The organism is Methylophaga sp. UBA2513 (assembly GCF_002341285.1).
Classification (GTDB): Bacteria; Pseudomonadota; Gammaproteobacteria; order Nitrosococcales; family Methylophagaceae; genus Methylophaga; species Methylophaga marina.
Genome location: NZ_DDNT01000019.1, coordinates 1 through 43,338, shown reverse-complemented (window position 1 = coordinate 43,338; position 43,338 = coordinate 1). Strand labels below are relative to the sequence as shown.

The following is a 43,338-nucleotide window of genomic DNA, read 5'->3' as shown; positions in this document are numbered from 1 at the left end:
ATCTTTTAATTCACGGAAACCTTCAGCGTCATCGCCTGATTCATTTGGGAGGAGGGGATCGGCAAATTCAATACCAGCCGCGTTACGGGTTTCCGTATCTGTAAAACGACTGAATAAAGTACGCAGGTAGTAACTGGTATTGACGTCGGCTTTGTAATCAAAATTGACACCTAAACCCAGACGCTCACGTGAAATCTCGTAATCACGTTGTTCCAGTTCCTCGAGACGCGGTTGACTACCATCAAAATCCCAGGCGCCACCGGTTTCAACATTATCTGAACCAAAGTCCCGTTTTTGCCAACTCAAGGCCGCGGCCACACCAAAGTTATCGACCCCATCACCAATACTAAAAATATTACTGACTGCACCTGAGCCTTTAGGGCTGATTTGGTCAGTATTATCATCAAAACTACCTTCTGTTGAGAGCGTATAGAACAGGCCATCATGATCAAAGGCTGACAGACTTCTGACATTGATGGTGCCGCCCAGCGAGTTCGCATCCATATCAGGGGTTAATGTTTTTACAACTGAAAGAGATTGCACCAACTCACTCGGCAAAACATCCAGTGCTACAGCCCGGGTATCACTCTCAGGTGAGGGCACATTAGTACCATTGATAGTAACGGCATTCAGTTCAGGAGCCAGTCCACGAACAGTAACAAAACGTCCTTCACCCTGATCGTTTGCCACAGACACACCCGGTAAACGCTGTAACGCTTCAGCAGCATTATCATCGGGTAACTGGCCAATGCCATCCGCATGCACCACACTCTCAATACTATTTGAGTTGCGTTGTTCAGTGAGTGCTTTGTCAATCTGTACTGCCTGTCCAATCACACGAACAGTTTCCAGATTGAGGTCATCCTCAGCGTGGACGCCATTACTGATAAAACTACTTATGCCAAGAGCAATCAGACTTAACTTAAAACTGGGTCGCTCTAACATCAGGTTTGTCTTTTTCATAAATATCCTTGTCGTCATAGTGGTTCGATGGCGGCAAGTGTAGGTAGGCTAAATGACAGTTAGATGACAGAAAAATTTAAAAGCATTTAAAAACAATAAGATAGCTCAGTGGTGACCGTATATTTGAGCTGAAATGACCATGACGAAGTTAAAAATGTTGAGTTGGAAATAAGCCTATCCCACCTAGCTTAATTCTTTAAAAACAACGTCATATGAATATTTGGTGCACGGTTTAAACATTAAAAAAATGAAGAAATGGTCATTTTTTTGTGAGCTAAATTGACTGCATGTGATGTCACAACACTGTCATTTTTTTAGCGTAGTGTCGCCAATATTCAATGTTTATAGCTGATATTTAGTGCACTTAAATCAATGAAAAAACGACCGTTTTTACAGACTTCTTATTTTTATGGCTTGGCGACAGCTATTGTTTCCGGGACCCTCATTTTACGAGCATGGGGTGACGTAAAGCCGATAAGCGAGGTGAACTGGTTGGATGTTATGTCAGAAGGCGGCATGGTGATCCTAGCCTTTTTCTGGTTGGCCTTATTACTTCGGAGTCGACCTGCAGGCCGAGTAACGCGGTTGTTGGCATTTGGTTTATGCGCCATTGTTTTTTCCTGGTCGATGGATTTTATGGATGAGTTCATTCGTATGCCATCAACCTTAATCTGGCACAACTGGCTTGAAAGTATGCCGATACCGATTGCCTTAATATTATTAAGTATTGGTATCTATCATTGGCATCAGGAAGAAATTGCTATCAGTGCTCAAATGGTAAAACGTGAACGGTATTTTCGCGAGCACCGTTTGTTTGACAAGCTTATGCCTGTTGGCGGCGGCGCTTATTTAAAAAAACAGCTCAAGCTATCCTTGGCAGAGAGTAAAAAGCATCAGCAACCATTGGCGCTCATCGCCATTGATCTTGATGATTTCAATGTGATTAATCGTTTGTATGGCATAAAAGAGGGCGATCACATCCTCCAGCTGGTCTGTCAGCTATTATTGTTAAACCTGCGTGATAAGGATTTGATCTGTCGCTTGGCTGGCGACCGTTTCGTTATCCTCTTACACGACACCGATGAGGCTGAAGCAAAACAGCTGAGTCAGGATCTGCAACATGCGGTAGCCAGTTTTGCTTACCGTACACAGGAATCACAGCAGCGTGTCTATTTAACAGCGACGACCGCCATTACCATGGCAAAAAGGGATGATTCTGATTCGTTAATTAAACGATTAAATCAACTTCTTAGCCAGCGTAAACAAACAGCTGCACCTGTCATCTGAACCATGGCAAAGCTGGTAAAAACGCTGGGATATGAGCTAGATACACCCTGTATCACACCTCATTATCAGCCCGCTGTATTAGTCGAATTGGCACTGTCACGTGATGTGTCTGAGTATCATCTACTGAAAGGAACGCGTTTACAGCTTGGTGATTTTGAGCAGGCTGAAGAGCGCATTAGTCCTGACCAATATCTGACGTTAATCAAAAACTCTCAGAAACTAACGGATGCTGATGATATAAGCTTTTTATATGGTCAGCGTTTATTTCCTGGATTTTATGGTTCTGTGAGTCAAGCTTTACAGCAAGCGAATAACTTACGTCAGGCAATAACGATCCTTTGTGAATATCATGCCATTTTGTCGCCACTATTCACGCCTCGATATTATGAAAATGACGATGAGCTATTTTTGTATTGGGTTGACAGTACAGGAAGCATAGAACAACACAGATTTATTATTGAGTCTTACATGTCCGCTTTTGTGTCGATGGTGGCGTGGTTAGCTGGTGAAAAAATGCCTTGGCAGTTTGAATTTAGCTACGATGAACCTGAATACGTTGAACAATATTGGGTCAACTTTGGACAAGATATTCGCTTTAATCAACAGATGAACCGAATACGGCTACCCAGATACTGTTTGGATACACCTTGGCCGAATGCATCTAAGTTTGGCATGCAGGGCGCCTTAAAAGAGAGTGACAAGCAACTTTCTGAAGAATACAGCCCGTATAGTTTTCTTGATCAAATATACAGCTACCTTCAGTCACATATAGACGAACCACTTAATTTGGATAAAGTGTCATTTTCATTTGGCCTCAGCCCGGCCTCCATGAAACGAAAGCTCAAAAAGCATCAAACCAGCTTTCAACAACAATTAGACTTGGTCAGAAAACATACCGCTATTTATTTGTATGAGGTTAAACAGATGAATAGCCAGGAAATAGCCGAGTACCTCTGTTTTAATGACATGAATAATTTTCGACGAGCCTTTAAGCGTTGGACTGGAAGCTCGCCTTATCATTTATTTGCACAATAATTTGAAGTAGCTAAATCATTTTGTTTTATTACTTAAGCCTTCCTTAATCTCGTTCAGCAAAAATTCAGTATCCAGGGTCTATAACTGAACTGTAGCTAAACATTAGCTCAGTCAATTTAAGGAGTCATCCTATGAACAGATTAAATACCTTTCTCTCTATCAGTGCGTTGAGTATTGCCAGCTCTGCTTCTGTCGCCGTTGCCGATAGCAAAAACGTTGATCCCAAAAATATCAATAAAATTGAAACCAGTCTGGTTGAGAGTCACACACCCTCTTCGAATGAAGCAAGCAACAAAGCGCACCAGGAAATAATAAAAAAATAAAATGCTAATGATCCTTCAATCTGTTACCGATTTTACTCCTCCTCGGTAACAGCTTTTTTTTGCCCGTTATCTGAGCGTCATGTTGATTTTATCAATGCAATAAATACGTTTATGCGTAGCCAATAGCTGGTGTTTCTCGCTATCCTATGACGTCAATCTTTATATCACCCTCTGATTATCTGATATTAAAAAGTGGAGCAGTCAATGCAAACCGGTAGTTCAATTTACCTAGACTATCAGGCAACAACGCCGATAGAGCCTCGCGTTGTTAGCGCAATGGCACCCTATAACCATGAGATTTTTGCTAATCCACATTCGACAGCCCATGTGTTAGGTCAGCAGTCAGCGGCAGCGGTTGAGGCCGCACGCAGTACGATTGAAAAATGTATTAATGCCTCTTCTGAAGAAGTGATTTTTACCTCTGGTGCGACAGAGTCAAATAATCAGGCGATTGCCAGTGTGATATTTGGTAATACCACAGATCGCCGTGACATTCTTATCAGTGCAATCGAACATAAATGCATTAAAAATGCTGCCCATTTTTACGCGGCTAAATTAGGTTACAAAGTTAAAGAAATCCCAGTGCATAGCTCGGGGCTGATTGATGTTGATGCTTATCAATCTTTATTGTCTGACCAAACTTTGCTGGTTTGCATAATGGCTGTGAATAATGAAATCGGCACTATTCAGGATGTCAAAACCTTTGCTGAAATGGCTCATCAATCAGGCGCTTTATTTCATTGTGATGCCGCACAAGCCCCTGAAGCGATAGATATTGATGTGAAAGACTGGAATGTCGATATGCTGAGTTTGTCTGCCCATAAAGTTTATGGTCCCAAAGGCATCGGTGCGATTTATATTAAAAACGATCTTCAAGCCGAGTTACCGCCTTTCATTCAGGGAGGAGGGCAGCAGTTTGGTATGCGTTCTGGCACTTTGGCCACGCCACTCTGTGTTGGTTTTGCTGAAGCGATGCGTATCACCAAACAAGAAGCAAAAACTCACCGTGAACAATTAACGCATTTGAAACGTTTGTTTCTACAACAACTGGAAGCGACACATATTCCATTTAAATTGAATGGCACACAAACTCAGTGTCACCCTGGCAATATTAATGTGCAATTCATTGGTTGCGATGCGAATAAGCTATTAGAAAAACTCCAACCCAATGTCTGTGCCTCTACTGGATCAGCATGTAATAGTGAAATGGTCTTGCTTTCGCATGTATTAAAAGCGATTGGGCTGACAGATGAAGAAGCAGGATCATCTTTACGCATCAGTTTGGGACGCTTCTCAGATGAAGCACAAATTAAACACGCTGTAGCTGAGATAAAACTAGCGATAGAAAAATAATATTGATTTGTTTGGATGTAATAACCATTTCTTAACTTGGGTGGGCGTAGTCTAAAAATCCCAACAAACAAAAGAGGGATTTATGATGAAAACATTATCAACAACACTTTTCACAGCCTTAGCTGCGATGGCCATTAGCTCAGCTACATTTGCTGAACCAGTATCAACTGACGATATGGCTAAACACACCAAGAAAGGTTACTTCGCTCATATCGATACTAACGGTGATGGTGTCATCACAAAAGATGAAGCGACAGCAGCAGCATTAAAACGCTTCGAAAAAATGGATGCCAATGGCGATGGCAAGGTGACGAAGGAAGAAGCGAGAGCCGCCCATAAAAAACATAAAGGCGACAAACGCGCCTCATGCACGGATAAAAAAGATAAATAATCACTTAATACAAATAAGGGAGCTAATGGCTCCCTTATTTTTGTAAAATATATGCAGGCCTAAAGCCATTTCTGCAATATATCCAATAAGGTATTCGGCATTATCGGTTTGGTTAAATAGTCTGACATACCTGCTGAGAGACATTTTTCTTTCACGCCTTCCATCACATCTGCTGTGAGGGCGATAACCGGGGTCGACAGATTGAACTCTCCGGCCTGACCTGAGCGAAGATGTTGTGTGGCGGTAAAGCCATCCATGACCGGCATCATACAATCCATAAAGACAATATCGTATTGCTTCTCACGCAGTTTATCTAAAGCGACTTCACCATTTTCTGCAATATCAGCCGTCATTCCATATTTCGCGAGGATACCGCTGGCCACCATCTGGTTGATTTCATCGTCTTCAACCAGAAGGACCTTACTTGATGAAAAGGTGGGTAACGAAGCAGTGTCTGCAGTAGGTTGTTCATGTTGCTCAATAAGCTGTTCTGATAATGAGCGGCTCGCATTAAATAACTCTGACGCACTGATAGGTTTGATCACCGTGACATCTGATAAATCACTTATCAGTGAACGGCTCAAATCATCTGCCAATGATGACAGTAAAATAATCTTAATATTTTTGGATTTGAGTTGTTTGAGTTTATTTTCATTGATGTGATTCAGCATGGCGCTATCAACCATCAGCACCACATCGGTATCTTCCTCTCGAACCGTTGTCTCAATCAGCAATAATGATGAGGTGATATGTAGATGATTCCCCCATTTAGAAAATAAGCTTTCTAAATAGGTACTTAATTTTTCATTGCTGGTGTAGGCAAAAAACTGCGTGAATTTTGTGGTCAGTACTCGAGGAGGTAAAACCTTATCTTTTTTCACCGTAATGGTGAAATAAAAATGACTGCCAGCCCCAACAGTTGAGTCAACTTCCAGTTTCCCCCCCAGCATGCTCACTAACTCAGCACTGATAGCTAACCCAAGACCGGTGCCGCCGGCTTTTCTGGTTGAAGCTGAATCAAGTTGGCTAAACCGCTCAAATAAATTGGTCAGCTCTTCTTCTGATATGCCGATGCCAGTATCAGTAACAGAAAAATCAAGGTTAAGGCTGTTGTCATCGACTGACTTGATATCAATCTTGAGTTCGACTGAACCGCTTTCGGTAAACTTAACGGCATTAGAAAGCAGGTTAAGAAGGATTTGTCTGAGACGAATCGGATCAGAAATAATTTGTACATTCTCAATTGCATTGGCAGGGCAGAGGACTTGAAGGCCTTTATTATGTGCATTGGGTTCAACCACTCTGCCAATATCAGAAATCAGTTTTTCTAAATTAAATGCCGTCTCTTCAATAGAGAGCTTGCCAGACTCAATTTTTGAATAATCCAGAATATCATTAATAATTCGCATCAATGATTCGGCACTGATTTTAATATTGTGGGCAAACTGATGTTGTTTTTCCGTAAGTTGGGTATCGCTTAGCAGATTAATCATGCCTAGGATGCCATTCATCGGTGTTCTTATTTCATGACTCATATTCGCCAGAAACGCACTTTTTGCATCGGCGGCTGAATTCGCTTTTTTAGCCGCTAGCTCTAGTTCAACCTCCCTTAAACTTAACTCTTCGGCCAGCTCTTCTGTTTCTTTTAAGAGGCGTTTTGTTTCATCCGCACTTTGTTTAAAGAGAGTAGCCGATCGGGCTAGCTTGCCTATTTCATCATGCCGATCGATACCAGGAATAGATAAGGTTTCTCGACCAGCACTGATATCTTCAAATGTCTTACTGATATCAGAAATGGGGACCGTGATAGCGCGACTGACCCTGCCAGAAATCATGAGGGCGATGGCCATCAGAAAAAAGGAACCGATAAACGCAATAAACTTATACAGTTCCAGATTATTATTGGTGCTACTAAAAAGTGCTGTTTGTCTCTCAATGGAATAATCTTTTAATTGCACAGACAGGCTTTTTAATTCAGAGGCTTCCCCTGCAATCACCACATTAACCAGAAAAATAAAATTGCGATCTGCTTGAATCGTACGAAAGAAGGTATTTTTGATGGTATCAAGTTGATTGTTGAGATTAATGATTAATTGTCTTTCTTTTTCAGAGGTGGAAGCGAGCTCTGAATAGACAGCAATATCCGTTTTTGCTTGATTAAATGTGTCAACGAAATTTAAACGCGTTTTGTTGGTACGGCTTTGAAAGTATTGAATAATTTGATTCTGAGCAAAAGCGATTGAAGAACGAATTTCATACAATAAAATCACTTCTTCAGACTTCTTATGTTGCTTTGTCATGGTGTCGAGCATGTTATAAACAGAACTAAACTGTTGCTCCAGTTGTGTATGTAACTGCTTTAACACCATACGCTCATCATTCAATTTTGCCGTTTTCTCGTAGAGGTTCTCAAGTGAGTCGGTAAATTTGGGATAAATGGCGGCTGATTCCTCACTGGACTCCGATGAAACAGAAAGACTATGGATAGTGGTTTTCAGGCTTTTTAATAATCGTTGAATGTCTGTAATGGACGACTGACTATCCGTGATGCGAAACACTAATATTTTTCGATTAAGTTCAATAATATCTGCTTCGACTTCAGACATCAGCCGTGTATAAGAAATCGATTTTGTATAGTCGTTGAATAGTTTTTCAACATTTGTCAGAGAAAATAAATTCACAATGACAATAAACAAAGAAATCAACGCAAGGCTGGCGAAACCAATAAAGACACGCTTGCGTATCCCAAGCTGACTCATCAGTGTAGATTGATGCCATTTACTCATGCTAATAAAAACTCATACCATTTTTGTAGCGAATAATCATAATTTGGCATAACCGTATTCCAGATAGCGATATTGCTTAATCGTGTGGTGTACGCTCCCCCGGTACGAATATCACCAGCCCTGACTGAAATTTTGCCATCCGTGCCTTTTAGATCCGCAGTGGCCTCTTTTCCTTCATACCAGTAATCCCATTCATTTTTGTCTAATAAAGGTTTTGATCGTTCCGGATTTGAAATGTAATAACCTTGACGGGCAACATAAGCACCAGCCCAACCACTTAGCCACCAGTTCATATAATCGTAAGCGGCATCTTTGACATGCCCCTGACATTCACTGGATAAACACATCACACCATGCCAGGCACGGTAACCTTCTCTGGGGGCGGCATACGTGACGGGGATACCGTCGCCATTGAGTGCAGAAACTGCTGGTGAAAACATGCTTTCCAGGTGTACCCGTCCTTGACGCATATAATCAATTGATTGAGGTACCGAATTCCAGAAACCTGCAAAGTGATGTTGTTTTTTGAAATCCAGCAAAATAGAAAAGAGGCCATCAATTTCAGTTTGCGTCATATCGCTCATATCATTGAAATTAATCAGGCCTTTACTCTCTGCAGCGAGAGCCAAATCAAAGATACCGATGGTCGGAGAATTAACAATGCCCACTTTTCCGCGATATTGCTCATCTAATAACCAGGACCAACTTTCCGTTTCATACGGAATGCCTTTTTTTATGGCATTCGTGTTATAGCCAAATGAATCCACATTGTGAACATAGGGTAAAAAACTAATCTTGCCGGTGAATTGAGTTCCCAAACTGCCATCTGCTTGAATATTTAAAATTTTATGTGGTGCATCACCTAAGCCAATATTAGCTTCAGGTGCAATTTTCCCTGTTTTTGATAGGGCATTGATTTCATCCCAGTAGCTTAAGCGCTCCGTATCAATGGGCTGAATCACAGAGGCCTGCCAGAGCTGTCGAATACTATCGGTCCATTGCTCATAGATATCAAAAGAGCCTGGTTGGGTTGTGGCTTTTTGAATAAGTTCAGCCTCGCCACCTGGTTCAAAAACGATATTAATACCAAGATCAGCCATGGCTTGTTGTCTTATCTCTTCTTGTAGCGTCACGTGTGTGCCCATCACGCGTAAAGTTGGTGTTGTTCTGGCGAACACAAAAGGCGCTTTGCTTGATAAAACGGATAGGCCAGCTAATACACCAGATTTTTTTATAAAATCGCGTCTATCCCCCGAGATATTTTCTTGTGTTCGTTGGGTAGAGGCTTCTGGATTATTCATTACACTTACCTAAAGACTAAGATGTTTATTTTTACTGTATCGACACAACAGACATTGTATTGAGTAATTGATTGTCATCAGGACTTATCGTAAACGATTTACCAATAAAATGAACATCAAGGCTTGATAGTTAAGCTATAGAAGTAGAAACTTGATATCAAATCAAACTGCCATGTAAACAAGGGTACATGCACGTATTAATTGTGGACGATAATGATATTGACTGCTTCACTATGAGTAGCTTTGTACAAAAGACTGGAATGAATGCCCTCAAGTCGAATAATGCAACACAAGCGCTTGAAATAATCTCAAACAGAGATACCACCCCGGAAATCATTGTTGTTGACTGGATGATGCCAGAAGTCAATGGCCTGGAACTATGTCAGAACATCAGAGCGCTGAACTTAAGTCTCACGCCATATATCATTATGGTTACCTCCAATTCACTTGGCCAAATTGAACAAACAGCACTAGACGTGGGGGCTGATGATTTTATTGAAAAGCCTATTCATGGTGCCGTATTTATCGCTCGGTTACGAGTAGGTGAGCGTATTGTTAAGATGCAACAAAAGCTTTTATCACTGGCCGATACCGATGAGCTGACCGGCTTATTAAATAGACGCGCTGCCATTAAGGCCTGCGAAACACATCTTGCCAGACTAGCCCGTTCTGATAAATCGATCAGTCATTGTCTTATCATCGCTGATATTGATTTTTTTAAACACATTAACGATACCTACGGTCATCAAATTGGTGATCGCGTATTAATCGATGTATCCAATCGGATGCGAAATAGCATTCGGCCTTTCGAAACCGCTGCCCGGTTCGGCGGTGAAGAATTTTTAATTTATTGTGAAGCGACGGAGGCAGAAGCCGATATTATTTTGAGAAGACTTCGTCAAGCGATTGCTTCATCTGAATATTGTTACAACAATATATCCATCAACGTGACGATGAGTTTTGGCTGTGTCGTCATTAACAAACACGATACCAAGCACACCATCAATGAATTTATAAAAAAAGCCGATGATTTATTGTATGAAGTGAAAAATGACGGGAGAAATGACTATAAACTGGCGTCTTACTCTTCTATAGAAGGTAGTGAATAATCAGATTGTGAATTTACTAATGAGTGAATGACATGAGTTCGGAACGAAAAATTTTAATCGTTGATGATGACCCGGTCATTATTCTGGAGTTATCTACTGTTTTAAAAAGTTTAGGGGATATCTATGTGGCTAACTCAGGCGCAAGTGCCATAGCTACGGCTCGGGATATCGTTCCTGACATCATCTTATTAGATATCGGACTCCCAGATATCGATGGCTTCGATGTTTTAACTGAACTCAGCAACAATGCACAGCTGAAACATATCAACGTCATTATCGTCACCGCACATGGCGAATTTGATAACCACTTTAAATCCTTATCGAACGGTGCAGTAGATTTCATCAGCAAACCAGTCAACAAACATCTACTGGAAAAAAAGATTGGCTCAATACTCAATAATCGCAGCAATATTACCTGCAGCGTTGAATCAAAAGCACAATCGCAACTCGAGCAACTCAAAAACCAATTTGTGCATCTGTTAAGCATGCTCACTGAAGCAGTCATCATCACGGATGTCGAAGGCAATATTGAGCTCGCAAATGACTACAGCCAGTCTTTGTTTGCATACAAAGAGCTTACCAATAAAAACATACGAGATTTTATACCCGCCGAACAACTTGCTCATCATGAAGAGTCATCAATTGTTAAGGAGCAAAGCGACTTCACCCCCATATTCAAACAGATGGATTTGAGAAAACAAAATGGTCAAATTATCGAAGTCGAAGTAGGCGTGTCCTTACATAAAAGCGAACAGGGTTATCACTTCCTATACGTCATCCGTGATCAGGTTGAGAAACGATTAACCCAAGCCCGTTTACTCAAAGCGGCACTGTATGATTCATTAACGGGGCTTTATTCCAGAGAAGCGCTGGAACTTGATTTAGAAAAAACCTATGGCAAGAAAAGCAACAAAGCGCGATATCTTGGCTGTCTGCTGAATATTGATAGGTTTAACGAATTAAATGCTGTTTATGGTCATACCCACTGCAATCAGTTACTCATCGATGTCGCCAGCGAGCTCAAGCAATTGATGCTACATCTGCCCGTTAGAATCTATCGTGTCGGTGGTGATGTATTTATCATCAAATCAATCCAACCTATTGAAAAGGTTCACTACGCTAAGATAACAGATGCCATTCAAGATGCCTTTTCTGTTTTATTAGACTCAGTCAGTCAGCAAGTTAAGCATAAGTTATCGATCAGCGCCGTCATGTCTTTATTTGAAAGTGACATTGTCAAAAATGGCGCCATGTTACCTATGCTGGAAGATGCACTGAAAAACTATAAACAAACCGGGAAATCTGGTGAGCTCATATTTGTAGAAAACACCAACTATGGCAGAACTGTGAAAGTCGCAGCGCTGGCTCAGTCCATGTTAAGTGGCCTGGATTACTCAACGCTGAGTGTCGTCTATCAACCGAAAATCAATGCCTCCAATCAGGTGGATTCTGCTGAAGCACTATTACGTTGGGATAACATACATTCAGAACCACTCAATCTATTAGATTTTATCGGTGTGGCAGAAAGTACAGGTGTGATAATAGACGTTGGCTATTTTGTGCTTGAGCAAGTGTGTGAAATGCTCAAATTGATTCGACAGCGCGTTCCAGACTTTCACAAAAAAATATCAGTTAATCTCAGTATTCGACAACTCGCTGATACCAAGTTAGTTGACACCTTCGAAGCCATTTGTAAAAAGCATAATGTGCCCACTCACCAGATTATTTTCGAGGTGACAGAATCAGTCATGGCAGAGAATATCAATCTGTTGACGTCAGTTATTCATGCTCTCAAAACAGCCGGATTTGGGGTTGCGATTGATGACTTTGGTACAGGACAATCCAACCTGAGTTATATAAGCCAATTGCCAATTGATGAATTAAAAATCGATAAATCGTTTATTGACAAAATTAATACTGAGAAAGGGGAATACCCGATCGTTGATACGGTGATATCAATGGCCAAAGCCTTAAAGTTAAAAGTGGTTGCAGAAGGGGTCGAAACAGAAATTCAAACACAGTATCTCCGCTCGAAGTCTTGTGACTTGATTCAGGGCTTTTATTTTTACAAACCGCTGACACTGACAGACTGGCTTGAACTTATATCACCAGCGGATTATTAGGGCTGGAGACAATGTGAGTCGACTGGATAAAATTCATCACATATGACTGAGAGTCAAAGCGTCTGCACTGACAGATGTCCCATATGTGGTGGTCCAAACGCTTGTGGCAATTTATCAGTCGATAGTAACCCGGCTGATTGTTGGTGTCATAAAGCGGATATGATAATTAGCCAGACCCTTTTAGAGCAGGTACCTTCAACTCAGAGAGGCAAAGCCTGTATTTGTCAGCAATGCGTTATCAGACAAGCAGCAGATATGCCTAGCAAGTAAATATTTTACTTATTAAGACAGATAAATATAAAAGCTTGGGAGGCAATCATTTTTTACCTCAAGATTAAATAACTAAAAACGGTCGGGATTTGTTTTGTTATATACGACTTCGTTTCTCTCTAAGCTAGTTTGAAAAAAAATAATAAATCATTTATCGGAACTGGTTTCTGTAAGAATTGATTAAATTGCAGTTATATTGATGTCTAAACATACATCTGGACGTTTGCCATTGCGAACAGGATGATCAAGCACATGTAGGCCATATATGTGATCATGCCAGCCCGCTGGGCTATGATTCTGTCTAATACGCATTTCTTCCATCTTACGAAGTTCATTTTGATCATTCCATTCTCTTACTGCTAACATTTCGCCACACCATGAGTTATTGGTCAGTAAGTCATTGATATCATCTAGATACATAATAGTGACGGGGAGGTAAAGCTCAGGATTATTATGTTTAAAAAGCTCAAATACAGATAAGGTTGAAGAGTAAAGGTCTACATCTACAGCAACAAAACCAACCGGTGCGTCATTAGATAAATGTTCTTGACAGAAAGGTTCTATCGTATCAGCAATATTTCCTGAAATGAGTTGAGCATTTTCAGGCAATTTTTTTCTTATCTCATCATGGTCAACAAGGAACTGTCCTTCATGCCATAGCTCAGGATGATCCTTATATCCACTTGATAGTGCTGGCATACCAATATCTGAATCGAAGCCATAAATATCATATTGCATGTCTGTAGATTTAGTCATGATGGCGCAGATGTCACACAGGTTTATCAGTCCGGCGCCAGTCGCAACGCCAAATTCAAATATATTCAGCTTTTTTATACCGAGCTCTTTTGCTTGAAGTGTAGCAAGCCATAGACCGAATGCATATGCTGGTCTGCCAATCTTATCGTTGAATATCTGTTCCGCAATATTATCGACATCTTTAAACTTTTTCACGTCACTTTCCTTCGTAGTAGATTCAATCAAACATGTTAGATAGTCTGCTTATGGCAATGGTCAAAACTATCTTCTTTTCAAAGATAATTTAAGCAGAATAAATGCAGCACAAAAATATCACACAATGAAGAACTATTGTGATACCGGATTTGTAGGGGATAAGCCATTTTCAGCAGCTATTGTGAAGTGGCTTAATGCAAACAGCAAATTCGGCTCTAAAATCAGTGACAACAACCAACGCCATTTAATGGCACTAATGGTGCGCCAACGCCCTCATAATATTAACGCTGCTGAGGTTTGACTTGCCAGCCACCACCTAAGGCTTTGTAAATAGTGACTAAATTAAGCCCTGAAGTAATTTCGCTATTTGCTAAGGTATCTTCTGCTTCCAGTAATGTTCGTTCAGCATCTAGCACATCAAGAAAATTATCATAGCCACTATCAAAGCGATTTCTGGCCATGGTGGCAGATTGTTTTGCCGAAGCCGCAGCTTCTTGCAATTCAGCACGCCGTTGTTCCTCGTTAGAAAAATCACTCATCGCGGACTGTAATTCTTCAAGTGCTGATAATACTGTCTTCTCATATTGTGCCAGCGCGACTTTAGTTTGGGCATTAGCTTGATCGACATATGCTTTCAAGCGATCACGATCAAAGACTTGCCAACTGATCGATGGACCAATTGAGCCAGCGAGGGCTGTGGTACCAAAGCTACTCAAATTAGTAGAAATAAAACCTAAAGAGCCAAGAATACTGACCTTGGGAAATAAATCCGCCACGGTCAGATTATAATCCGCCACACTGGCCGCCAATGAACGTTCAGCTGAGCGGATATCTGGGCGTCGGGTAAGCAACTGTTGCACGTCACCCACGGCTACTGTTAGCGGTAATGTCGGTAGAGCCTTAGTCTCAGACAAACGACTACGTAAAGCATCTGGTACTTGCCCTGTTAAAACAGAAAGACTGTTTATGGTCGAATCTATCTGCGCTCTTAATGGTGGAATCGTGGAGCGAGTCAGACTGAGTTGTGTTTTGGCACGACTCACATCCAGAGCACTGGCGCCACCGGCATTCAATATCCTTTCTGTTAATTCAAAGGTTTCATTTTGATTTTCAGCATTTCGCTCAGCAATATCCAAACGATACTGTGCCCCGCGTAGAGTAAAGTATTGTCTGGCGACTTCTGCGGCGACACTGACATACATTTGTTGCAAGTCGGCGGCGATAGCTTGTTCCTGAGCCAGTTGTGACTCAATGCCATAGCTGACACGTCCAAAAATATCTAATTCCCAATTGGCATCAAAGCCTGCTTCATAGATATCAGCAGCGCGAGTGTTCGCATTTTGTGTTTCCTCAGAATACAGGTTACGACTATAACCACCGTTTGCATCGACTGTCGGGTATCTATCTGAACCCACTGCTCTGGATAAAGCACGAGCCGCCTGTAGGTTCGCCAGTGCAATCCGTACATCCAGATTATGTACTAATGCTTTTTCAACGAGTTGCGTTAATTGTGGATCCTGAAAAGCTGTCCACCAATCTGCGATAGGTTGCTGTGCATTAGCAAACTCGTAGGTGTCATCACTCAGTTGTGTCGCTTCAACCGTCTTATCCGTCGTGGGTGACTGATAATCTCGAAATTGAGCACAGCCAGTGATGGACAGGCTAATTAAGGTACACAAGATCATTTTGTTCATGATTTTTCTCCTGTCGCCTGTTCAGGTTTGAAGTAAAGCGCAACCCGACGACAAATCACATAAAACACTGGGGTAAATATTAACCCGAAGAAGGTCACGCCAAGCATGCCTGAAAATACTGCGATACCTAATGCCTGACGCATTTCAGCACCAGCGCCTTGGGCGATGGCCATGGGCACAACACCTAGAATGAAAGCGAAGGATGTCATCAAAATAGGGCGTAAACGTAGTCTGGCTGCTTCAACGGCTGCATCCCAGACAGAACGTCCCTGACGCTCCAGCTCTCGGGCGAACTCAACAATCAATATAGCATTTTTTGATGCTAAACCTACCAGCACGACCAAGCCTATTTGCGTCAGGATATTGTTATCCATCTTCGCCAGATACACACCGGTGATGGCTGATAACAGACACATCGGTACAATCAGGATGATAGAGAACGGCAATGCCCAGCTTTCATATTGCGCAGCCAATAATAAGAACACAAACACAACAGCCAGTAGGAAAGCCAAAGCAGCAGTATCACCGGTTGCTTTCTCCTGATAGGCAATTTCAGTCCACTCATAACCAATGCCATCAGGCAGAATTTTTTCTGCTAGTTCTTCCATGGCATCAAGTGTTTGGCCACTACTGAAGCCTTCCGCACTACTGCCCATAACACCTGCTGCTGGATATAAGTTATAGCGTGGCACTCGAGAAGGGCCAGAGGTATCACGCACAGTGGCAAACGAGCCTAACGGCACCATATCGCCATTAGTACTTCTGACACGGATTCGAAGTGCATCATCTACGGATAAACGATCCTCAGCTTCAGCCTGAGCAGTTACTCTAAATGTCCGACCTAAATAATTGAAATCATTAACATAGACTGAACCAATAAACACTTCCAATGCCTCAAACACATCAGGCACAGGTACGTTCAGTCGTTCCGCTTTATTACGGTCAATATCCAAATAGATTTGCGGATTATTAGTATTAAAGAAAGAATAAACAGCCGTAGTAGCAGGGCTATCAGGGCTATTTGCCGCAGCGGCCATATCGGTTGCTGCTTGCTCTAATACTTTTAAGCCACGGCCACCACGATCCTGCAGCATCATCTTGAAGCCGCCAGCACTACCAATACCGGGCACAGGAGGGCGTTCAAATACCGCCACCTTGGCTTCTTTGAAGCTGGCAGCCACAGCACGCATATCACTTAAGATAGTCTGATATTCAATGCCTTTAGCTATACGATCTTCAAATGGTTCTAGTGGTGTAAATATCACGGCGGCATTAGATTGAATGGTTCTTGTCGCGCCAGAAAACCCTGTAAAACCAACCGCGTTTTTCAGACCGGGTACGGCTAACATTTCTTCAGTCACCGCCTGAACCACTTTATCCGTAGCATCAAACGAGGCGCCGTCAGGCAATGTGATAGCAACAATCAACGAACCTTGATCTTGTGACGGAATAAACCCGGTCGGAACACGGTTAAATTGAAATGCGGTTAAGGTCATCAGGCCCGCATAAATCACTAACATAATCAGTCCCATGCGAATGGTTTTACCGACAAACCAGCCGTAGCGATTTGATAAGCCTTCCATACCACGGTTGAAACCATTGAAAAATGCTTTTACCGGTGAGCGGTACCATTTAACGGGTTTCTCTGGTTTATCCTGATCGTGTGACTTCATCAAAATGGCCGCGAGTGCTGGTGATAAGGTCAGTGATACAGCGACCGAGATCATGGTGGCTACAGCGATGGTAATACCAAAGGCTTGGTAAAACTCACCTGAAATGCCTTCAAGGAACAGGGTAGGCAGGAATACAGCAACCAAAACCAGCCCCATGGCAATTAATGCTGAACCTACTTCATCCATAGTTTTACGAGCTGACTCACGAGGGGATAGACCGTTACGCAGATTCCGTTCCATGTTTTCAACGATGACTATCGCATCGTCCACCACGATACCAATCGCCAAAACAAGACCAAATAAAGTCAGGTTGTTCAACGAGAAACCAATGGCTGACATAACCGCAAACGTACCAATAAGAGATACTGGAATAGCCACAATAGGGATAATCGCTGCACGCCAGGTTTGTAAGAAAACCAGAATAACAATGACCACCAAAAAGACGGCTTCATAAACGGTCATTTTTACTGCATCAACCGATTGTTCGATAAAGTCTGTCGGGTTGTAGGCAAACTCATAAGTCATGCCTGGTGGAAATTCAGCCGCGATATCTTCCATTTCGGCTTTGATCTGATTGGCTGTTTCAATCGCGTTGGTACCAGGACGTTGGAAAATAGGCAAAGCGACGGCTTGTTTTCCACCTAAATACCCTTTGGTGATGTAATCCTGAGCTGCTAGTTCTATTCGCGCCACATCACGTAGTCGAACAATACGACTATCATCACTGGCTTTAACAATGATTTCACCAAACTCTTCTGGTGTCGTTAATCGACCTTGTGTCTGGACGATGTACTCGTAATAGTTCTGATCGGGTTGTGGTGCACGGTTTAAGGTACCACTGGCGACCTGAACATTTTGATTACGGATAGCAGAGATAACATCACCCGCCGCGATATCATACGACTGCATTAAGTCAGGTTTTAACCAGAGACGCATCGCATAATCTGAGGCACCATAAACAGGGACTTCACCCACACCATCAATACGACGAATACGATCACGTATATTTAATACGCCATAGTTAGCGAGATAATTTTGATCGTAGGTGCCATCTGGTGAGGAGAGATTGATAACGATCATCAGATCAGGTGAGTTTTTCTTGGTAGTCACACCTAAAGCACGGACACTTTCTGGTAATTTGGCTTCAGCGATAGCGACACGGTTTTGAACTAATACTTGGGCTGTATCCAGATCCGTTCCCAGCTCAAAGGTAATGCTCAACGTCATTGAACCATCGGCAGAGGATTGTGAGTACATATAAAGCATGCCCTCAACCCCGTTGACTTCCTGCTCAATCGGTGTTGCCACCGTTTCAGCCACTGTCTCTGCGGTTGCACCAGGGTAGGTTGCTGATACTTGAATAGTCGGTGGGGCTACTTGTGGGTATTGCTCAATAGGCAAACTCAAATAGGCCATATAGCCAATAATGACAACGATAATGGAAAGTACCGAAGCAAAAATAGGCCTATCAATAAAGAATTTTGGAAAATTCACAGTCGCTTATTCCTTATCAGTTTTTGAGATGTTCGTTGTGTCTTCAGTGGCTTGCTTACCTAAAACATCGAGAGGCTTCCACTCAAGTTCGACAACATTAGGTGTCACTTCCTGACCACTGGCTCGAATACGTTGAATACCGTTCACAACGACTTTTTCATTACCGGTTAGGCCGGTGCTGACCACAATCAGATCGTTTTCAAGTAGATTGCCGACAGTGACATATTGACGTTTGATGGCATTATTCTCATCGCTGATATAGACGAATTTTTTATCCTGATCTGTATTGATGGCATTCTCGGGCACCAGTATGGCGTCGTAGTTAGCACGACCTAACAAGCGAGCACGCCCAAACAGACCTGGGTAAATAATGCCGTCATCGTTGTTCACTGTTGCGGTGGCCTGAATAGTACCGGTGGCGTTGTCGACCACATTGTCAACAAAGTGCATTTTGCCTTCGTGGTAGAACTTATCTTCGTCCATCAGTTTGATATAGATAGGGTTAGGACTGGAATCGCTGCTGGGGCGTTGCCCTGCACGGTCAAGACGCAGGTATTTCAGCAAGTCAGCTTGCGATCCTTCAAATCGGAAGTGAATAGGGTTGGTACTGACGATACGGGTCAAAATGGTCTGATTTTCTTCAATCATGTTGCCAATATCGACGTAGCTATCACTGATTTTACCGTCGATGGGCGAAGTGACTTCTGTGAAGCCTAATTGTAGTTTGGCATTATTCAATGAAGCTTCTGAAATTTGAAGTTCCTGGAAACGTCTGTCGACTTCTTCCTGAGAAATCGCATTGGATTCACGCAACAGATGGGCGCGATCCAATTCTTTTTTGGCGAGTTCATGCTGAGCCTGAATTTGTTTTAGCTCATAACGAAAAGGACGAGGGTCAATCACATACAGGACATCGCCTTTCTTAACTTGTTGACCATCCTTAAATTTCTTCTCGATGAGATAGCCGGTTACTCGTGCTCTTAAATTAACATTATTGATGGCTTCAAAACGGCCTGTAAACTCATCCCAATCAGTCAGTTTATGTTGAAGTGGAATTGCCACATCCACCTCAACAGGAGGGGGAGCAGCCTGTTCAGTAGGTTGATTCTCAGGCTCGGAACAAGCAACTAACATTAACGAAAAAGCAGATATGAGTGTTAAAGGAATGACTCGCATGGTAAACATCTCTTATAAAAAATTTAATTGGGTTACTGGCTAGTTAATCAGAGCAACATATACACGAAGCTGTGTAATTTACATCAAGTCTATGAGTCAAACATTAGCTCTACATTATGTCGTTTTTAATATTCACTTAATGTTAATAACCATAATAAGTGTGTAATTATTGGGAATCATGTATGTATATTTTACTGGTTGAAGACAATGACATCGTCGGTGATGGTATCAAACAGGGGCTGGAAACATTAGGCCACAGCACCGACTGGGTAAAAGACGCTCATACCGCCAATCAGGCTATTCAGCATGTGAACTATGATGTCGTGATACTTGATTTAACATTACCAGATTACGATGGCATGACATTACTGACCAAGTGGCGTCAAAATAAAATATTACTGCCTGTACTTATCCTGACAGCACGAGATGCTATCCCGGATAGAGTCACCGGTCTTTCTGCTGGTGCCGATGATTATCTGACGAAACCCTTCGACTTTGATGAGTTAGTGGCGCGATTACAATCCATCACACGCCGTATCGCTGGCCGGGCAGATAATGTGATGACTTTCGAGCACATTAGTTTCAATCCCACTAAAGGTGAAGTCAAAGCGAATGGTCTTCCCGTCAAGTTATCTAAAAGTGAACTGATTGTGCTTGAAGCCTTGATGCATCAACCAGGAAAAGTGGTGAACACGGAACAATTACAAGACAGACTTTATGGCTGGGCTGAGGGCGTGGCAAGTAACGCTGTCGCAGTACATATTCATAATTTGCGTAAAAAGCTGGGTACGGATCTCATTTGTACTGAACGCCGTTTAGGCTACTTTTTAGCCGTGGATAAACAATGAAAGGTAGCCTAAGAAATAAACTCCTACTGTCGGTATTTTTAGTCACCGGTATTTTATGTTTGGCTATCGGTCCATTCATGTACCACACCATTAAAAGCGATGTGAAACAGATTCTGGATGATCGCTTAGCCGCCTCAGCAAAAATGTTGTCTCATATTGTTCATCAATACGATGTAAAGAATGAAAAGCCATCCTCATCATTAACCAATGAACTGATTCAACAAATAGAAAAAAATAGAGAAAATACAGAGGTCATTGTCTGTAATGTCACTCGTATTGATGGCGAATTAATTATCAGCACTGAAGATGATAACCGTGATGTCTTAACCTCTGTCAAAGATGGCTACAGCTTCGTTCGGGATAATGGCACTATCTGGCGCGTATTCAAATTAACCGAGCACGGCATTTCAGTCACGACTGCCGAGAAGCTGGATAAACGTCGTCAACTCTTTAATATCGTCTTGATTGGGGTAGTGATTCCCTGGGTACTGGCTGTTTTGACGCTGATTATCTCTCTGTATTTTATTATTCAGCGCGTATTTAAACCCATGACACAGCTACAGGATCATTTTGATACCCATACGGGCAGCAGTTTGACACCCATCGAAATTGACGATGTGCCAAGTGAAGTCAAGGGGGTGATTGCCGGTTTTAATGCTTTGTTGGCTAGAGTCAAAACCGTGCTGGAAAGTGAACGTCGCTTTACTGCAGATGCTGCTCATGAACTGCGTACACCGTTGGCAGGCATTACGACCCAACTACAAGTCGCCATGCTCAAACAAGGTGCGGAAGCGGACTGCAATCTGAAACAAGCCAACCTGGCGGTTAAACAGCTAACAGAACTGCTTGATCAATTATTAATGCTGGCAAGGCTCGATGCCGAGCAGATGGCAGCGATCACGGCAAGCAGCAGCGCTAGTGAAATCACTAGCAAAGCATTAACGCCGCTTCACTCTATGATCAAAGAAAGTCAGGTAGAAATTCATAAAATTATTCATAGCGATCAGGATTTATTTTTGCCACAAGAACTCGTCGCTGTTGCCATCAGAAATGTCATAAAAAATGCCATTCAGTTCTCGGTGCCAGAACAGTCGGTGTCAATCCTGGTGACAGAACAAGATGATTTTGTGACCTGGAAGATAACGGATGAAGCAGGGGGCATTGATGCTGAGTTACTACCCAATGTCACTAATCGTTTCGTGCATGACAAGAAAAAAGGTAACTTCGGGCTGGGCTTGAGCATCACCAAAGCCATCGTCGATATTCTCAATGGTGAGTTAAATATTGCCAATACAAAAACCGGTTTACGCGTTGAAATCTCTTTACCACATTCCAGTCAAGCTTTGGGTCGTGATGACACGTTTACTTAATGTTGTGACATCCTTTATGTTGGTGGTCGCCTTGAGTGCTTGTACCTCTCAGGACTGGCGAACGGCCAGCCGTGAACCAGCAGGCATTGCAGCTGATCCAAATAAAGAAAAACAAGCCATTATCGAAGTCTATGCTGCCGATGCGTTTAGCTGGCGTGGCTGGTTCGCTGTACATTCCTGGATAGCAATAAAACCAGAAAATGCGGCAACATATACGGTCTACGAAGTGGTGGGCTGGCGAGTAAAACGTGGTTTACCTGCATTGCGTGAGTTTCAAACCACGACACCAGACACCTATTGGTATGGTGCCAGAGCCGAAAAAATCTTGTCTCTAAAAGGAAATAAAGCCGCCGAATTGATTCCTGAAATTAAAACCGCAGTAGCCAATTACCCTTGGGCAGATGAGTATTCTTTATTTCCTGGTCCGAATAGCAACACTTTTCCGGCCTGGGTAGGCTTACAAGTTACTGAACTCGGACTAAAAATGCCATTTCGAGCCATTGGCAGTGGTTACGCAGACTAAGCTGTTTATCACTAAACAAACACACTATTCTTGTCGAAATTGTTTATCGTAGGCTTCCACAAAAGCATTATGCAGTATGGATAAGAAAGCTTGCCATGGACTGATATTCTCCTGATCCAAGCTACCACTGATTTGAATCTCGGCAGCAATTCTGTCCTTAGGTTGATTACGGAAAATTTGTCCCAATGCGGCCATAACTGATTCCCACACAACATTAATGAGTCCCTCATCACTGTCTTCACTAAGATCTAAGATGGTCACGTTATCTAAAATGGGCCGGGCATAGCCGTTCAACTGACCATCCTCAGCTTTAAGGGACATTAACAACTCACCCTGACCTGACTCCATATTAAAGTTGGCATAAGCTTCAGTCAGTTCATTGAGTTTGACGGCATCCACATTTTCTACTTTTAATTTAATATCAAAATTGCGAAATCTTCCAAGCGGATTCAGCTTTCCATCGATAGATAACTTAGCCGTTTCTAGCACTGTTCCTTCAAAAGATAATGCCGAATGTTTGGCATCATCACGATTGCTCAAACCAGTAAACTGTCCATTCAAATCGCTCAATACAAGGTGAACGGGCGGCTCAGATTGAAAGTTGTGGAAATGAAGCTCTCCTTGTTTTATAGCAAGACGTTCAATTCTAATCGGTAGCAGTTGTTGCAACATATCTCGCCAATCGGTGCCTGCACCTGTTTGCACCTTCTCATCATTTGCATCCACAAAATGTACTTCAGGTGCGATTAGCTCTACATCAGCTACCACTGCACCATGGAAGAGTGCAGACCAGCTAATTGAGAGGTCGATGCTATGTGACTCAAAGAAGGTCACAGGAATATCTCTATCTGTTTTAACAATATTAATAGTGTTTAAGGTATAGGCCCCACGCCAGAGCGCAATATCGACATCCTCAATATGTGCACTGTAGTTGCCCATATTGGCTAGTTTTTTATTGAGGTAGTTTTTGACTAATGTTGGTAGCGCCAGCTGGGCAGCCACGAGTAAAACAACAAGTGCAATAGCCAAGATAAGAATAGGCTGTGCTTTTCCATTCTGCTTATAAAAGCTCTGTGCGTATCCTGCGCATTTATTACCAACTCGACGATTTGGCATGACTCACTCCTTAATGACTATGCAGTGGGGGCTGAATTTAATTATTTGATAATTAAACGAACTTCACACCTGTTTCAAAATATAACAATTTTACGGTCTTGGCTGGGCTTTTCTGTCTCATCTCAACGCATAGTCGGTTAACAATCGTGGTAAATCATAGACGCGTTACAATCAAATTATGAATGCAGAGAAACCACTTTTTGTTTCATAACGTCGCTACAGAAAGAGATACACTTAAGATGTTTAGTGTCTTGCTGTGAATGAAGCTGGACAAAACCTTTATCATTCCTTAATCGTATTTATATCTTTAGAGTCAGGTAACAGCGTGAGAAAGTTATCATGAGCAATCGCTTTTGCTACGTCCTCTGGTAGTGCATCTAATACCGGATCAAAACCATGCATAATTTTACCAACATTATCAAAACTACCGACCACATCACTGCCAATCACAAAACGAGTCGGATACTCTTCAAGTAACGCCAGCCATTTAGCTCTGGGCTTACCTTTTTTATCCAATAAGTAGGGGTCAAGCATGGTCCACGATAAATCGATAGTCAGGTTATCGTATTTATCTAATAACTCTTTGAGTAAGGGACGAAGAAATGCCAACTCTTCCTGATGACGATGTAACTCTTTACTGGTGCCAGCATGAGCCCAGATAAATTTCACATCAGGATTCTTTTTTAACGCTTCTTCAATTTCTTCCTGATATAGCGGATTACGTTCACGTTGAGACGTGATATTGCTATGAACTAAGACGGGTAGATCATGTTCTGCAGCCAGCTTATAGACTTTCATCATCGCTTCACTATTGGCTCGAGGCGCGCTGCCATGTATTAAAGCGGTGAGATCGTCATGACGTGTAAACACTTCACCAATGCCTTGCCAAAATCCTGGGTTAAGCTCTAATGCACGACGGATATGGTTCACCGCATTTTTATCATCTGGGTTAAAGCCAGATAAGAAAGGAATAAAGCGTTTCTGTTGTTCAGTACTTAGATTTTCTATCGCAGCGTGTAGCTCAAGATCAGTGCCGCTATACCAATAAATCGGGGCATCATCCCCAGCATAATAGCGTGGTTTTTTGGGTTCATTTTCATCCCATGTCTTGGCAACGGGAATCCCCATAATGACAGCCTGGCTTATATCACTCTCATCCATCACCTTCAGTAAGGCCGGCATGCCATCTGTTTCCTGAAAAAAATCGACGTAATGTAAATGTCCATCTATATAGTCACGTGCTGAGACAAGCTGACTTATCAGCAAGCACGAAAAAGCGAATCCTGTTTTTAACTTCATTGTTATTGTTCATTCTATTTTTATTATTAAAGGTATTCAGAGTGTCAATTCAACAAAGAGTTCACAAAGAGTCGCCATGCCGTTGCTTATCCAATATGATTCATGTTAACAGGTCATGATAATCTTAAAGCGCCATAACAAGAAATGGAGTATTTCGATAATGGAAACCACCATTAAGAATGCGTTGAATGTGACACCTAACATTGCCAGTTCTGCACAACCCACTATCGACGAGTTTGAGCAAATTGCAGAGCAGGGGGTTCAAGTCATCATCAATCTGGCGATGCCTGATTCTACGTCAGCTATTGAAAATGAAGGCAGTATCGTCACCAGTCTAGGTATGACGTATATCCACATACCTGTGCCATTTGACGACCCCGGTCAGACTCATTTAGAGCAGTTTCTTAATATTATGAAAGCATTTTCAGCGCATAAAATCTGGGTTCACTGTGCCATGAACTACCGTGCATCTGCTTTTTTATATCTTTATCTTCGTATTGTTGAAGAGAAACCTGTTTTTGAAGCAAAACGTGCTTTATTAACTGAGTGGTTACCCAACGAAACATGGGCCACTTTTATCAAAGATTCAGAATCACTGTTATTGCCAGAGTGAAAAAAGCTCCGAACTAAAAGTCCGGAGCTGCTTGTTTATAAGTTTAAATCACTCAAACTCGGGTGATCATCAGGACGTCTGCCTAATGCCCAATGAAATAAACGATCGGATTCTTTAATCGGCAAGTCATTGATACAAGCAAAGCGACGTTGCATCAGACCTTGCTCATTAAATTCCCAGTTTTCGTTACCATATGAACGAAACCAGTTGCCACTATCATCATGCCATTCGTATGCAAATCGCACAGCTATGCGATTTTGTTCAAATGCCCACAGCTCTTTTATTAGACGGTAATCGAGTTCTCTTGCCCATTTCTTTTGCAAAAAGTCTTTGACTTGTTCGCGACCACGAGGAAATTCAGCACGGTTACGCCAGATAGTATCTTCGGTATACACCTGTGCCACACGATCCGGGTCACGGCTGTTCCAGGCATCTTCAGCCATACGCACTTTTTGTGTAGCCGAGGCTTCATCAAATGGCGGAAGAGGGGGCTTAATATCGGTTGTCATAGTGTTGTTCTCCAAAATAGATTTATAAATGAATGCCTGGCATGGATATATAGTTTGGTAAAGCTTCAAACCGTGTCAGCCACGCAGTGATGTTCTGATAGGGACTAAGATCGACCTGGCCTTCATGTGCTAAAGCCAGATAGGGATACATAGCGATATCTGCAAGACTCAGTCTGTCGATGACTAGCCATTGTTTATCAGCTAAGTGACGGTCAATGATGTTCAGCAGTTTTGTCGTTGTATCTGTAGCGTGTTTAAGGTCGATAGGTCGGCCCATTTTATGATGCAGACGTAATCTGGCCGGGCCATTTTGTAGCTCATTGGCTGCTGTCGATAACCATGATGTGATATTAGCTAACTCAGCAGGATCATCCGACCAAAACCTGTCTTCACCATATTTTTTAGCTAAATACACCAAAATAGCCTGGCTATCACGAATGACAATACCTTGATCATCAATCACCGGTGCCTGACCAAATGGATTTAACTTCAAGAAGTCGTCACTTAACTGTTCAGATGTGCCTAAATCCAAATCATAGGTCTGATAATTCAAGCCTAATAAAGATAACATCAGCCGTACTTTATGGCAGTTACCCGATAATGCAATATTGTATAAAATCATTAGTTTTGTCGCTCTTTTAAAAGGCAAATAAAATAGCTTTTTCAAACAATTACACGCTAATCATCAACTAAAAACTGTGCAAACTCATCCTGAGTATAACGAGGTGTAATGTACTTCGGACAGTTCCAGTCCATCGCGTCAATGGTGATGACAATGCCACGCTCAACAGGTGCTCTGAACTCAGCGAGTTCAAGTTGTGCCATAAAGCCAGCGTATTCGGCTTCTTGAATCACTTCAGCATGACCCCAGATTTTCAGGCGGCGAGTTTGAGCATAATCCATCAAAAACAGACAGACTTTACTATTACCCTGAATATTGCCTGCAGTGAGGTACTGTCGATTACCACGAAAGTCAGCAAAACCAATCTGTTTATCACTCAGTACCTTGAGAAAACCTTTGGGTCCACCTCGATGCTGAATATACGGCCAGCCATCATCATTACTTGTGGCAATATAAAAACTATCCCGTTGTTTGATGAATTGCTCTGTTCGCTTATCAATACACACATCATCGGTATCACCTTGCTCGAATACCTGATACGTTTCCCGGCTACCCATTTCAGACTGTAACTGTTTTACATTGTCTGTAAACGCGATTTTTGCAAATGCTCTGGCCATAACACCTCCTCAGAATAGTTGCCCGATCGGCAAAAGACCGGGCAATATCCGTTAAGCCGCCTGATTCAGTTCAACTTTCGGGAAGTCGATATCTACCCGACTGGCCTTACTCAGAATATTGGTTAATAAATTCATGCCCGTGTGGGTAATGACTTCAACAATATCGGCATCAGTGAAACCAGCATCACGCATTTCCTGCACTTCGGCATTGGTCACTTCGCCTGTGTGTTCAGCTAATGTCCGTGCAAACTTCACAGCAACAGCGGCTTTGGCATCCTGACTGTCGCCCTGGCGATTGGCATTGATTTCATCGGTATTTAAACCAGTTTTACGTCCAATAGCGGTGTGAGCTGATAAGCAATAGCCACATTCATTTTTCTGAGCCAGCGTCAGCGCAATTCGTTCACGTGTGGCGGCGTCCAAAGAGCCATTACCAGCAATATGATGAAAACCCAGGAACGCTTTTAAGGCATCCGGTGAGTTAGCAAAGACCCGAAGGAAGTTTGGCACAATGCCCAGTGATGATTGGATAGCAGCAAATAATTCAGCTTGTTCATTGTTGGCAATATCATCAGTGATGGTTTTGATTCTGCTCATGTTTGTTCTCCTGTTATCAGTAAATAATGCTGTTGTGTTTCCAGCGAGAACATTATTCGCTATTATCAGAAATATAATAATCAGCCAAATGATTAATTAACTATTGCATAAAGTGGAATAATGAATGGACCGACTACATTTAATGACTGTCTTCGTGGCCGTGGTTGAGAATGAAGGCTTTGCCAGTGCTGCACGTAAACTCAGACTTAGTCCTCCAGCCGTTAGTCGCGCCGTTTCAGAACTGGAAACACGTCTCGGTGTGAAGCTATTACACAGAACAACCCGCCACCTGCAAATCACCGATGCAGGCCAGCGTTACTACAAAGATACCAAGCAGATTGTCGCTCTATCTGAAGAAGCAGATGATGCCGTCAGAGGCAGAAATGCTACGCCGAGAGGAATGGTCAGAATTACCGCCTCAGTATTATTCGGGCGGCTATATGTGATGGATGGCATTATCAGCTATTTAAAAAACTATCCTGACATGCAGGTGGATGCTTTATTCGTTGATCGTGTCGTCAATATGCTGGAAGAGGGTGTCGATGTCGCAATTCGAATTGGTGAGTTACAGGATTCATCCTATAAAGCCATCAAAGTCGGGGCTATTCGTCGTGTTCTCTGTGCGTCAACGGCATATCTGAAAGAATATGGCTATCCAAAAAAACCAGAAGATTTATCCAATCACAAAATCATTCTGGCCAGAGGACTCAGCCCCAGTAATGAGCTTAAGTTTATTGATAAAGGCAAAGCAAGCAGTGTCAGGGTTGACCCATTCTTAGCTGTCAGCGATAACTTCTCGGCAGAAAAAGCTGTATTAGCGGATATGGGGATATCACGCTTCCTGTCTTATCAGGTGGCAGAGAGCCTGGAGAGTGGGGCATTAAAAATCATTTTGAGTGATTACGAGCATCCACCCGTGCCCGTGCATGTGGTGCATAGAGAGGGTCGCTATTCTTCAGCCAGAACAAAATCCATGATTGACTGGATGGTAGAGCACCTACGTTCACAAACATCATTGAACTAAAACAAAAGGAGGCAGTGACTCATTGTCACTCACCTCCTGATGCCGGTTGAATATTAGTGACTGTTAAAAACAAATCTATCCACGGCTATTTTTCCAGGGCCCCATAGTATTAAAGCAAACAGCAACCCACCCCAGATAATATGTAGTAATAACGCTGCCGGTGGCATGTCTGCGAGGCTAAAAACTGCCACAATATTAAAGATAAACAAGCCGATAGCGGCGACCGGAGTGATTAAGCCCATGAGCAGCAACACGGGTAAAGCAATCTCTGTGGCCGTGCCAAGATAAGCCGCAATATCATGTCTTAAAAAAGGCACCATATATTCATATTCAAATAAAAACAGGGTCGACTCCCAGTCTTTTAATTTGTTAAAACCAGCAAAGAAAAAGACAGAAAACAAGTAAAACCTGACGCCCAGTAACGTTAAAGATTCAAGTACCGAACGTGCTTTTGTCAGATGTCCCAGATATGGGACGTGTAAATTAAGATAAGTCATCGTATTTCTCCTGATAGAAACCAGTGACAAGTCCTTCACTGGTGGATTGTTGTAACCACGTTTCAAAATCAAATTGAGGATTAACCTGGTCCAGTGCATCAGATATACCTTGACTAGAAAGCGTCAGCTTGATCCAATCAAGTTCTGTCTCATCCAGTTCACGAACATTGGCTTTCCAATGTGGCCGCCAAACCAGAGCATGTTGACCTGCACCGTCTGTGAGTTTGTTTTTTGCCTGCTGAAGAAAGGATTGGCGTTGATTTTCATCTCGGGAGTGATGTGCCAGCCAGATATCCACAACAGGATAGCTGGATTCAAGTAGCGTCACACCAGCACAATATTGCAGTTTAAGACTTGCCAATTCCGTCTCTGAGGCAATCTCAAATCCCATGACATTCTCGATATCACTGGCTCGTTCAGCGTGATGGCAAAGCCAATCCAGCCGGGCACAATCAGCAATAAAAGCATAATCACCCAGGCTAGCTTGCTGCTCTAACCAGTCAGGAAATGTTTTGCCCCATACACCCCAGTCACCTTCCTCTAACATTTCATACTGGATAAAATCTTTAATCAGCGAGTTAAAGACGTCCTCACCAAGCAATGGCACAACGGTTGGGTAGGTAATAGCTAAGGCTCTGTTAGCATTCATTAGCAGATTATTTCTGTAAATAGACAGTACCTCAGAGCCAAAAGATGACTCACCCTGATGCCAAAGGGCCTGTAATAGGTCTGACTGATAATTAGCCATGACCTGACACCTGATTGGCATAATCTTTAGCCATGGCGGCTTGAGTGGTGAGCTCAGACCAGTCAGGCAACTTGGTATCCCATTCAATTAAGGTGGGCACCTTACCAAAACGTTTGATGGCTGCTGAAAATGCTCTCCAACATTCATCACTCACGGGTCCACTATGATCATCAATCCACATCTCAGCTGAGGGCTCAGCTATTCCGGCTAAATGGATTTCACCGACAACGCCAGTATCTAACTCAGATATGAATTCTAAAGCGGCCTCTAAAGGTGACGGGGACTGCTGATTGACAGCGTTTACTTGAATGTTATGAACATCCAGCAACATCGCACAGCCGGTTGATTGACAAAGTAAATTGAAAAACTCTGTTTCGGGTATGACAGAGCCTGAGATAGGTAAATACGATGAAATATTTTCAATCAATAGTTGCTGACCAAAAATATCCTGCACGCGTCGAATGTTACGACACATGACGTTCAACGTTTCTTTATCAAACCGGATCGGAAGCAAATCACCAGCATGAACGGTATGGCCAGCCTCATTCGACCAGCTAAAACAAGCGTGATCAGATACTAAAAAGGGTGAATAACGTTCAATCAACCGCCGCATCTTTTGGATATGGGCAAGTGGTGGGGGAGTTAAAGACCCCAAACCGAGCGAAGTCCCATGAAAGCTTAGCTTATAATTCTCAGCAATCATCTCCAGGATGACATGTGACACACCACCATCAGCAAAAAAATTCTCAGTATGCACTTCAACGAAATCTACGGAGGCTGATTGCAAAGCCGCTTCGTAATGTTTGGAGCGAAGCCCCACACCCACTTGCATCATCTCAGCCTCCATAGGTTCGCACATGGTCATTAGTTAGTGAGAAGCTTTTTCGCTTCATCTTTGGATAAGCCACCAAGGTCAGTACACGTACCGGCGGGTACTAATTTCCACTCACCCGGATCATTATCCTTTTTAGACTGGGCTGCACATGAATGCGTACCCGCCAGATTGGCACAATCGTTTTGACCTGCTTTCGCTACGCCGTAGCATTTCTCTTTACTGGCAGCATAAGCATTAATCGGGGCTGTCACGCCAAGGGAAACAGTCGCAGCAATGGCGGCTGCAATAATTGCGTTATTTTTCATATCATCATTCCTTATATATAAGTATTAAGCTTCGATAGTGTGGTTAATCCACGTATGTACGTTTTCAACCGGCTGTGAACCCACGAGTGAATCAACCTCTTGGCCGTTTTTAAGCATGACCAGTGTTGGCACAGACCGCACACGAAAGGTCTCACGCACGTTCGGCATATCATCCACATCCACTTCAGCCACGCTGATATCACTACGTGATGACGAAACTGACTCAATAATCGGGGTATAGATTTGGCAAGGGTTGCACCATGAGGCTGAGATTTTCAGTAATAAATACTCATGACGTTGTTTCTCAGCTTCTAGTGCTTCTTGTGATCTGATTCGTTGCATTTTTACACTCCTCAATAAAAAGCCCTGACTCACCCTATTGAGTTAAGCCAGGGCTTATGCACTAGAACGTTTCAAGTGTTTTATCACTGAAGGTTTTGATAGTCGGCCAGGTGTCATTGGCGTTAGTAATGTAGCCTGGAATATCTTCAACCCAGATTTTTTGCACATCTTTGTTCAGGTTCAGATAAAGCTTGCCATCCACCACTCGCCAAGCCATTGGGTCAGTATCAAACTTTCTACCTTTGGTGACACCGAAGGCACAAAAGCCACCATACTGAGGGGCATATTTGCTTGGATTAGCACGGAATAAATCACGGTTCTGTTCACTGCTAAAGTGATAGATCGCATTTTTATATGTCGCTGTATATTCACTAGTGCCTTTAGTCGGTGCTGATTGTGTGAAATAAGCCACCGGGTCATAACCTTGAATAGCCAGGTCATTGGCATTGGCATTCATATCAATATCAGCTGCGAATGTCGCTGCTGAGAGGCTAAGAGCAACCGCTGCTGAGGTACTTAATAAAATGTGTTTTAACATTGTTAACATCTCCATATAGGTGTTTGTATTAATTACAGTTTTGATTCTATAAACATTAAGTCACTGACGATTTTCGAATCAGTGGAGACATTATTTCTCATTCGGTTTTATAAAATAATAGGTCGAATGATTAAAAAACTATTACGCAAAATGAAACAATCAGGCAGTGCACTCACTCAGTAGCAACAGGCGACATCAAGCGTGATGTTGTCTACAAAAACAAGCCACGTTGATTTATAGATAACGATGAATAGTGATACTTTATGTAAATAGTCATAATTCGAAACGAAGATAAAACGTTTCTCACGTCACTCTGTATCAACCGGACTTATTGATAAACATGTCATTCAAAAGTAAACAACAACGATCTTTATTCAGCACAAAAAAGCAGAGAAGGGGTAAATGGCGTTGGCTATTGTTATTACTTTTGATATCAATTTGTGTCGCCGTCTATCACGTTTATAAGCCATTGCCTCCGGGCGTTGATTTCTCAGGGCCACAACGGATGACGAGTGACGTGCAGTTTCTGGCAGACAGAACCTTTACTGTCGGAGGTGAACGTCAAACACACCAGCAGATTTTCGATGCCGTATTCAATATGATTGCCAATGCTCGCCACCTGGTGCTGGTTGATATGTTTTTGTTTAACGACTATCAAGGCAAAGGTTCGGAACAGCATCGGGCACTTTCAGATGAACTCACCCAAGCCTTAATTACACAAAAACAACGTTATCCTGACCTGGAAATACAGCTTATTTCCGATCCCCTTAATAGTCTTTATGGCGGACTGCCTTCTACACATTTCACTCAACTTAAAGCGGCTGGCATACCTGTCACACAAACAAAGCTGACCAAACTACGTGATAGCAACCCGACTTATTCTGGTTTTTGGCGTTTATTTGTTCAGCCATTTGGCAATAGCGAAAGTGGCTGGCTGCCGAATCCCTTTGGTGAAGGAGAAGTTTCCGCAAGAAGTTATCTCAACCTAATGAATTTCAAAGCAAATCATCGAAAGCTGATCATTGCAGATAATGGAGAAGAACTAACCGCATTAGTCACCTCAGCTAATCCACATGATGGCAGCAGCGCTCACGACAATGTCGCCTTACGTTTTAATGGCCCAGCTGCATGGGATTTACTGGAGAGTGAAAAAGCGGTGCTGGCCATGTCGGGCAAGGCTTTGCCTAAAGTGAAACTAGAGCAACCTTCTAATATTACAAAAACGAATCTTACCGTTCAGGTCGTCACTGAACAGGCTGTAGAAAAAGCTGCATTAGCCATGATTAATCAAGCCAAAGCAGGCGATAAACTGGATATGGCAATGTTCTATTTATCCGATCGCGAGATTATCGACGCTCTCAAATCAGCAAAAAAACGAGGCGTAATATTAAGAGTCTTACTGGACCCGAACAAAGACGCGTTCGGCAGAGAAAAGAATGGCATACCCAATCGTCCGGTTGCTTATGAATTAACACAAGCCGGAATCACCGTTCGCTGGTGCGATACCCACGGCGAACAATGTCATGCTAAATGGCTGATGCATCGCGGAGCAGACAAAACAACTATGCTGCTTGGTTCAACCAACTTCACCCGACGTAATCTGCATAACCTCAACCTTGAAACAAGTGTCGTTCTAACCGGCCCAGCCAACGCAGTAGCTTTTCGACTAGGCCAAAGCTGGTTTGATGAATCCTGGTACAACCTCTATGGCCGACATTACAGTGTCGACTATGAAAACTATGCGGATGAAAGACTTTGGCCCAGATTGTTATATCGGACAATGGAAGCTACTGGGTTAAGTACGTTTTAGCTAAATGCAAAGAAGGGATAATTTAAAGGTGGGGTATGCCCATATCCAGAGTGCCACACCCAAGCTGGGCATGACACTCTGGTAGGCAATGATTTACTGAGCTTGCGGTTCTTCTAGATAACGGAAGAAATCAGAGTCAGCTTTGAGCATGAGCGTACTGTTCTGACCTAAAGCTCGGTAGCTTTCCAGCGTACGGAAGAAAGAATAGAACTCAGCGTCGGCACCGAAGGCATCACCATAGATTTGGGTTGCTTTGGCATCGGCTTCACCGCGAATTTTCTCGGCGTCACGTGCTGCTTCAGAGCGAATACGACGAAGATCGCGTTCCATATTACCAAGGATTTCCTGGCTACGGCCACGACCTTCAGAACGGAAACGTTCAGCAATAGACTGACGTTCTGCAATCATGCGACTTTCTACCTGACGACGAACAGATTCAATGTAATTAACCCGTTTAATACGTACATCATCTAGCTCAATACCGAGGGCTGGCATAGAGTCACGAGCTCGTTTGAGAATACCAGCTTCTAGCAGTTCACGACCTAGTTTAGGTTGTTTTTCCAGGTTGACGTCACTGCGTTCTGCCAAGGCCGGATCATCCAGCTCTTCAACATTGACCTCCCAGTCTTTCGAACGAACAATTTCTTCCAATTCGGTAGAGGAGACCATGTCTCTGACCACAGAGTCGATAATGTCGTCGAGACGGGTGCGCGCACCGGCTTCATCACGAACACTAGTCAAAAAGAGTAGGGGATCAGTAATTCTCCAGCGAGCAGTGGTATCGACAAGAATAAACTCACGACCCAACGTTGGAATCTGTGTGACATCTCCATCCCAGACCAAAAGGCGTTTGTCGAAGTAACGTACATTCTGCCAAGGCAGTTTGAACTTAAGACCGGGCTCATTAATGACGTCACCAATCGGTTCACCGAACTGGACCACAATGGCTTGTTCGGCTTCATCTACAGTGTAAAGCGTGAGGTTACCAATGATGATGACCAAGACGGCGACTAAAGCGAGTAAAGACGTTTTCATTTGTCACCTCCAGTGGCGTTACGGTTGACGTCGAGTAATGGGAGGGGAGACATCTGGCCATCTTGAACAACCAAAATTTGCCCGATATCTGGCAACATTTCATTTAAGGTTTCCAGATACAGACGTGAGCGTGTCACGACCGGCGCTTGTTGATATTCATGCAGAACAGCGCTAAAACGGGCGCTTTCACCCACGGCACGGTTTACTCGTTCTGTGGCGTAACCTTCAGCTTCTGCGACAGTACGAAGGGCAGCACCTTCCGCATTTGGGATTTCCTGATTCACTCGTTTTTGAGCTTCATTAATCATTCGCTCACGTTCTTGGCGAGCTTCATTCACTTCATTAAAAGCAGGTTGAACGGCACGAGGTGGCACCACATCCTGCATTTCAACGGTGCTGATACGAATTCCTGCATCATATTGGTCGAGTATTTCCTGAATCTCATCACCCGCTTTTTGTTGAATCTCCACCCGGCCAATAGTCAGTACTTCAGAACCCAGCATATTACCAACGATACGACGCATCACTGACTCAGAAATATCGCGAAGGGTACGTGTCGGTTCACGCATTTGATATAGAAACTTAATAGGGTCTTGAATGCGATATTGAACCACCCATTCAACATCGATCATATTCAGATCGCCGGTGAGCATTAAGGACTCATCTTCAAATTGTGCGGCACTGTACGTTGAACGTTCTCCCTGACGGGTTTTCAACGTGCTAAAACCAAACTCTTGTTTTAATACGCGTTCGGTAGCGACCAGTTGTATCTTGTCAATGCCAAAAGGAATTTTGAAATGAAGACCAGGATCAGTAATACCCGTAACGGAACCGAAGCGTTTTACCACAGCGCGTTGCTCTGGTTGCACCGTGTAAAAAGACGTCATGGCGCCCCAAACCAGCAAAACAACCAGGATAATGGCAATAACACCACCACCAAAATTGCCACGTGAACGGCCACGGCCGCGACCACCGCCAGTCAACTTTTTCATTAATTCAAACAGGTCTGGCGGGCCATCAGGCTCTCGACCATTACCTTTTACGGATTGGATCATTTTTCTCTCTCCTTTGTATACGAGAGGCCAGTCTACTATTAAGGAGCGGCTATGTACGGAAACTGGTCAAATCAATTTTTTGAGTTTGGATATTTAGGTAAATATAGGCAGCTACTCAAATTTGATAAAAGGCAGATATTCTTGTCAGCTCTGGTTTAATAATGGAAAATCATTCTCCTTCATAAATCATTCTAAGAAGTTGCTACATGCTCACCGGTGAAATCAAAAGCCAAGTTGATAAAATATGGGAAACATTCTGGACAGGCGTGATAAGTAACCCGCTCACGGTCATCGAACAATTCACCTATCTCTTATTCATTCGTCGTCTGGATGAAATTGAACAACTTGAAGAAAAGAAAACCAGCGTTGCCGGCAAACGAACTCATAAAGCATTTTACGGGCCCAATCATCAATGCTTTCGCTGGCATAGCTTTCGTGAGCTAGAACCGCAAACCATGTTCAATTTATTTACTCAGCCACAGCCAGAAGCAGATGGTTTAACGCTATTTGAGCATATGAAACAACTGGGTGATCAAGCAGGCGTATTTGCTCAGTATATGAAAGGTGCGACGTTTATGATCCCCACGCCAAAGGTGCTGGATCAAGTTGTGCAAATGATTAACAGTATCCAAATGGCCGATCGTGATACCAAGGGTGATCTCTACGAATACTTATTATCGAAAATCGCCACAGCTGGCACTAATGGTCAATTTCGTACACCACGCCATATCATTAAAATGATCGTGGAAATGATGGAACCTAATCGTGAAGACACGATTTGCGATCCAGCCTGTGGCACAGCAGGCTTTTTAGTGGCTTCAGGCGAATATATTTACCATCATCATCCTGACTGGTTACATGACCAAACTTTCCGTGAACATTTCAATAGCGATATGTTCACCGGTATTGAGTTTGATAGCACCATGCTACGCATAGCGGCAATGAACTTACAGCTCCATGCTGTTGAACGCCCGAATCTCATTGGTCAGGATGCTTTAGGTGAAGCCAATGCGGCCAGCCGAGATCAATACAGTCTGATTTTAGCCAACCCACCGTTTAAAGGCTCTTTAGATTACGACGGCGTGGAAAGTTCATTACTCAAAACCGTGAAAACCAAAAAAACTGAGTTGCTGTTTATTGCCTTGATGCTACGTATGCTCAAAATCGGTGGTCGCTGTGCTGTGATTATTCCCGATGGCGTGTTATTTGGTTCATCCAATGCTCACAAACAATTACGCCAAACTCTGGTTGAAAAGCAACGCCTTGAAGCCATTATTTCAATGCCCAGCGGTGTGTTTAAACCATACGCAGGTGTAAGTACCGCTGTAGTGATCTTTACCAAAACTAATAACGGCGGCACAGACAATGTCTGGTTCTATGATATGCAAGCTGATGGTTATTCACTGGATGATAAACGTAGCCCAATTAAAAACAATGATATTGATGATATCGTCCAGCGCTTTAAACAGCGTCATAAAGATGTTAATCGTCAACGCACCGACCAGAGTTTTATGGTGCCGTTTGATGAAATCAAACAAAACGATTGGGATTTAAGTATCAACCGCTATAAAGAAGTGGTGTATGAACAAGTGGAATATGATTCACCGGCAAAAATTATTGCTGAGATAGAACAACTAGATAACGAGCGTGGGCAAGCATTGCAGATCTTGAAGGAGTTGTTAGGGTGAACTCGGTGCTGACAACAAATCAATACAAAAAAGTTGCTATAGGTGATTGTTGTGAAATTATCAGTGGCTCCACACCATCAAGAAATAAAGTCGAGTACTGGGATGGTGAAATAAATTGGTTTACACCAAAAGATCTAAGCCGAATAAAATCAAAATATATTTCAGAAGCACCTGAAAAAATAACTGCTTTAGGCCTTAAAAGTTGCTCAACAACGCCGTTACCAAAAAATTCATTATTACTCAGTTCAAGAGCACCGATTGGCCACATAGCCATCACCACAATTGAAGCGTGCACTAACCAAGGGTTTAAATCATTAATACCAAATAAAAACCTAGATGTTGAATATTTGTACTACGCAATAAAAAACATCATTCCCCAACTCAAAGATTTAGGGAATGGTGCAACATTCAAAGAGATCTCAAAATCTACGCTCAGTAAAGTTCAAATCCCAATCCCTCCTCTGGCAGAACAAAAGCAGATTGCCGCTATTTTGGATGCGGCGGATAAGCTCAGACAAAAAGACCAGCAACTGGTTGAGCATTACACTTCACTTAGCCAATCGCTGTTTTTGGATATGTTTGGTGATCCTGTCACTAACCCAAAGAAATGGAATACTAAGTATTTTTCAGATGTGTTTAGTACTAAAACAGGAAAACTGGACAGTAACGCAGCAACAGACATAGGTATATATCCATTCTTTACCTGTGCTAAACAACCACTCAAAATTGATTCGTATACATATGATGAAGAAGCTTTGCTTTTAGCAGGGAATAATGCCGCGGGTATTTTTGATGTTAAGTACTACAACGGAAAATTTGATGCGTATCAAAGGACATATATCCTTACAATCAAAGGAAATGAATTAACTTATTCATTTATGAAGGTTGCGTTAGAAAAAAAATTGGCTGATTTAGAAAGATTATCAATTGGTTCAAGCACGCAATACTTGACTATACAGATTCTTAAACGTTTAGAGTTTAGTGTCCCGCCAATACAACTCCAAAACCAATTCGCCGAACGCATCGCCATTATCGAACAACAAAAACAACAAGCGCAGATGAATTTAGAAAAATCTGAAATGCTATTTAACAGTCTGTTACAACGCGCTTTTACTGGCGAATTAACGGCAAATAAGGCAGCATAGGCTTATATATCATGAACAGGGACTAGGTGAGTGAGCAATTTTCAGTTTTTACAACGCGACTTTCCGGCTTTATATGCCGATGCCGTTGAAGCTGAACATTTCACTTTTTCATCGCCTAAAGCCTCAGCTATTTTTTGTCGCTCCAGCTTGGAAAATGCCATAAATTGGCTGTATGACCATGAACGGACTTTAAGCCGTCCCTGGCGTGCTGACTTAAGCACATTAATGCATGAGCATGGTTTTAAATCTTTATTTAACAATACTTTATTCAATGAACTTAATCTGATTCGCAAAACAGGTAATCTCGCTGCACACGGCAAGTCTGTCAGTCAACAGGATGCTTTAGCCTCACTGAAATACCTGTTTCGCTTTATGCGTCATCTAGCTATTTATTATGGTAAATCTGTCCCTGATACTCAGATATTTAATGAAGCATTAATTCCCCGAGCGGATGCTGATACTGTTCAACCACCCAGCATTGAGACTACCCTGGCTGAAGTTGACACAAAGAATCAGTCAAAGCGTGAAAATGAACAACAAATACGTGACAAAGCACAGCATAATCCAGCCATTAAACAAGCTATTGAACAGGAGCAGCAGCAATTAGCTGAACGCAAAGTCTCACGCGAACAATCCGTTGATATCAGCACAGCCGTACCATTGTTGGTATCTGAAGCAGAAACTCGTCGTCGATACATCGACTTATCACTGAAAGAAGCAGGTTGGGATAATCTGCAAGATGGTTATCACTTGGAATATGAAGTTACTGGTATGCCAGCCAGTACCAATAAATCAGGCATAGGTTATATAGATTATGTGCTTTGGGGTGACGATGGTTTACCGCTGGCTGTCGTTGAAGCCAAAAAGACAATGTATGATGCCAGGAAAGGCAAACACCAAGCTGAGTTATATGCGAATTGTTTAGAAAAGATGAAAGGGCAACGGCCCATTATTTTTTATAGTAATGGCTTTGAGACTTATCTTTGGGATGACACCTTTTACCCTGAACGTGAAGTTCAAGGCTTTTATACGAAAGACGAACTGCAATTATTAATTGAGCGTCGGCAAACCCGAAAAGACTTACGTTTATTCAAACCTAATGAAGCTATTGTTGGCCGACCGTACCAACTTGAAGCGATTACCCGTGTTGCTGAGAATACGGTAAAAGAGAATAGTCAAGGTGAACTCAAAGGCAGGGCAAGACAAAGCTTGTTAGTCATGGCAACAGGTAGTGGCAAAACCCGAACAGCCGCGGCCTTCGTCGATATGTTGACTAAGTGTAACTGGGCCAAACGGGTTTTGTTTTTAGCCGATCGTAATGCGCTTGTTACACAGGCTAAGAAAGCCTTTAATATCCATCTGCCACATTTAACCGCTATTGATCTCACCAAAGAAAAAGAAGATAAAAGCACTCGCTTAGTTTTTTCGACTTACCCCACCATCATGAATCGAATTGATGGACTGCGAGATACGGATAACCGTTTTTACGGTGTGGGACATTTTGACCTGATTATTGTCGATGAAGCTCACCGTTCGGTGTATCAGAAATACAAGTCTATTTTTGCTTACTTTGATGCCTTGTTGATTGGTTTAACCGCGACACCAAAAGCCGAAGTTGACCATAATACCTATGGTTTATTTGGCATTGAAGACAATAACCCCACCTTTGCTTATGAACTGAATCAGGCTGTTGCTGATAAGTTTTTGGTGCCACCTAAAGCCATGTCGGTGCCATTAAAATTTATGCGTGAAGGTGTTCACTACAATCAATTATCAGCTGCTGAAAAAGCAGAATATGAAGAGAAGTTTGGTGACCCAACTCAAGGTGAAGCACCCGACGAGATTGAAAGTGCAGCATTAAATAAATGGTTGTTTAACACAGACACCGTGGATAAGGTGCTGGATCATTTAATGACGTCAGGTATCAAAGTGCAGGGCGGTGATAGATTAGGTAAAAGTATTATTTTTGCTAAAAGCCATGCTCATGCCGTATTTATCGAAGAACGGTTTAATAAAAACTACCCTGAATATTCAGGTAAATTTTTACGTGTTATTGATAACTATGAGAGTAAAGCCCAAAGTCTGCTGGAAACGTTCGCTGATGAGTACGAAGAACATGATCCACAGATTGCTGTTTCAGTCGATATGATGGACACCGGTGTTGACGCTCCTCGTGTGGTTAATCTGGTGTTTTTTAAACCCGTAAAATCAGCTACTAAATTCTGGCAAATGATTGGACGAGGGACGCGATTATGTCCCGATTTATTTGGTCCAGGTGTCGATAAGACCAAGTTTCTTATTTTTGATTACTGTCAGAACTTTGAGTTTTTCGATACCACGCCTGATGGTGAGCAAGGCAAGATTATTAAAAGCCTGATTCAACAAGTGTTTGAAGCGAAATTAGAAGTTGCCATGCTTATTCGTGATGATATTTCACGTACTGAAGAGCAGGGGACATTAGCTGAAAGTTATATCCAAGAATTACATCAAGCCATTTCAAGTTTAGATAGAAACCGTTTTGTTGTAAAAGCAAAACTTCGTCACGTCGTTGAGTTCAGTGATGAGCATCGATGGCAGAATTTATCTAAAGGTGATTTATTAGATATCAATACCGAGCTTGCCAGCTTAGTATTAGCAGAAAAAAATGATGATGAATTTGCACGTCGATTCGATATTCTGCTGCTGAACTTCCAGATAGCAGTATTAACTGGCTCACATAGTCTGGATCGCTTTATTAATCGTATTACTGGCAGTGCAAACGCGTTATTGAAAAAGCAAAATATACCTGCCGTGGCGCAACAAAAAGCGTTATTAATGGATTTGCAGACAGATGTGTTTTGGCAAAACATCAATGTTAATCGCTTAGATCATATTCGTTTAGCTTTACGTGACTTGATGAAGTATCTCGATAAAGATCAACAAAAAGTCGTGATGACCACATTTGAAGATACGCTCGATCACAGTGCTATTGTGGTACACGAACCTATCGGAACCTACGTCGCATTACAAAGTTACAAAGACCGCGTTGAATCTTATGTAAGAAATCACAGTGATCATTTAGTGATTCAAAAACTCAAAACCAATAAGTCAATTACCGAAGCGGAAATACATCTCTTAGAAAGCATTTTGTTTGAAGATGAATCCCTCGGTACAAAACAAGACTACATAGATACTTATGGTGATAAACCACTAGGCGTGTTCATCCGAAATATCGTTGGTTTGGATATGGCCGCTGCACAAGCGCATTTTGCAGATTTTATACAGGCAGGGAATTTACGTGCAGATCAAATCACGTTTATCAACAACATCATCAGCTACTTGAATAAAAATGGGGTGATTGATAAATCACTATTATTTGAACCGCCATTTACCTATCTGCACGACCAAGGATTATTTGGTGTATTTGATGATGCTACGGCAAGTAAAGTGATTAAGTTGATTGACCGTGTGAATGACAACGCCTTAGTCGCTGCTAGTTAATATGATTGATTACTTATTTAAGATCAAAAGCTTATTTCAATTTGGTGAATGGTTAGAAGATAAACGCTTTGCCAAACGAGGAGGACTGCGCGCTACGGCAAAAAGGGTGCTTCATGTCTTTGATAAACATGATATTCCTGTCACCAGGATTCCGCAGATATTTCCCCAATTTAATTTGCAATTCAGTGACTTTGATAGTCTGGATAGTTTAGTGAAAAAACTAAACACAGAGCTTCTTGAAACTATCTCAAAACATTTTTTCATTAACTACGATTGGTTAGAAACCGGCGAGGGACCAATTCAGCAGATCTTTGAAACTGGCTATGACTTTGAAGCAATATATGACTTTATTATTAATTATCAAGATAGTAATGATATTTCTCTAATTGCATATTTCGTTGCACAAAAAGGCATCAAATTTGTGCCAGCATACGATCATGGTTCATACGAGTATGTCGCTGTAATACTTGAAATAATCCATGGTGAAGGTGAAGAATTAGGTGTGAAATACAGCCGTTATTTACCTCTTTATATTGGATATTGGCATTACTATAAGACGAGGATGATGCTTAAATCTATCTCATTGCTATTGTTTCAAGCTCCGAAATCAATCCCTCAGAAAGGACTTTTTTGTAAGCATTTAAGTCATGAATATTTTGATAAGGAATTTTCTTCAACTCTAACAAACTCAAGCAATTGGGAATGGCATCCAGATGACTATATATTATGTAATGGCCGAAGTGCTAAAGAAAAAGATCCTAAGGATGCAAAAGGGGTCCTAGGGATTTTGCCT

39 protein-coding genes are annotated in these 43,338 nt (G+C 42.4%); 18 read left to right on the top strand and 21 right to left on the bottom strand.

The features are described from left to right. A partial coding sequence (locus B3V56_RS11225) for a TonB-dependent receptor plug domain-containing protein (RefSeq protein ID WP_289284296.1) occupies positions 1-963 on the bottom strand: 963 nt, incomplete at its 3' end. Between the two features lie 372 nt (positions 964-1,335). Between B3V56_RS11225 and B3V56_RS11220 the strand changes: the two genes are divergently transcribed. The 5 genes from B3V56_RS11220 to B3V56_RS11200 all read left to right on the top strand — a co-directional run bounded on the left by B3V56_RS11220 (position 1,336) and on the right by B3V56_RS11200 (position 5,352). Further along, the gene (locus tag B3V56_RS11220) at positions 1,336-2,250 is read left to right on the top strand and encodes a GGDEF domain-containing protein (RefSeq protein WP_289283042.1); all 915 of its coding nucleotides are present in this window, start codon (positions 1,336-1,338) and stop codon (positions 2,248-2,250) included. 3 nt (positions 2,251-2,253) lie between these two features. Then, positions 2,254-3,285, top strand: a complete 1,032-nt coding sequence (locus B3V56_RS11215; RefSeq protein ID WP_289283043.1) for an AraC family transcriptional regulator — start codon at positions 2,254-2,256, stop codon at positions 3,283-3,285. 131 nt (positions 3,286-3,416) lie between these two features. Continuing rightward, entirely contained in the window at positions 3,417-3,608 is a 192-nt protein-coding gene (locus B3V56_RS11210) for a hypothetical protein (RefSeq protein WP_289283044.1), read from the top strand. Positions 3,609-3,812: 204 nt separating this feature from the next. Next, positions 3,813-4,961: a cysteine desulfurase family protein gene (locus B3V56_RS11205; protein WP_289283045.1), complete on the top strand. Its 1,149-nt coding sequence runs from the start codon at positions 3,813-3,815 to the stop codon at positions 4,959-4,961. An 82-nt stretch (positions 4,962-5,043) separates the two neighbouring features. Beyond that, positions 5,044-5,352, top strand: a complete 309-nt coding sequence (locus tag B3V56_RS11200; protein ID WP_289283046.1) for a hypothetical protein — start codon at positions 5,044-5,046, stop codon at positions 5,350-5,352. 59 nt (positions 5,353-5,411) lie between these two features. Here the strand turns inward: B3V56_RS11200 and B3V56_RS11195 are convergent, their stop codons facing one another. After that, positions 5,412-8,138 (bottom strand): ATP-binding protein, encoded by a 2,727-nt coding sequence (locus B3V56_RS11195; RefSeq protein ID WP_289283047.1) that lies wholly within the window; start codon positions 8,136-8,138, stop codon positions 5,412-5,414. Then, entirely contained in the window at positions 8,135-9,439 is a 1,305-nt protein-coding gene (locus B3V56_RS11190; RefSeq protein WP_289283048.1) for an ABC transporter substrate-binding protein, read from the bottom strand. The genes B3V56_RS11195 and B3V56_RS11190 overlap by 4 nt, the downstream gene beginning before the upstream one ends. A gap of 188 nt (positions 9,440-9,627) precedes the next feature. On the opposite strand from B3V56_RS11190, the gene B3V56_RS11185 reads away from it, so the two are divergent. Genes B3V56_RS11185 through B3V56_RS11175 form a run of 3 tightly spaced genes read left to right on the top strand, consistent with a single transcriptional unit; the run spans position 9,628 to position 12,941 of the window. Then, positions 9,628-10,548: a GGDEF domain-containing response regulator gene (locus B3V56_RS11185; protein WP_289284295.1), complete on the top strand. Its 921-nt coding sequence runs from the start codon at positions 9,628-9,630 to the stop codon at positions 10,546-10,548. A gap of 32 nt (positions 10,549-10,580) precedes the next feature. Further along, positions 10,581-12,671: a two-component system response regulator gene (locus B3V56_RS11180; protein ID WP_289284294.1), complete on the top strand. Its 2,091-nt coding sequence runs from the start codon at positions 10,581-10,583 to the stop codon at positions 12,669-12,671. Between the two features lie 42 nt (positions 12,672-12,713). After that, positions 12,714-12,941: a cysteine-rich CWC family protein gene (locus B3V56_RS11175; protein WP_289283053.1), complete on the top strand. Its 228-nt coding sequence runs from the start codon at positions 12,714-12,716 to the stop codon at positions 12,939-12,941. Positions 12,942-13,121: 180 nt separating this feature from the next. Here the strand turns inward: B3V56_RS11175 and B3V56_RS11170 are convergent, their stop codons facing one another. From B3V56_RS11170 to B3V56_RS11155, 4 genes are all read right to left on the bottom strand, one after another. Beyond that, the gene (locus tag B3V56_RS11170; protein ID WP_286304614.1) at positions 13,122-13,892 is read right to left on the bottom strand and encodes a hypothetical protein; all 771 of its coding nucleotides are present in this window, start codon (positions 13,890-13,892) and stop codon (positions 13,122-13,124) included. Positions 13,893-14,173: 281 nt separating this feature from the next. Beyond that, the gene (locus tag B3V56_RS11165; protein WP_289283054.1) at positions 14,174-15,586 is read right to left on the bottom strand and encodes an efflux transporter outer membrane subunit; all 1,413 of its coding nucleotides are present in this window, start codon (positions 15,584-15,586) and stop codon (positions 14,174-14,176) included. Next, entirely contained in the window at positions 15,583-18,753 is a 3,171-nt protein-coding gene (locus B3V56_RS11160) for an efflux RND transporter permease subunit (RefSeq protein ID WP_286304612.1), read from the bottom strand. Before B3V56_RS11160 ends, B3V56_RS11165 begins: the two co-directional genes overlap by 4 nt. Positions 18,754-18,759: 6 nt before the next feature. Beyond that, a complete protein-coding gene (locus B3V56_RS11155) occupies positions 18,760-19,929 on the bottom strand; it encodes an efflux RND transporter periplasmic adaptor subunit (protein ID WP_286304611.1) in 1,170 nt (389 codons plus the stop codon). A 182-nt stretch (positions 19,930-20,111) separates the two neighbouring features. Here B3V56_RS11155 and B3V56_RS11150 point away from each other — a divergent pair, with 182 nt between their 5' ends. From B3V56_RS11150 to B3V56_RS11140, 3 genes are read left to right on the top strand one after another with little or no spacing between them, the layout of a single operon-like run. Continuing rightward, positions 20,112-20,777 (top strand): response regulator, encoded by a 666-nt coding sequence (locus B3V56_RS11150; protein ID WP_289283057.1) that lies wholly within the window; start codon positions 20,112-20,114, stop codon positions 20,775-20,777. Then, on the top strand, positions 20,774-22,147 hold the full coding sequence (locus B3V56_RS11145) for an ATP-binding protein (RefSeq protein WP_289283058.1): 1,374 nt from the start codon (positions 20,774-20,776) through the stop codon (positions 22,145-22,147). Before B3V56_RS11150 ends, B3V56_RS11145 begins: the two co-directional genes overlap by 4 nt. Further along, positions 22,131-22,670, top strand: coding sequence for a DUF3750 domain-containing protein (locus B3V56_RS11140; RefSeq protein WP_289283059.1), 540 nt, complete (start codon positions 22,131-22,133; stop codon positions 22,668-22,670). The genes B3V56_RS11145 and B3V56_RS11140 overlap by 17 nt, the downstream gene beginning before the upstream one ends. 24 nt (positions 22,671-22,694) lie before the next feature. Here B3V56_RS11140 and B3V56_RS11135 read toward each other — a convergent pair whose 3' ends face one another. Together B3V56_RS11135 and B3V56_RS11130 are read right to left on the bottom strand one after the other, a co-directional pair. After that, positions 22,695-23,786, bottom strand: coding sequence for a DUF748 domain-containing protein (locus B3V56_RS11135; protein WP_289283060.1), 1,092 nt, complete (start codon positions 23,784-23,786; stop codon positions 22,695-22,697). A gap of 282 nt (positions 23,787-24,068) precedes the next feature. Then, positions 24,069-25,085, bottom strand: coding sequence for an amidohydrolase family protein (locus B3V56_RS11130; RefSeq protein ID WP_289283061.1), 1,017 nt, complete (start codon positions 25,083-25,085; stop codon positions 24,069-24,071). A gap of 160 nt (positions 25,086-25,245) precedes the next feature. Between B3V56_RS11130 and B3V56_RS11125 the strand changes: the two genes are divergently transcribed. Further along, positions 25,246-25,698, top strand: coding sequence for a protein tyrosine phosphatase family protein (locus tag B3V56_RS11125; RefSeq protein ID WP_289283062.1), 453 nt, complete (start codon positions 25,246-25,248; stop codon positions 25,696-25,698). Positions 25,699-25,733: 35 nt separating this feature from the next. On the opposite strand, the gene B3V56_RS11120 is transcribed toward B3V56_RS11125, so the two are convergent. The 4 genes from B3V56_RS11120 to B3V56_RS11105 are packed head-to-tail and all read right to left on the bottom strand — an operon-like array spanning position 25,734 to position 28,043. Next, positions 25,734-26,207, bottom strand: a complete 474-nt coding sequence (locus B3V56_RS11120) for a nuclear transport factor 2 family protein (RefSeq protein WP_289284293.1) — start codon at positions 26,205-26,207, stop codon at positions 25,734-25,736. 22 nt (positions 26,208-26,229) lie between these two features. After that, on the bottom strand, positions 26,230-26,829 hold the full coding sequence (locus tag B3V56_RS11115) for a glutathione S-transferase family protein (RefSeq protein WP_289284292.1): 600 nt from the start codon (positions 26,827-26,829) through the stop codon (positions 26,230-26,232). 56 nt (positions 26,830-26,885) lie between these two features. Further along, positions 26,886-27,446, bottom strand: coding sequence for a pyridoxamine 5'-phosphate oxidase family protein (locus B3V56_RS11110; protein WP_289283066.1), 561 nt, complete (start codon positions 27,444-27,446; stop codon positions 26,886-26,888). Positions 27,447-27,497: 51 nt separating this feature from the next. Beyond that, positions 27,498-28,043 (bottom strand): carboxymuconolactone decarboxylase family protein, encoded by a 546-nt coding sequence (locus B3V56_RS11105; RefSeq protein WP_289244294.1) that lies wholly within the window; start codon positions 28,041-28,043, stop codon positions 27,498-27,500. A 124-nt stretch (positions 28,044-28,167) separates the two neighbouring features. Between B3V56_RS11105 and B3V56_RS11100 the strand changes: the two genes are divergently transcribed. Continuing rightward, positions 28,168-29,067, top strand: a complete 900-nt coding sequence (locus B3V56_RS11100) for a LysR family transcriptional regulator (protein ID WP_289283067.1) — start codon at positions 28,168-28,170, stop codon at positions 29,065-29,067. Between the two features lie 53 nt (positions 29,068-29,120). Here the strand turns inward: B3V56_RS11100 and B3V56_RS11095 are convergent, their stop codons facing one another. The 6 genes from B3V56_RS11095 to B3V56_RS11070 all read right to left on the bottom strand — a co-directional run bounded on the left by B3V56_RS11095 (position 29,121) and on the right by B3V56_RS11070 (position 32,332). Beyond that, entirely contained in the window at positions 29,121-29,564 is a 444-nt protein-coding gene (locus B3V56_RS11095) for a DoxX family protein (protein WP_289284291.1), read from the bottom strand. After that, positions 29,551-30,312 carry a DNA-binding domain-containing protein gene (locus B3V56_RS11090; RefSeq protein WP_289284290.1) on the bottom strand — a complete coding sequence of 254 codons (762 nt, stop codon included), beginning with the start codon at positions 30,310-30,312 and terminating at the stop codon, positions 29,551-29,553. Before B3V56_RS11090 ends, B3V56_RS11095 begins: the two co-directional genes overlap by 14 nt. After that, complete coding sequence (locus B3V56_RS11085) at positions 30,305-31,147, bottom strand: DUF692 domain-containing protein (protein ID WP_289284289.1); 843 nt, start codon at positions 31,145-31,147, stop codon at positions 30,305-30,307. The genes B3V56_RS11090 and B3V56_RS11085 overlap by 8 nt, the downstream gene beginning before the upstream one ends. 29 nt (positions 31,148-31,176) lie before the next feature. Continuing rightward, on the bottom strand, positions 31,177-31,452 hold the full coding sequence (locus B3V56_RS11080; RefSeq protein WP_289244299.1) for a DUF2282 domain-containing protein: 276 nt from the start codon (positions 31,450-31,452) through the stop codon (positions 31,177-31,179). A 24-nt stretch (positions 31,453-31,476) separates the two neighbouring features. After that, positions 31,477-31,794: a thioredoxin family protein gene (locus B3V56_RS11075; protein ID WP_289283072.1), complete on the bottom strand. Its 318-nt coding sequence runs from the start codon at positions 31,792-31,794 to the stop codon at positions 31,477-31,479. Between the two features lie 61 nt (positions 31,795-31,855). Then, positions 31,856-32,332 carry a YHS domain-containing (seleno)protein gene (locus tag B3V56_RS11070; RefSeq protein ID WP_289283073.1) on the bottom strand — a complete coding sequence of 159 codons (477 nt, stop codon included), beginning with the start codon at positions 32,330-32,332 and terminating at the stop codon, positions 31,856-31,858. 340 nt (positions 32,333-32,672) lie between these two features. On the opposite strand from B3V56_RS11070, the gene B3V56_RS11065 reads away from it, so the two are divergent. After that, positions 32,673-34,142 (top strand): phospholipase D family protein, encoded by a 1,470-nt coding sequence (locus tag B3V56_RS11065; protein WP_289284288.1) that lies wholly within the window; start codon positions 32,673-32,675, stop codon positions 34,140-34,142. A 93-nt stretch (positions 34,143-34,235) separates the two neighbouring features. Here B3V56_RS11065 and hflC read toward each other — a convergent pair whose 3' ends face one another. Both hflC and hflK read right to left on the bottom strand, forming a co-directional pair. Then, positions 34,236-35,177 carry a protease modulator HflC gene (hflC, locus tag B3V56_RS11060; RefSeq protein ID WP_286304592.1) on the bottom strand — a complete coding sequence of 314 codons (942 nt, stop codon included), beginning with the start codon at positions 35,175-35,177 and terminating at the stop codon, positions 34,236-34,238. Beyond that, complete coding sequence (gene hflK / locus B3V56_RS11055; protein ID WP_289283075.1) at positions 35,174-36,232, bottom strand: FtsH protease activity modulator HflK; 1,059 nt, start codon at positions 36,230-36,232, stop codon at positions 35,174-35,176. The genes hflC and hflK overlap by 4 nt, the downstream gene beginning before the upstream one ends. Positions 36,233-36,438: 206 nt before the next feature. Here hflK and B3V56_RS11050 point away from each other — a divergent pair, with 206 nt between their 5' ends. The 4 genes from B3V56_RS11050 to B3V56_RS11035 form a co-directional block, all read left to right on the top strand. Continuing rightward, positions 36,439-37,920, top strand: a complete 1,482-nt coding sequence (locus tag B3V56_RS11050; protein WP_289284287.1) for a type I restriction-modification system subunit M — start codon at positions 36,439-36,441, stop codon at positions 37,918-37,920. Then, a complete protein-coding gene (locus B3V56_RS11045; RefSeq protein ID WP_289284286.1) occupies positions 37,917-39,065 on the top strand; it encodes a restriction endonuclease subunit S in 1,149 nt (382 codons plus the stop codon). Before B3V56_RS11050 ends, B3V56_RS11045 begins: the two co-directional genes overlap by 4 nt. Before the next feature lie 30 nt (positions 39,066-39,095). Next, on the top strand, positions 39,096-42,545 hold the full coding sequence (locus B3V56_RS11040) for a DEAD/DEAH box helicase family protein (protein WP_289284285.1): 3,450 nt from the start codon (positions 39,096-39,098) through the stop codon (positions 42,543-42,545). Position 42,546: 1 nt separating this feature from the next. Then, positions 42,547-43,338 (top strand): hypothetical protein (locus B3V56_RS11035; RefSeq protein ID WP_289283081.1); only part of this gene is annotated, 792 nt, incomplete at its 3' end.

Bases quoted from the DNA above. Each gene is read 5' to 3' on its own strand.
- B3V56_RS11220 (WP_289283042.1), top strand. From the start codon at position 1,336: ATGAAAAAACGACCGTTTTTACAGACTTCTTATTTTTATGGCTTGGCG.
- B3V56_RS11215 (WP_289283043.1), top strand. From the start codon at position 2,254: ATGGCAAAGCTGGTAAAAACGCTGGGATATGAGCTAGATACACCCTGT.
- B3V56_RS11210 (WP_289283044.1), top strand. From the start codon at position 3,417: ATGAACAGATTAAATACCTTTCTCTCTATCAGTGCGTTGAGTATTGCC.
- B3V56_RS11205 (WP_289283045.1), top strand. From the start codon at position 3,813: ATGCAAACCGGTAGTTCAATTTACCTAGACTATCAGGCAACAACGCCG.
- B3V56_RS11200 (WP_289283046.1), top strand. From the start codon at position 5,044: ATGATGAAAACATTATCAACAACACTTTTCACAGCCTTAGCTGCGATG.
- B3V56_RS11195 (WP_289283047.1), bottom strand. From the start codon at position 8,138: ATGAGTAAATGGCATCAATCTACACTGATGAGTCAGCTTGGGATACGC.
- B3V56_RS11190 (WP_289283048.1), bottom strand. From the start codon at position 9,439: ATGAATAATCCAGAAGCCTCTACCCAACGAACACAAGAAAATATCTCG.
- B3V56_RS11185 (WP_289284295.1), top strand. From the start codon at position 9,628: ATGCACGTATTAATTGTGGACGATAATGATATTGACTGCTTCACTATG.
- B3V56_RS11180 (WP_289284294.1), top strand. From the start codon at position 10,581: ATGAGTTCGGAACGAAAAATTTTAATCGTTGATGATGACCCGGTCATT.
- B3V56_RS11175 (WP_289283053.1), top strand. From the start codon at position 12,714: ATGACTGAGAGTCAAAGCGTCTGCACTGACAGATGTCCCATATGTGGT.
- B3V56_RS11165 (WP_289283054.1), bottom strand. From the start codon at position 15,586: ATGAACAAAATGATCTTGTGTACCTTAATTAGCCTGTCCATCACTGGC.
- B3V56_RS11155 (WP_286304611.1), bottom strand. From the start codon at position 19,929: ATGCGAGTCATTCCTTTAACACTCATATCTGCTTTTTCGTTAATGTTA.
- B3V56_RS11150 (WP_289283057.1), top strand. From the start codon at position 20,112: ATGTATATTTTACTGGTTGAAGACAATGACATCGTCGGTGATGGTATC.
- B3V56_RS11145 (WP_289283058.1), top strand. From the start codon at position 20,774: ATGAAAGGTAGCCTAAGAAATAAACTCCTACTGTCGGTATTTTTAGTC.
- B3V56_RS11140 (WP_289283059.1), top strand. From the start codon at position 22,131: ATGACACGTTTACTTAATGTTGTGACATCCTTTATGTTGGTGGTCGCC.
- B3V56_RS11135 (WP_289283060.1), bottom strand. From the start codon at position 23,786: ATGCCAAATCGTCGAGTTGGTAATAAATGCGCAGGATACGCACAGAGC.
- B3V56_RS11130 (WP_289283061.1), bottom strand. From the start codon at position 25,085: ATGAAGTTAAAAACAGGATTCGCTTTTTCGTGCTTGCTGATAAGTCAG.
- B3V56_RS11125 (WP_289283062.1), top strand. From the start codon at position 25,246: ATGGAAACCACCATTAAGAATGCGTTGAATGTGACACCTAACATTGCC.
- B3V56_RS11120 (WP_289284293.1), bottom strand. From the start codon at position 26,207: ATGACAACCGATATTAAGCCCCCTCTTCCGCCATTTGATGAAGCCTCG.
- B3V56_RS11115 (WP_289284292.1), bottom strand. From the start codon at position 26,829: ATGATTTTATACAATATTGCATTATCGGGTAACTGCCATAAAGTACGG.
- B3V56_RS11110 (WP_289283066.1), bottom strand. From the start codon at position 27,446: ATGGCCAGAGCATTTGCAAAAATCGCGTTTACAGACAATGTAAAACAG.
- B3V56_RS11105 (WP_289244294.1), bottom strand. From the start codon at position 28,043: ATGAGCAGAATCAAAACCATCACTGATGATATTGCCAACAATGAACAA.
- B3V56_RS11100 (WP_289283067.1), top strand. From the start codon at position 28,168: ATGGACCGACTACATTTAATGACTGTCTTCGTGGCCGTGGTTGAGAAT.
- B3V56_RS11095 (WP_289284291.1), bottom strand. From the start codon at position 29,564: ATGACTTATCTTAATTTACACGTCCCATATCTGGGACATCTGACAAAA.
- B3V56_RS11090 (WP_289284290.1), bottom strand. From the start codon at position 30,312: ATGGCTAATTATCAGTCAGACCTATTACAGGCCCTTTGGCATCAGGGT.
- B3V56_RS11085 (WP_289284289.1), bottom strand. From the start codon at position 31,147: ATGATGCAAGTGGGTGTGGGGCTTCGCTCCAAACATTACGAAGCGGCT.
- B3V56_RS11080 (WP_289244299.1), bottom strand. From the start codon at position 31,452: ATGAAAAATAACGCAATTATTGCAGCCGCCATTGCTGCGACTGTTTCC.
- B3V56_RS11075 (WP_289283072.1), bottom strand. From the start codon at position 31,794: ATGCAACGAATCAGATCACAAGAAGCACTAGAAGCTGAGAAACAACGT.
- B3V56_RS11070 (WP_289283073.1), bottom strand. From the start codon at position 32,332: ATGTTAAAACACATTTTATTAAGTACCTCAGCAGCGGTTGCTCTTAGC.
- B3V56_RS11065 (WP_289284288.1), top strand. From the start codon at position 32,673: ATGTCATTCAAAAGTAAACAACAACGATCTTTATTCAGCACAAAAAAG.
- hflC (WP_286304592.1), bottom strand. From the start codon at position 35,177: ATGAAAACGTCTTTACTCGCTTTAGTCGCCGTCTTGGTCATCATCATT.
- hflK (WP_289283075.1), bottom strand. From the start codon at position 36,232: ATGATCCAATCCGTAAAAGGTAATGGTCGAGAGCCTGATGGCCCGCCA.
- B3V56_RS11050 (WP_289284287.1), top strand. From the start codon at position 36,439: ATGCTCACCGGTGAAATCAAAAGCCAAGTTGATAAAATATGGGAAACA.